The 40,568-nt window shown below is 61.0% G+C and carries 33 protein-coding genes; 8 read left to right on the top strand and 25 right to left on the bottom strand.

The features are described 5' to 3' along the window. Positions 1–319: 319 nt before the first annotated feature. Together rplU and rpmA are read left to right on the top strand one after the other, a co-directional pair. On the top strand, positions 320–643 hold the full coding sequence (rplU, locus tag DHV10_RS20610; RefSeq protein WP_109488260.1) for a 50S ribosomal protein L21: 324 nt from the start codon (positions 320–322) through the stop codon (positions 641–643). 111 nt (positions 644–754) lie between these two features. Next, positions 755–1,015, top strand: coding sequence for a 50S ribosomal protein L27 (gene rpmA, locus DHV10_RS20605; RefSeq protein ID WP_109488259.1), 261 nt, complete (start codon positions 755–757; stop codon positions 1,013–1,015). 85 nt (positions 1,016–1,100) lie between these two features. Here the strand turns inward: rpmA and DHV10_RS20600 are convergent, their stop codons facing one another. The 6 genes from DHV10_RS20600 to DHV10_RS27315 form a co-directional block, all read right to left on the bottom strand. Next, positions 1,101–1,517: a PA2779 family protein gene (locus DHV10_RS20600; protein ID WP_109488257.1), complete on the bottom strand. Its 417-nt coding sequence runs from the start codon at positions 1,515–1,517 to the stop codon at positions 1,101–1,103. A 157-nt stretch (positions 1,518–1,674) separates the two neighbouring features. Continuing rightward, on the bottom strand, positions 1,675–1,980 hold the full coding sequence (locus DHV10_RS20595) for a hypothetical protein (protein ID WP_109488255.1): 306 nt from the start codon (positions 1,978–1,980) through the stop codon (positions 1,675–1,677). Positions 1,981–2,158: 178 nt separating this feature from the next. After that, positions 2,159–3,295 (bottom strand): N-methyl-L-tryptophan oxidase, encoded by a 1,137-nt coding sequence (solA, locus tag DHV10_RS20590; protein ID WP_109488254.1) that lies wholly within the window; start codon positions 3,293–3,295, stop codon positions 2,159–2,161. 236 nt (positions 3,296–3,531) lie between these two features. Next, the gene (locus DHV10_RS20585; protein ID WP_109488253.1) at positions 3,532–4,170 is read right to left on the bottom strand and encodes an MEDS domain-containing protein; all 639 of its coding nucleotides are present in this window, start codon (positions 4,168–4,170) and stop codon (positions 3,532–3,534) included. A gap of 104 nt (positions 4,171–4,274) precedes the next feature. Further along, positions 4,275–5,144, bottom strand: coding sequence for a hypothetical protein (locus DHV10_RS20580; RefSeq protein WP_109488252.1), 870 nt, complete (start codon positions 5,142–5,144; stop codon positions 4,275–4,277). Between the two features lie 123 nt (positions 5,145–5,267). Further along, entirely contained in the window at positions 5,268–5,432 is a 165-nt protein-coding gene (locus DHV10_RS27315) for a hypothetical protein (RefSeq protein WP_162601717.1), read from the bottom strand. A 372-nt stretch (positions 5,433–5,804) separates the two neighbouring features. On the opposite strand from DHV10_RS27315, the gene gyrB reads away from it, so the two are divergent. After that, on the top strand, positions 5,805–8,378 hold the full coding sequence (gyrB, locus tag DHV10_RS20575; protein WP_109488251.1) for a DNA topoisomerase (ATP-hydrolyzing) subunit B: 2,574 nt from the start codon (positions 5,805–5,807) through the stop codon (positions 8,376–8,378). Between the two features lie 103 nt (positions 8,379–8,481). Here gyrB and DHV10_RS20570 read toward each other — a convergent pair whose 3' ends face one another. From DHV10_RS20570 to DHV10_RS20560, 3 genes are all read right to left on the bottom strand, one after another. Next, the gene (locus DHV10_RS20570; RefSeq protein ID WP_109488250.1) at positions 8,482–9,267 is read right to left on the bottom strand and encodes a DeoR/GlpR family DNA-binding transcription regulator; all 786 of its coding nucleotides are present in this window, start codon (positions 9,265–9,267) and stop codon (positions 8,482–8,484) included. 189 nt (positions 9,268–9,456) lie between these two features. Next, positions 9,457–11,499 (bottom strand): beta-N-acetylhexosaminidase, encoded by a 2,043-nt coding sequence (locus tag DHV10_RS20565; protein ID WP_109488249.1) that lies wholly within the window; start codon positions 11,497–11,499, stop codon positions 9,457–9,459. Positions 11,500–11,654: 155 nt separating this feature from the next. Continuing rightward, positions 11,655–12,788 carry a metal-dependent hydrolase gene (locus DHV10_RS20560; protein WP_109488248.1) on the bottom strand — a complete coding sequence of 378 codons (1,134 nt, stop codon included), beginning with the start codon at positions 12,786–12,788 and terminating at the stop codon, positions 11,655–11,657. A gap of 143 nt (positions 12,789–12,931) precedes the next feature. Here DHV10_RS20560 and ligA point away from each other — a divergent pair, with 143 nt between their 5' ends. Further along, on the top strand, positions 12,932–15,049 hold the full coding sequence (gene ligA, locus DHV10_RS20555; protein ID WP_338042632.1) for an NAD-dependent DNA ligase LigA: 2,118 nt from the start codon (positions 12,932–12,934) through the stop codon (positions 15,047–15,049). Positions 15,050–15,378: 329 nt separating this feature from the next. Here the strand turns inward: ligA and DHV10_RS20550 are convergent, their stop codons facing one another. The 4 genes from DHV10_RS20550 to DHV10_RS20535 all read right to left on the bottom strand — a co-directional run bounded on the left by DHV10_RS20550 (position 15,379) and on the right by DHV10_RS20535 (position 19,090). Further along, the gene (locus tag DHV10_RS20550; RefSeq protein WP_109488247.1) at positions 15,379–16,461 is read right to left on the bottom strand and encodes a VWA domain-containing protein; all 1,083 of its coding nucleotides are present in this window, start codon (positions 16,459–16,461) and stop codon (positions 15,379–15,381) included. Between the two features lie 68 nt (positions 16,462–16,529). Beyond that, positions 16,530–17,540: an RluA family pseudouridine synthase gene (locus tag DHV10_RS20545; protein ID WP_109488246.1), complete on the bottom strand. Its 1,011-nt coding sequence runs from the start codon at positions 17,538–17,540 to the stop codon at positions 16,530–16,532. Then, positions 17,533–18,381, bottom strand: a complete 849-nt coding sequence (locus DHV10_RS20540) for a prolipoprotein diacylglyceryl transferase family protein (RefSeq protein WP_109488245.1) — start codon at positions 18,379–18,381, stop codon at positions 17,533–17,535. Before DHV10_RS20540 ends, DHV10_RS20545 begins: the two co-directional genes overlap by 8 nt. Before the next feature lie 394 nt (positions 18,382–18,775). Further along, positions 18,776–19,090 carry a cell division protein ZapA gene (locus DHV10_RS20535; protein ID WP_109488244.1) on the bottom strand — a complete coding sequence of 105 codons (315 nt, stop codon included), beginning with the start codon at positions 19,088–19,090 and terminating at the stop codon, positions 18,776–18,778. Positions 19,091–19,119: 29 nt separating this feature from the next. On the opposite strand from DHV10_RS20535, the gene DHV10_RS20530 reads away from it, so the two are divergent. Next, complete coding sequence (locus DHV10_RS20530; protein ID WP_109488243.1) at positions 19,120–19,416, top strand: hypothetical protein; 297 nt, start codon at positions 19,120–19,122, stop codon at positions 19,414–19,416. 212 nt (positions 19,417–19,628) lie between these two features. Here the strand turns inward: DHV10_RS20530 and pheT are convergent, their stop codons facing one another. From pheT to DHV10_RS20480, 10 genes are all read right to left on the bottom strand, one after another. Beyond that, a complete protein-coding gene (gene pheT / locus DHV10_RS20525) occupies positions 19,629–21,740 on the bottom strand; it encodes a phenylalanine--tRNA ligase subunit beta (protein WP_109488242.1) in 2,112 nt (703 codons plus the stop codon). Between the two features lie 59 nt (positions 21,741–21,799). Beyond that, complete coding sequence (locus DHV10_RS20520; protein WP_109488241.1) at positions 21,800–22,171, bottom strand: four helix bundle protein; 372 nt, start codon at positions 22,169–22,171, stop codon at positions 21,800–21,802. Beyond that, positions 22,168–23,274, bottom strand: a complete 1,107-nt coding sequence (gene pheS / locus DHV10_RS20515; RefSeq protein ID WP_109488312.1) for a phenylalanine--tRNA ligase subunit alpha — start codon at positions 23,272–23,274, stop codon at positions 22,168–22,170. Before pheS ends, DHV10_RS20520 begins: the two co-directional genes overlap by 4 nt. Before the next feature lie 109 nt (positions 23,275–23,383). Beyond that, a complete protein-coding gene (gene rplT / locus DHV10_RS20510; protein ID WP_109488240.1) occupies positions 23,384–23,752 on the bottom strand; it encodes a 50S ribosomal protein L20 in 369 nt (122 codons plus the stop codon). A gap of 173 nt (positions 23,753–23,925) precedes the next feature. Continuing rightward, positions 23,926–24,123 (bottom strand): 50S ribosomal protein L35, encoded by a 198-nt coding sequence (gene rpmI, locus DHV10_RS20505; RefSeq protein ID WP_109488239.1) that lies wholly within the window; start codon positions 24,121–24,123, stop codon positions 23,926–23,928. Positions 24,124–24,300: 177 nt separating this feature from the next. Next, a complete protein-coding gene (locus tag DHV10_RS20500; protein ID WP_109488238.1) occupies positions 24,301–25,905 on the bottom strand; it encodes a GH35 family beta-galactosidase in 1,605 nt (534 codons plus the stop codon). Between the two features lie 122 nt (positions 25,906–26,027). After that, complete coding sequence (locus tag DHV10_RS20495) at positions 26,028–28,193, bottom strand: S9 family peptidase (RefSeq protein WP_109488237.1); 2,166 nt, start codon at positions 28,191–28,193, stop codon at positions 26,028–26,030. A gap of 143 nt (positions 28,194–28,336) precedes the next feature. After that, on the bottom strand, positions 28,337–28,870 hold the full coding sequence (infC, locus tag DHV10_RS20490; RefSeq protein ID WP_239461961.1) for a translation initiation factor IF-3: 534 nt from the start codon (positions 28,868–28,870) through the stop codon (positions 28,337–28,339). A gap of 198 nt (positions 28,871–29,068) precedes the next feature. Then, positions 29,069–30,547: a MiaB/RimO family radical SAM methylthiotransferase gene (locus DHV10_RS20485; RefSeq protein ID WP_109488235.1), complete on the bottom strand. Its 1,479-nt coding sequence runs from the start codon at positions 30,545–30,547 to the stop codon at positions 29,069–29,071. Positions 30,548–30,737: 190 nt separating this feature from the next. Then, positions 30,738–32,000, bottom strand: coding sequence for an MFS transporter (locus DHV10_RS20480; protein WP_204101486.1), 1,263 nt, complete (start codon positions 31,998–32,000; stop codon positions 30,738–30,740). A 297-nt stretch (positions 32,001–32,297) separates the two neighbouring features. Between DHV10_RS20480 and DHV10_RS27310 the strand changes: the two genes are divergently transcribed. Then, the gene (locus DHV10_RS27310) at positions 32,298–32,627 is read left to right on the top strand and encodes a hypothetical protein (RefSeq protein WP_162601716.1); all 330 of its coding nucleotides are present in this window, start codon (positions 32,298–32,300) and stop codon (positions 32,625–32,627) included. 132 nt (positions 32,628–32,759) lie between these two features. Continuing rightward, positions 32,760–34,409, top strand: coding sequence for an arabinosylfuranosidase ArfA (gene arfA / locus DHV10_RS20470; protein WP_109488233.1), 1,650 nt, complete (start codon positions 32,760–32,762; stop codon positions 34,407–34,409). A gap of 142 nt (positions 34,410–34,551) precedes the next feature. Here the strand turns inward: arfA and DHV10_RS20465 are convergent, their stop codons facing one another. Continuing rightward, complete coding sequence (locus DHV10_RS20465; RefSeq protein ID WP_109488232.1) at positions 34,552–35,406, bottom strand: hypothetical protein; 855 nt, start codon at positions 35,404–35,406, stop codon at positions 34,552–34,554. A 251-nt stretch (positions 35,407–35,657) separates the two neighbouring features. Between DHV10_RS20465 and DHV10_RS20460 the strand changes: the two genes are divergently transcribed. Further along, positions 35,658–37,931 carry a Tex family protein gene (locus tag DHV10_RS20460; protein WP_109488231.1) on the top strand — a complete coding sequence of 758 codons (2,274 nt, stop codon included), beginning with the start codon at positions 35,658–35,660 and terminating at the stop codon, positions 37,929–37,931. Between the two features lie 127 nt (positions 37,932–38,058). On the opposite strand, the gene DHV10_RS20455 is transcribed toward DHV10_RS20460, so the two are convergent. Beyond that, the gene (locus DHV10_RS20455) at positions 38,059–40,455 is read right to left on the bottom strand and encodes a glycoside hydrolase family 31 protein (RefSeq protein ID WP_109488230.1); all 2,397 of its coding nucleotides are present in this window, start codon (positions 40,453–40,455) and stop codon (positions 38,059–38,061) included. Between the last annotated feature and the right edge of the window lie 113 nt (positions 40,456–40,568).

Raw genomic sequence — 40,568 nt, 5'->3', positions numbered from 1 at the left:
GAAATGACACCCTTCTTGGTAGGTGGAGGGCGTAGAGGGACTTTCCGGATATGGTTGGGGTGCGAGAGCCAAGGGCGACCTCAGATCGAAATGACACCGATGTTGATCGATGGAAAGGTGGGGTGGTGCGTTGACCCGGTGCTGCAAACCCTGTAAACTACCTTAGTTTGGCGATTCCTGCCTGTCACTGCGGAGCCAACCGCTCGCCCAAGGGATACCGGCGCTCGAGCGTACCGCGGGACGGAGTTTCCGCCCGAGCAATTCAAGGTTGGGAGCATGCACTTGCCGATGGCGCGTGCGTCTGCTCCGGAGGATTTTTATGTACGCGGTCATTCGTACCGGTGGCAAACAGTATCGGGTCGCACCAGGCGACGTGCTCAAGATCGAGTCGGTGAGCGCCGACCAGCAGACGGTGGAGTTTGCAGACGTTCTTGCCTTCAGCGGCGATAACGGGATTGCAAAGCCGTCGAGCGCCAAGGTTACGGCCGAGATTGTGGGCCATGGCCGCGGGGAGAAGGTGCTCGTGTTCCACCTGAAGCGGAAGAAGCAGTACAAGAAGCTGCAGGGGCATCGGCAGAATTTCACCGAGGTTCGCATCAAGTCGATCGAGGCTGATGGCGTGACCTACGACGCGAAGAAGTAGCTTTCAGCCCTCAGCTCTCAGCTTTCAGCTGCAGTCGCGAGGGAGGACGAAGACAGAAATTGAAAGCTGACGGCGGATAGCTGACGGCTGCAACGACGAGGGGATTGAGCAATGGCACATAAAAAAGGTGGAGGCAGCTCCACAAACGGACGGGATTCAAATGCACAGCGGCTGGGCGTAAAGGCCTTTGCCGGACAGATTGTGACGGGCGGGTCGATCATCATGCGCCAGCGCGGAACGAAGATCAAGCCGGGCGTCAATGTGGGGATCGGGTCGGACGATACGCTGTTCGCCAAGGTTTCAGGACGGGTGAAGTTTACCGATCACGGCAATCGCGGGCGCTTCGCGTCGGTGGAGCCGATCGCAGAGTAAGCAGCTCAGGTTTTAGCGAGAAAGGCCACGGTTCGCCGTGGCCTTTCTCTTTTTTGCGGATGGATCGGCTGGTTGGGGCCGAGACTCAGTGGACGAGGATTACAACGATGAGCACTACCAGGGCGATCACGATCAGGGCGAGTTCAGGCCTGGTGAGAGCACCGGCTGCGAACTTCTGCTGCGCGTCGGTGGATCGGGCGGCGAGGCTGGCGAGTTCCTGGTCGGAGAGCGAAGGAATGGCGCTCTTCACCTGCTCGGGGTTGTAATGCGCGTCGCGCATGGCGCGGTCGGCGACCGGGCTGCTGAGGAAGTCGGCTACCGCTTCGATGTTTTTCTGGCGGGCTGATGCGGAGTCGGCCATCTGCTTCTGCATGGCCTGCGGGGAGACGAGATGGTCCTGAGCCGGCGCGGCGGCAAATGCGTCGGCGGGCACGGACATCAGCAGCATAAGAGCGGAGGGAACGATGGCGCGAAGAGCGAGAGATTGAAGGGTTTGTTTCACATGGACTCCTGAGACCCTGCGTGGGGGAGGTAACGTTCAGGTCATTTCAGATGCCATGGGAAGGGGCGGAGTTTTCCCTTGCGCGCCTCTCCGGCAGCGGGAGGTATTCGCTGCGGCACAGGATAATGTGGGGAGAGGCGCGGTGGAGTTCTGGAGATCAGGCGGAGCGGCGGGAGGGCGCTGCGCGATGCGGCCAGGTGTTGCGAACTGGAATGCTGGAGCGGTCGGCGGGGATGTCGAATGCGGGAACGCGCTCAGGCGCGACAGGCATGCGGCGGTGATGATCGTTGAAGGCGGCCAGGCGCGCCGGCAGGCAGCTATGAGCTGCTTCAAGGCGCTCCAGCTCTGCTTCCCAAGTGGAGCAGCCGACGGTAGCGAAGCAACGCGGGCAGACGGAGTCGATGGTGCCGTCTTTGTTCATGCGATGGGGGAACTCGAAGTGGACGAAGTGACTGGAAACCATGGTTTGGGGACCTCGAAAAAAGCTCGACGTGAGGAACTACAGAGTAACGCCGTTCCTATCCAGAAGTAACTGGGAAATACCCCGGAAACAATGGCGCAAAGAGTGTAGAGGCTGTGAATTTTCCATAAAGGAACAGCGCACACGATTGCGCCCGGAATGGGATTCGCGGCGAAGTGCGTCAGTGGGCGAAACGTTCTGGCGAAAACAGGGCGATGGGGTGGGTGGATGAACTGCGCGTTGCGAGGCCGGCGAGGATTTCGCCTATGACGGGGGCGAACTTGAACCCGTGTCCCGAGAAGCCGCAGGCTATGGTGCAGGATGGCAGCCGGGGGTGAGGGCCGATGATGAAGTGCTCGTCGGGCGTCATGGTGTAGAGGCAGGTTTTGGCACGGAGGAGATCGCCGGCGATGGCGGGAATGCGGCCCTGCAAAGACACGATGATCTGCTGCACGTCGGCATCGTGGATCTGGCGATCGACGGTGTCGGGTGTGCAGGACAGGTCGCTGCCGTGGATGGCGACCTTGATGCCGCCGTTGGGGCCGTCGATTGCGGGGAAGCCATAGGAGGCGTACTTCCCTGCTGCTCCTTCGGCGATGAAGACGGGAAAGCGGTCGGGCAGAAATCCTTCGACGCCGCCTTTGGGCTGGATCCAGGCGGTAACCTGGCGGGTGACGCTGAGCGGGAGATTGGATTGGAGGGCTTCGGCGGCCCAGGGGCCTGCGGTGATGATGAGGTGCCGTGCGGAATACGAGCCGCGGGTTGTTGCGACTTCGACGTGATCGGGGGCTGCGGTCCAGGAGAGGACTTTCTCGTCGAAGTGCAGCTGGGCGCCGGAATGGATGGCGGATTGGAGTTGGGCGCGAATGCAGTCTTCCGGAACGAGGTAGCCGGCGAGGTGCTCGAAGACGCCAAGATCGCCGGGGTGCGGGCTGAATGCGGGAAATCGAGCGGCGAGTTCAGCTGGGGCGAGAACGTCTATGGGAATGTGGTGTTCTTTGGCGGAGGCGATGGTGCGGCGGACGAGATCGCCATCTTCGTTGCCGATGACGAGACCACCGGTGGTGTGGATCAGGCGGATGCCAGTGTCGCGTTCAATCTCGCGCCAGAGCTCGTAGGCGCGCAGGACGAGGGGGATGTAGTCAGGGCTTTCGAAGTAGGCCTGACGGATGATGCGGGAGCCGCCGTGGGAGGAGCCGCGGTCGTGCGGCGGCGTGAACTGGTCCAGGCCGAGTACGTGCTGACCTCGCGCTGCGAGATGGTGGGCGGCGGCGCTGCCCATCGCTCCGAGGCCGAGGATGATTACGTCGAAGGACATGGGGTGGGTGAGGTCGGTTGAGGTGAGTATAGATCCGCCTTCGCCAAGGCTTTGGCGCGCTTCGCGTGGGCACCCGGATCCTTCCCTTCCTACCCGTCCTGTTTTGGGGTCGATACCCCGGTCTCCAAGTGCGAGGGACCGGGGCACCCGATTTTTCTTTTGACTCTGGCCAGCTTGCTTGCTCCCCATGTCTCCAAAACGGGAGACATGGGGCACCCGACATCCGGAGGTTGGGATTAGTTCAGGGACTCGGGGTTGAGGACGCTGGTGAGGAAGCCGTCGAGTTCGTGAGCGGCGCCGTGCGCGGGGGAGCTTCGCTCTGAGTAGTGAGGATTGAGGATGGTGAGGGTCTCGCTGATGAACAGATGACGATGCGAGCGAAGGCCCTTGTGCAGGATGTCGCGGGGCAGGGTGTCGGCGTGGTACTGGCAGATGCCGGACATCTCCGGATGCCTGCGCATGAAGTCTTCAAGACGCCATTCGTACTCGAGGAGCTTGGTGAGGTCCTTGGCGGGCCCGAACTCCCAGGTCATGTCACCGGTAGCCCAGAGGCCCTGATAGCCGTCGCTGAGTGCCTGCTGGAGAGAACGCTCGAGGGTCGCCATCATGCTTGGAACGTCGAATTCCCATTCGCCGAGAAGATGATTCTGTTCTGCAGAGAGCACGAGGTTGCCGCTGCTAATGGCGTGCTCGACATCAATGCCGTAGGCGGCGAGCTGCGACTTAAGGCCGGCGATCATTGGGCGGCTGTTGAGGTAGAGGCAGCGATGATTGGAACGGAGCTTCTCGCCAAGGGCCGAGGCGACCGCCGGGATGTGGCGCGACGGCGCTCCCTCGTAGATTAGACATTGATGGCGGGAATCGTGGGGGCCCATGGAGGAGTCCAGTATAGCCGGGATTCGGGTTGGCCCGGAATGGTTGAAACGGAGAAAAGACCGAACCCAACAATGGGCTCGGCCTTTTCAGTATTCAGACCAGCTTACGATTTCGATTCGCCCTGCAGATTGCGGGTGAGGACTTTTTCGACGACGCGCTCGACATCGGTGAGGAAGAAGCCGTTGGCGGGCTGGCGAACGGCGACCTTGGTGCCGTGGCCCAGGGCGGAGGCGATTTCGTTCCAGCGATAGATGGTGGAGCTGGCGGGCATGATGACCGGCTTGCGGGTGTGCTCCGGCACCAGACAGTAGCCGACCAACATGATGATGGTGAGGAGAATGACGCCCTCATAAACGAACTGAAGAGGCGCGTTGAGGGACGGATGCCCACTGATAAACATGGTGAGGATGAAGTCGTTGGACGACATGAGACCAAAGCCAAGCCCGAAGCCCACTGCCATGTCCTTCGCGGAAAGCTGCAGAGCATTGATGCAGAGGAAGAGGAAGGCGAGGAGACAGAGCTCGAGGATGCTGACGGCGCGCATGAGCGCCAGGGCGAGCTGGGGAATGATGGAGACGGTGGGATGCGAGTAGGAAACCGAGCCGAGGCTTGCGACTGCGGAAACGAGGGCGACCCAGCGGAAGATCACGGTTCCGAGGCGCATGAGTCCGGAGAAGGAAGCGAGAACCGAGCGGAAGATTTCAAGCGTCACGAAGAAGAGGCTGATGGCGCTTGCGGCGTAGACGGTCCAGTAGGGGTAGAAGTAGAACGGGAAGTATTGATGCCCCCAGGGCTGCGCCTGAATGTAGAGCAGGCCGAGGAGGACGGGCATGGAGCCGACTCGCAATAACAGATAGGCGTTGAGTGCCGGGAAGCGCTTCTCGAGGCCCTTCTTCCAAAAGAGGAAGCCGAGGGTAGCCCAGAGCAGGAACTCCGCCACGCTCATCGCCGACATCCAGAAATTCAAAGGCATACTTGCCCCTTCTATCCTGAGGGTTCTCTCAGCATAGTCGGAGTGGCCTTTGACTTCAATTGGAAACAAAGCCAGTGCGTGTAGCACTTTGGTGCTACCGAGCAGCGAGCTTAAGAGCCGGATTTACTTGCCAGTGCAGGAGACGCCGGGGCCGCAGGTGGGAACCGGAAGTCCGGCGGTGGCAGCCTGGTGGCTCGGCATGGTGTTCTTGACCGAAGACGAGACGGAGGCGGCGGCTGCGCCGGCGACGACAACGGAGAGCACGAGAACGCGGAAAGCGAGTTTCATAATTGGTTACCCCTTGCGGAAATTCCCAGAAAAGATGTTGGGTTGATGACCTATTTATGGTAGTCGATTACCATAGTTAAGTCCAGCGTTTTCAGATACATCGAAAGTATCGCATTTCTGAGTGACAAAAGTAACATGCTTCATCGGTAATCTACCCGCTAGTACCCAATTTAGTTACCTGCTCGCGCGCTGGTAATGGGGAGTTTCGACCGGGATTTGCAGGGGTTCAACATGGTAAAATTGCCTATAGCAGAGCGCGTCCAAAGCCCTCGACTTTCAATCGGTTAATCCCCAAAGTGCGGCTTGAATCGGGGCGGCACTTTGCCCGTAGCACGACCGCCGACAGGCGAACATTCTGCGAAACGGATAATTATGGCGACGAACGGCAACGGTAACGGCGACTACACAGGCGACAATATCAAGATCCTGGAAGGCCTCGAGGCAGTCCGGCTGCGTCCTGCGATGTACATCGGCTCGACGGGTGAGATGGGACTGCACCACCTTGTTTACGAAGTAGTAGACAATTCGGTGGACGAAGCGCTGGCGGGGTTCGCCACGAAGATCGATGTGACGATTCACGTCGATAACTCCATCACCGTTGTGGATGATGGCCGCGGCATTCCTGTCGATATGAAGACTCTGCCGAACGGCGAGGTGATGCCGACGGTGCAGGTGGTGCTGACGAAACTGCACGCCGGCGGCAAGTTCGACTCGTCGACGTACAAGGTTTCCGGCGGTCTGCATGGCGTGGGTGTGAGCTGCGTGAATGCATTGTCGCAGGAGTTCAACGTCGAGATCTGGCGCGATGGGCACACGTGGGAGATGGACTTCAGCTGCGGCGATCCGACGAGCGATCTGCGCAAGACAGGCGTGAGCAAGAAGCGCGGGACGAAGATTCACTTCCTGCCGGACAAGACGATCTTCGCCACGACCGAATACAACTACGACACGCTGGCGCAGCGGCTGCGCGAACTCGCCTTCCTGAACAAGGGGCTGGAGATCACGCTGACGGACGAGCGGAACGTCGATGCGAAGACGGGCGACTCGAAGCATGCGGAGTTCCGCTACGCGGGCGGCATTGCAGAGTTTGTGAAGCACCTGAATCGCGGCAAGTCGGTGCTGCACGATAAGCCGATTTTGATGGAAGCGCAGCGCGACAAGGTGGAGCTGGAGATCGCGCTGCAGTACAACGACAGCTATTCCGAGACGGTGTTCAGCTTCGCGAACAACATCAACACGGTGGATGGCGGAACGCACCTTTCGGGATTTCGCACGGCGCTGACGCGGACGATCAACGCTGTGGGCCAGCAGCTTGGGCTGTTCAAAGACGTGAAGGAAAACCTGAGCGGCGACGATGTTCGCGAGGGGCTGGTGGCGGTGGTGAGTGTGAAGCTGCCGCAGCCGCAGTTTGAAGGCCAGACGAAGGGCAAGCTGAATTCGGATATCGCCGGGATTGTGCAGGCGTTCGTCAACGAGCGTCTGGGCGCATACCTGGAGCAGAACCCGCCGGTAGCGCGGAAGATTATCAACAAGGCCATTGAAGCGGCGCGCGCACGCGAGGCGGCACGCAAGGCTCGCGACCTGACTCGGCGCAAGGGCGCGCTGGATGGCGGCGGGCTGCCGGGCAAGCTGGCTGACTGCTCGGAGCGGAACCCCGATCGCTGTGAGTTGTATCTGGTCGAGGGTGAGAGCGCAGGCGGCACGGCGAAGCAGGGACGCGACCGGCGATTCCAGGCGATTCTTCCGCTGAAGGGCAAGATCCTGAATGTGGAGAAGGCGCGCTACGACAAGATGCTGGGGCACGAAGAAATTCGCGCGATGATCACGGCGCTGGGCACGGGCATCGGCAAGGAGGACTTCGATCCGGCAAAGCTGCGGTACAGCAAGATCATCCTGATGACGGACGCCGACGTGGACGGATCGCACATCCGCACGCTGCTGCTGACCTTCTTCTTCCGGCACATGACGGAGCTGATCAAGCGGGGCAACATCTACATCGCGCAGCCGCCGTTGTTCAAGATCAAGAAGGGGCGGTCAGAGCAGTACGTAAAAGACGAGCGCGAGCTGAACCGCGTGGCGATCAAGCGGGCATCAGAAGGCATGATTGTGCGCCACGGCGAGAACGCCAGCCATATCGACGGCAGCGAGCTGACGCGCTTCATGGGGTATCTAAACGAATATCTCGGGTTCGTGGAGAAGGTGGACAAGCGCATCCGCAACGAGCAGATCACGGAACTGATTGCGCGGGCGGAGCTGACGCATCGTGCGGATTTCACCTCGGCCGATGGAAAGGGTGTTCCGCCAAAGCTAAAGCAGCTGCACGATGAACTTGAGGAGCAGGCGGGCGAGTTCAACATCAAGGTGAGCAAGCCGAGCGAGGACGAGGAGCACCATACGTGGTCGATCTGCTACACGGATGCGCAGGGCGCATCGCGGTGCATCGACTGGACGATGGCTTCGAGCCCGGAGTTCAGGCAGATGATGTCGAAGTACTCGCAGATCAGCCAGTATCTCGAACCGCCGTTCCTGATCGAGTATGCGAACAAGGGCGCACAGGAGAGTGCCGCTGACGAGCCGGAGGGCACGGAGTTTGAAGAAGGACAGACTCCGCCCAAGGTGAAGGCTGAAGCCAAGGCGGCGCGGCGGACTTCGAAGATTCTGCAGGAGCCTGTGGAGAAGGAGACCGCGCGCGAATTGTTCTCGTACATCGTGGAGCAGGGCAAGAAGGACTACGATGTGCAGCGTTATAAGGGGCTCGGCGAGATGACGTCTCCGCAGCTCTGGGAGACGACAATGGATCCGGAGCGGCGCACACTGCTGCAGGTGAAACTCGAAGACATCGCGGAGACAGAGACGATCTTCACGACGCTGATGGGTGAAGACGTGGAGTCGCGGCGGAAGTTCATCGAAGATAATGCGCTGGACGTGAAGAATCTGGATATCTGACTTTCGGGAAAAGAAGGAAAACAGAAATCCCTCCGATGGCTGAAGTCGGAGGGATTTGTATTTGCGTCGAGTCTCGAGGAGCGGGCGGTTAGGAGGTCGTGCGCTAGACGCGGATTACGCGGATGCCCTGCCGTTCGAAAGGAGCAACGGCCTCTTGAGAAGCACCGGTGTCGGTGATGATGGTGTGGATTTCGCTCAGGGGGCAGATGAAGGCGGGACTGACGTTTCCGAATTTGCTGGAATCGGTGACAACGATGACCTGCTTGGAATGCTTGAGCATCTTGCGGTAGATGAGGGCTTCATCCTGCTCGAGGGTGGTAGCGCCGCGTTCGACTTCGAGGCCGGTCACGCTGAGGAAGACGCGATCCATGTATACATCGTCGAGGAATTCGAGAGCGGCGTTGCCGGTCAAGGAGAATGACCAGGCCCAGGGGATCACGCCGCCGGTGAGGTAGGTGCGCACTCCGGGCTGATTGCAGAGTTCCATGCCGATATTGACCGCGTTGGTGATGACCTGGATCTTTTCGCGGTGGCGGAGCGCGCGGCCGATGTGGGTGGTGGTGGTGCCGGCGGAGAGGCCGATGGTTTCGTTGGGCTGAACGAGTTCGGCGGCGGCGAGTCCGATGCGGCGCTTCTCAGTGGCGGAACGCTGTTCGCGAGCCAGGAACGAGCTGTCATACCGGAAGGGCTCGTAGAGCAGGGGCTCGACCAGGGTTGCGCCGCCGTGCGTTCTGCGGATCAGCCCTCGGTTCTCGAGGCGCGCGAGATCCCGACGGATGCTCGGAGCCGAGGAACCAGCCTCTTCGAGGATTTCGTCGATGGAGGCGGTGCCTACGCGCAGCAAGAGCTTGATGATCCGTTCACAACGTACGTTCAGGGTGTCTGGCATGACGCGACCGATTCTACACGGGTTTTGGAGCGATGATTAGAAACTTTTCACGAAAAGTGACTTTTTGCCGCAAAACAGTGCCTGAATTGGCATCATTTTGACGAGTTAGGGCCGTAATGATCAATCAAGAGACAAGGTCAGGGATTGCCCGATCAGGCTCATGTCTCAGGCTATGCCAAGTCGAGCGGTTCACTTCCCAGCAGACTGAACGAGCAATTCGATTGGGGCGACGATCATGTTCCTCAGGACGGCCTGTGGTTTCTCCGCTGCCTTGAGGGTCTGAAGGTCGGCTTGGGTTGCGGTTGCATCTGCGTGGCGGTGGTTCTGGAGGTCGTCGAGCGCACGGAGCCCGATGGCGGAGATCTTCGAGACAGTCTGCGACAGCGGGATCAGTTCCGCGGTGATGCCGGAATTGTTGAGTGTCGGCTCGAGTTTCGTATCGTTGTCTCGCCACTCGGTAAGCCACTGGCGTGCGGTCTGCCATTGTTCCTGAGAGGCGCTGCCGGAGGAGATCGCTTTGGCGAGCAGGCTGAACTCGCGGGCACGTTCGCTTTCAGGCGGAACGGAGTCGACGAGATGATTGAGCGGCGTGTGCCAGTCGTATTCTCTGAGGGACTCGCGCTCATAGCCCTCGGGGGGCTGCACGGCAGTTGCGAGAACGGCGAGATACTCCGGATCGTTGTTGCCGGTCATGCGCTGCAACATGCGCGGCGTGACGGACTGATGGGTCAGTCCGTAGGCCTGGAGTTTATCGGAGACGACGTACATGCGCGCATACATGGATTCAACGTCGCGCAGATCCTGCGGGGACCAGAGGCGCTCGGCGATGGCCGCGGTGCGGGGCCAGATGCGGCTGTCGATGATTTCCGACGTGGTGAACTCGCTCCACATTGCGGCTTCTCCGCCCATGACGAGTTTCTTCTGCTCGTTGGAGAGAGTAGCGGCGTCTCCGCCGAGAGGATCGGTGAGGTAGTGCTGCTCTGCAGGCTGGTTGAGGTCGATGTAGTAGCCGTTGGAGAGGATGGTGCGGTTTCCCTGCCGCGCTGAGGCGGCAAGGCCCTTGGGTCCGCGCCATGATTGGATCACTACGTCCTTAGGAGTGTTGGGCTGGAGCACTTCGTCCCAGCCAACCATGATGCGGTGGTGGGAGGCGACGATCTTTTGCACGCGGCCGCTGAAGTAGGACTGCAGCGCGGCGTTGTCTTTGAGCTGATGAGACTGCATGAAGGCTTTGATCTGCGGATTGCGATCCCACTCCTTGCCATTGCACTCGTCGCCGCCAACGTGGAAGTACTCGTCGGGGAAGATGGTCGTCATCTCGCCGATGAACTTATCGATGAAGGTGAAGGTGCTTTCGCGGCTCGGATCCATGGCGGGGTCGAAGATTCCCCAGCGTGTCTGAATCTGATAGGGGCCTTTGCCGCTGGCGAGGTCGGGGTAGCCCACGAACCAGGCGGTTGTGTGGCACGGCATGTCGAACTCAGGGACGACGCGGATGCCGCGTTCACGCGCGTAGTCGACGATCTCTTTCATCTGCTCCTGGGTGTAGTAGTCGCCGTTGGAGCCCTTGCCGGTGAGCATGGGGAAGACTTTGCTGTCGGCGCGGAAGCCCTGGTCCTCAGAGAGGTGCCAGTGAAAGACGTTCAACTTCACCGACTCCATGCCGTCGAGGTTGCGCTTGATGACGTCGAGTGGCTGGAAGTGGCGGCCGGCGTCGATCATGAGCCCTCGCCATGCGAAGCGCGGCGCATCGTCGATGGTGACTGCTGGAGCAGCGAAACCGTCGGAGGTGATGGCGACAAGTTGCAGAAACGTCTGGAGGCCATGCATGGCGCCGAGGGAGTTGGGAGCGGAGATAGTGGCGCTCGAGGGAGTGACTTCAAGGTGATACGACTCGTCCTCGCCGACGCGCTGGATATGCTCACTGTCGGCCGAAGCCTTGACGGTGAGGGTCGCGGTGCCGGTGGTTGGTTCCCCGTGATAGGGGATGCCGGTCTGTCGTGAAAGGGCCGTCAGGAAGCGCTTACGGGCGAGTTCGAGGCGGTCATCCTTGAAGCCGTCGAGTGCGACGGTGAAGTTGCTGTCGATTTTCAGGGCTCCCTGTGCTTGCGTGACGTGCGAGGGCATAGGCATCAACGAAAGAGAGTTGGGCTTCTGGGCCGGCGCGAGCGGAACGATCATGAAGGCAAGGATGCAGAGTAGAAATCGCGGGAAAAGATTGCGGTCGTTCAACGGATTGCTCCTTCGTGAAGGCGAGACCTTGAAATCAAGGCAATCGTACACTAACGCGGCGGCGATTTGATCGTTTGACCCGAAATCAATCAGAAGATTTAGCGCGCAGGTAGGAAAAGGCTAGATCGAGACAGAGACTGGCGCGACCTTTGCGGCTATTTCTGCTCGCGGCCGCCCATTTCCATTCCGGCCTCTTCCCTCCCATCGACGATGTAGACGGCTCCGGTGAGGCCGCTGGGTGGGCGGGTGTTACCGGTGCCGCGGAAATCGTATCCGAAACGGAGGTCAGTGAATTCGACGGTGGTCCAGGTGCGGCTGGGGGGAAGTTTGGGAGGGTCGATGCCGACGACCTGGGTCTGGCCTAGATCGGAGACGACGGCCCACGTGCCCCAGTCGAGGTAGACCTGGCCGAGGAGAGTCTGGTTGGCGGCCTGGACGGCGGGGGTGTACGGGGGCTTGAACATCTGGTCAGTTTGCGGATCGCTTTCGATGTCGCCTGTACGGGTGTTGACTTCGGCGAACTGGTAGTAGCCGGGCGTGTCGACGATGACGTGCCATCGGAACGGGTTCCAGGGATAGGGTTCGACACCGATGCGGTCGACGGGAGCGAGGCTGACGGGGTTGTTTCGGACGAGTGCTTCAGCCTGGGCGTGCTGGACGTAGCGAAAGCACCAGAGAAGGAAGATTCCGCTGAGCGCGAAGATCGCCATGCTGCGACCACGAAAGGGCCTGGAAGTGCGGCGGGAACTGATTTCGCGTTCGGCGAGACCGAGGATGGCGGGGATGATCAGAGCGGCGAAGAGCAGGATCCACATGGCGGGTTCGGCGATGAAGACAAAGCTGCCGGCGTACCACCGCGGGTTGAAGGGGTAGAAGGGGCGAACGCCGTAGTTGTTGGTCCAGTCGAGCGCGATGTGGCTGAGCGATGAGATGAGGGCGGAGAGGTAGACCCAAGACCATCGGATGGGTTGGGACTGGGCACGCTCGGGAGCGCCGGGCTCAGGCGGAGGGAGAGAGGCGAGGCGGCGGGCACGACGGCGCTGATGCCAGCGGGAGTAGAGCCATGTTGCTCCGACAGCCGCGGCGGCGACGAAGGGAGCGCCGAGAAAGGTGTGGGTAATGCCGCGATGATGTTTGAGGCTTTCAACAGGCCCAGCGAAGCTCCAGAAGACGTCGAGGTCGGCGGCTTCGGCGGCGAGGAGGGCGGCGAGGGTTGCGTAGGCAGTTTTTCGGTTGAGGCCGGCGCGTCCGATGCAGGCGCCGGTGAGGAAGTGGGTGATGGGCTCCATGTCGTTGGGATCATGGTAGCGGACTAAGCGACGCTGCGGACGTGAGCGGAGTGATGCGGGGTTCTTCGTTTCCCACCCTAAACGCAAAAGACGCGTTTAGGATGGGGCACCAGCAGAATCGTGGCGGGAACGGAGAGATCGGGGTGAAAACTATAATCCTGCCCATGAGTGATGCGGGAAAAAAGGGACAGGCGGAGAAGCGAATCGAGGAGCTGCGGGCGGAGCTTCGGAGGCACGAGCACCTGTATTACGTGATGGACGCGCCGGAGATCAGCGATGCGGAGTTCGACAAGCTGATGAAGGAGTTGAAAGGGCTGGAGGCGGAGCACCCGGAGCTGGTGACGCCGGATTCGCCCTCGCAGCGGGTGGGCGGCAAGCCGGCCGAGGGGTTCCAGAAGGTGCGTCACTCGCGGCCGATGCTGAGCCTAGACAATGCGTATTCCGAAGAGGAACTGCGCGACTGGGACCGGCGTGTGCATGAACTGGCGGGCAGTTTGCCGGTGGAGTACACGGCGGAACAGAAGATGGACGGGCTGAGCATTGCGCTGCATTACGAGGCGGGTCCGGATGGGAGCGCAAGGCTGGTGCGCGGATTGACGCGCGGTGATGGGCAGATCGGCGAGGAGGTCACGTCGAATGTGCGGACGATCAGGAGCGTGCCGCTGGTGATCTCTGCGGAGAAGCTGACGGGCGCGGGCGTGCCGGCAACCTTTGAAGTGCGCGGCGAGACGGTGATGCCGGAGAAGGCGTTCGAGCAGATGAATAAAGAGCGGGTTGCGGAGGGGCTGGAGCCGGCGGTCAATCCACGTAATGCGGCGGCGGGTACGTTGCGTACGAAGGACTCGAGCATTGTGGCGCAGCGGCGGCTGGATGTGTATGCGTATTTTCTGCTGGTAAATGGGGAGTATCTCGACCTGGGCCAGGATGCGACGCTCGATGCGCTGACGGCGCTGGGATTCAGGGTGAATCCGCATCGGGGAAAGATGCACAAGGTCGAGGAGATGATGAAGTTCATCGAGCAGACGGAGAAGCGGCGACCGACACTGGGGTACGACATCGATGGCGTGGTGTTCAAGGTAAATTCGCAGGCGACGCAGGCGCGGCTGGGATACACGGGGCGAGCGCCGCGATGGGCACTGGCGTACAAGTTTGCCGCGGAGCAGGCGATCACGCAGATGTACGACATCATGATCACGACGGGGCGCACGGGCAAGCTGACTCCGACGGCGATGCTGAAGCCGGTGTTTGTGGGGGGCGCGACGATAAGCCGGGCGACGCTGCACAACGCGGACTGGATTGAGCGGATGGGGTTGCGGATCGGCGACTGGGTGAAGATCGAGCGCGGCGGCGATGTGATTCCGAAGGTTGCCGCGATTGTGGAGGACGCGGATCATCCGCGGGGGAAAGAGAAGTATGTGTATCCGACGCATTGCCTGGTGTGCGGAGCGGAGGCGGTGCGCGAAGAAGGCGAAGCTGATTATCGATGCGTGAACATCGACTGCCCTGCCCTGCTGCACGGAGCGATCGAGCACTGGGCGAGCCGGGCGGTGATGAACATTGAGGGGCTGGGCGAGCAGTCAGTCTATGCGCTGATCGAGACGAATGCGGTGAAGAGCGTGGCGGATCTCTACTCGCTGACGGAGGAGAAGCTGGCCTCGCTGACGCAGGAGACAGAGCGCAACGGGGTGAAGAAGCAGCAGCGGGTGTTTGGGCCGGTGGAGATCAAGAAGCTGCTGAAGCAGATCGAGGGGTCGAAAGAAGCCGGGCTGGCGCGAGTGTTGATGGGATTGGGAATCAGGTTCGTGGGCGAGCGGACGGCGGATGCGATTGCGCAGGAGTTCGGGTCAATGGACGCCATCATGAACGCGAGCAAGGATGAGTTGGAGCGGGTGGAGGAAATTGGGGCGCGGATTTCGCATGCGATTACCGATTTCTTCGCGCGGCCCGCGAATCGCGAGTTGATCGAACACTTGAAGGCGGCCGGCGTGAAGATGACGGCGGAGAAGAAGCAGAAGACGACGCAGCTGGCGGGACTGACGCTGGTGCTGACGGGAACGCTGCCGAATCTGTCGCGCGAGGAGGCGAAGGCGAAGATCGAGGCGGCGGGCGGGAAGGTATCAGGGTCGGTGAGCAAGAAGACGAACTATGTGATTGCGGGGGAAGAGGCGGGTTCGAAGCTGGATAAGGCGCGGGAGCTGAATGTGCCGGTGCTGGATGAGGCGGGGCTGGTGGCGCTGCTGGAAGGCAGGAGTAGGGAGTAGGCTTCGCCGGATATCAGGTGGTGAGTCAGATTCTGTTTTTTATTCTTTTAGCGAGTCAGCGCGCTGCGCGCGTAGCGAGTTAGCAAGTTAGCGGGTGAGGAGCAGCTCTCAGGCTTCAGCTATGAGCTGTCAGTTATCAGCTATCAGCTATCAGCTATCAGCTATCAGCTAGATGATCGCTGATCTCTGTTGATAATGAACGGACAGTTACTGTTCTTTGGCGGGTTGGCGTGCTGCGCACGTGGCGAGTTGGCAGGTTAGCGTTGTGGGAAGGAAATGCCCCGGTTTCAAGATTGAGACCGGGGCACACGCGATCATGAAACCCGAAGTTATTCTTTGGGTGCGAAGTAGCCTTTTCTTGCACGGGCGACGTAACGGCGGTCGGTGCAATAGAGATAGATGGGACGGAACTGGCCGTTGGCTTTGAAGTCCGCAGGGATGTAGGTGAGCGCGTACTGGCTGCGCAGTTCTTCTTCGATGTTTTTGAAGCTGTTGGACATCTGTTCGACGGAGGGCGGGAAGAAGACCTGGCCGCCGGTATCTTGCGCGAGCTGCGTGAGGACCTGGTCGCCTTTGCCGCGGCTGGGGGTCCAGTTGGTGCTGATGGCGTAGACGATGGTCTCGGCGCGCTGGCACATCTTGATGGCTTCGTCGAGGTGAACGCGGCTCTGATTGTCGTCGCCGTCGGAGATGAGGATCATCGCCTTGCGAACGGGCTCCTGACCGCGTGAAGAGTCAAGCAGCTTGGTCTTGCAGCCGGTGAAGACGGCGTCGTACATGGCGGTGCCGCCGCCAGGGCGAAGGCGATTGATGCCTGTTTCAAGAGCATCGATGTTGTTGGTCCAGTCGGCCTTGATGTCGGGTGTGACGTCGAAGCCCATGACGAAGGCTCGATCGCTTTTTGCTTTGAGGATCTGCAGAAGGAATTCGACAGCGGCCTGCTGCTCGAACTGAAAGCGGGTGCGGATGGAGGTGCTGGCGTCGATGACGATGCCGACGCGGAGAGGGAGATTTACCTGCTGGCGAAAGGAGGTGACCTTTTCGGGAGCCTTCTGGTCGTCAAGGAGTGCGAAGTCGCTTTGCTTGAGGTTCGGGACGTAGTGGCCGTGCTTGTCGGTGACGGTGAAGATCAGGTTGACTTCGTTGACGCCGACGCGAAAGACCTGGCCGGTATCTTCGGCGCCCTGCTGGTCGGGGGGCTGCTGACCGGCCGCGGGCTGCTGGCCCGACGCGGGTTGGCCGGCCTGCGCGGGGGCTGACGCGGGCTCAGCCGGAGCGGGTTGCTGCGGGGCGGGGGTCTGCGCAGGTTGCGGAGCGGGCGGCTGTTGCTGCTGCCCATAGGCAGGCTGGCCGGAGGCAGAGAGGCACAGTGCCACTGCAAGCGCTGCCAGACAGGAGAATTTTGTGCTCATATCAGTGTTCATTCTAGCAATCGGCCGAGCGAGCCTGCGCCGTTCCATGGAGTATTGACTGTCTCTGTTCAGGATTCGTTAATACGGGCGAGGAAATCGGTCAGCTCCGAGGGCAATGGGGCCTCCAGTTCCAGAGGCTTGGAGGTAAACGGGTGTGTGAACTCGAGGCGCGCGGCGTGGAGGAAGTTACGGTCCAGTTTGAGCCGCTGGGGCTGGTTGTTGCGGCGGGCAGCTTTGGACGAGGTTTGGGAGGCCTGGTCTACGAGCTGACCGGAAGCGCCGTAGAGGGTGTCGCCAACGACGGGGTGCCCGAGCGAGGCCATGTGGACGCGAATCTGATGAGTGCGGCCGGTTTCGATGCGAACGCGGACGAGTGTGAATTTGCCGAAGCGCGTGTCGAGGCGCTGGACGACTTCGTAGTGGGAGATGGCGGTGCGGGAGTTCTCTGAGGGTTTGGTGGTCATGCGGGTGCGGCGAACGGGGTCGCGGCTGACTGCGGCGGTGATGCTTCCCTTCTCGCGCTCGACGCGACCGTGGACGAGAGCGATATAGGTTTTGCGGATCTGGCGCGAGGAGAAGAGCTCGGCGAGTTTGGTGTGTGCGGCGTCGCTTTTGGCGACGACGATGAGGCCGCTGGTGTCTTTGTCGAGACGATGGACGATGCCGGGGCGCAGTTCACCGCCGGTGGAAGAGAGCGCATTGAAGCGGAAGAGGAGCGCGTTGACGAGAGTGTTGCTGTTGCGTGCGTCTTCGGTTTCGCCGGCTCCGGCGTGGACCATCATGCCTGCCGGCTTGTTGATGACGGCGAGGTATTTGTCTTCGAAGACGACATCGAGCGGGATGTCCTGCGGCGCGGCCTTGAGCGGAGCGGGGTGGGGCTCGCCGGTGATGACGATCTGTTCGCCGCCACGAAGCTTGAGGGATGGCTTGGCCTGAGTGCCGTTGACGAGAACGTCGCCCTGATCGAGAAGGAGCTGGACACGGGAGCGGCTTACGCCTTCGAGTTGGGTGGCGACGAAGTGGTCGAGGCGCTGACCGGCAGCTTCGGGTGGAACTTCTATTTGTCGAGGCTCAGCCATGGGTGGGCTCGGAGGTTGCGTGTGGGGCAGGTTGGGTGGTCGGCGCGGATGGAGCGGGAAGGATGCGCTGGGATGGACGATCGAGAAGGAACGCTGCTCCGAGGAGGACGAGGAGGATGGCGGCGACCTGCGGGCCTTTGATGAATCCGTGGAAGAGTGCGCCGCGGCCGACGGGGTCGCGCCAGAACTCGGTGATGTACATGACGAATCCTGTGGAGATGAGAAAGTTTCCGGCAAGGTCGCCGTGTTGATGTCGGCGTGGCAGCTGGAGGATGAGAGTTGCTGCGATGAGAGAAAGGCAGATCGCGGCGTAGGCCTGAACGGGATGAACTGGGATGCCGAGCGGAGCGTCGCTCCAGCGAGCGGCGAGCGGGTCGGTGTAGATAACGGCCCAGGGGAGATGGGTTCCTGTTCCGTAGCCGGAGCCGGCGAGGAGGGCGCCAATCTGTTCGAAGGAGAGGCCGAGAGCCAGGGGTGCGGCGAGGAGGTCGGCGGTTGCGCGGAGCGGCATGCGGTGCAGGCCGGCGTAGACGGCGGCGACTGCAAAGGCGATGAGCGCAGCGATTGCGGCGAGCAGCGGGTGGTGCACCGTCGCGATGCTGAGGACCCAGAGGGGATGGCTGCGCAGGATGTTCCAGTTGGCGGCGACAAGCAAGAGGCGCGAGCCAATGAGCGCGGTAAAGAGCATCAGGATGCAGAGGTTCCAGATGCGATTGGGATCAACGCCAGTCTTTTTTGCGATGCGCAGTGCAAGCATGAGCGCGAGCAGGAGGCCCAGAGCGGCGACTGCGCCGTAGGAAGGTATGACTAATGCGCCGAGGTGGAATAGGACTGGATGCACCTAGAGCAAGGATAGGGCATGCGAAGCGTGCAGAAGTGTGAGTTGCACGAGGAAAGAGTAGAAATCCGACCCACTGGGCCGTGAGTGATGTGCTGGTGAACCCGTCCTAAGACGGTGGAGACTCGCCGCGGTTCCTTAGGCATTCCGGACTGGCGGACACGGCACACAGAACCGTATGTACGAGTCGAGCCTCCTGTTCAATGAATGTTGGTTCATCCAGCATTGACCACTGCACCTGCTTTGCAGGCCGGTTTCTATTGCTGAATGTATGGATGTTGAAGGGGAATTGCAAGTCTTGCCGGTGCAGAGCGAGTTGTGCTAGAGACCGAAGGTCACTTGCAGATCGGGCAAGTCGGTGCAGCGTGGCGTGCCGAGAATGTGAGCACGAGCCGAGTCACGATGCGACTTGACGCTCGTCCTCGAGAACTTCGTCGAGCATTTCGGCGAGGTGCGCGGCGCGGGCGCGGCCCTCCTTTGCGTCCACGCCCGAAGTCTGTGAGAGTTCGTCGGCAAGGTTGAGCGCAGCGAGAACGGCGACGCGGAGCGAGTCGACGGTGCGGCCGGCAGAGGCCACCGCGCGCATCTTGCTGTCGACCAGATCTGCGAGGCGGCGAATGTGATCGGGATTCTGGCCGCGCAGGTGGTAAGCCTGATCGTAGATGTGAACGGTGACGTAGCCGGGAGCGCTGGGCGCGATTTCTTTTGCCATGCGGAACCTCAGAGTTCGAGAGAATCCAATTGACCGAGAAGCTTATCGACGCGCTGGCGGACCTGTTCGCGCTCAGCGTTGAGTGCACTGATTTCTTCCTGGAGGGTTTTCACCAGATCGCGCTGTTCGTGGAGCTGACCATCGAGCACATTGATCCGCTCTTCCGCAGCGGCGCGGGCCTGGCGCTCGCTCTTCACGAGACTGACTGCACGGGAGACGCGGTCTTCAAGAGCGGAAAAATCAGCGCTGCTGAGAGCGAGATTGCCTTGATGGTTGTGATCCATTTCAGAGTGCTCGTGTTCCGCGATCTGGGATTCCAGAGATGATGGCGACATGAATAATAACCTCCGCGCAAATGCGCTGTATTCGGGAAGTATAGCGCTGATGAAGCGCAGCGGAGGCTGAGGGAAACTGAGGTGGAAATAGTAAACCCCGGTCTCCGATGAGACTTTTGGATCAAGCTCGTTCTTATCCCAGGTCTCCAAGTGCGAGGGACCTGGGGCACCCACGTTCTTGTTATCGAAACGGCGGCGATGGCTTACGAGCGGAGTCTGGCGCCGGCTGCGCTGACGGCGTGGACTACGCGCGATTGGAAGGATTGTAGTTCTTCTTCGCGCAGGGTGCGGTCGGGAGCCTGGAAGGTGGTGCTGACGAGAAGAGCGTAGTCATTGGCTCCGAGTTTCGCATCGCGGAAGACTTCTGCTGCGCGCCAATCAACGAGCTCGGGGATTTGAAGCGACGCAAGAGATTTGTCGATGCGCTCCCAGGGAATGCTCTGATCGAGGATGAGCGAGAAATCGCGGCGCACGGGCTGAAAGCGCGAGATGTCGCGAGCGGCGGGCTTGCGCAGCGGCAGCTTGTAGAGGCGGTCGATGTAGATCTCGCCGATGATGATCGTATCTTTGATTTTGCGCGCGGCGGCCTCGGTGGGATGAAGCTGGCCGAACCAGCCCACGGTGAGACCGTCAGCTACCACGCGGGCTGAGCGATAGGGATGCAGCCATGCCGGGGTGAGGCCCGTGTCCGATGGGAAGCGGTCGAAGTAGATGTCGCGAATCTGGAAACGCGAGAGGAGTTGTTCGACGAGACCTTTGAGGTCGTGAAACTCGATGCGACGTGTCGGATGCAACGAGCTTTGGCTGGGGAGGTTGCCAGCAGCGGCGAAAGAGAGTGCCGGGCGTTCATCAACTTTTTCTGTCGTACCGCTGAAGACGGTGCCGAGTTCGAAGAGGCGAACGTCGGCGACATCTCGATTCAGGTTGCCGGAGGCGGCGTTGAGCAGGCCGGGAACGAGTGATGGGCGCATCACGCCAGCTTCTTCGCTGAGGGGATTGCCGAGCGGTACGATCTGGCCGGGGATGGGCGCGGTGAGTACGGCTTCAGCGGAAGAGCAGAAGGTGCTGGAGATGGTCTCGTGGAAGCCGGCGGCGAGAAGAGTGCGTCGAGCGACGAGTTCTGGTTCTGCCGATGAAAGCGATTTGACCCCGCCGGCGAACGCGGGAAGGGTGTTGGCGAAGCGGTTGTAGCCGTACACCCGTGCGACTTCTTCGATGAGGTCGATTTCGCGTTCGAGATCGAGGCGCCAGCTGGGGAGTTGGACTTGCCATGATGCTGATTGCGTGGCGGCGGAGCTGAGTGTGCAGCCCAGGCCGGTAAGAATCGATTCGACCGTGGACGAGGTGATGCCTTCTTTGTCGATGGTGCTGCCGAGAAGACGATGCACTTCGCTCAATGCGAGCGAGATCGCCGGGCGTTGTGCGGTACGGGCTTCCCATGAAGGAACGCGGACATCCACGAGATCGCCATCGATGTGGCCGCCGTTGGCGAGCAGGATGCGGCTCACGATAGCGGAGGCGACGGGAGCGGCGTTGAAGTCGGCGCCGCGCTCGAAGCGGTGGCTGGCGTCGGTGTGGAGGCCGTGACGGCGGGCGGTGCGGCGGACGGCCATCGGTTCGAACCATGCGGCTTCGATGAGGACGTTCTTCGTCTCTGCTGTGATCATGGTGTCCCAGCCGCCCATGACGCCGGCGAGGCCGAGAGCTTTCGTGTGGTCGGCTACGACGAGGTCGTCCGGGTCGAGGATGCGGTCCATGCCGTCGAGGGTCTTGAGCTTTTCGCCTTTGCGGGCTCGGCGGACGATGATGCCGCCCTCGATTTTGTCGAGGTCGAAGGCGTGAGTGGGCTGGCCCATGGCTAGCCACGCGAAGTTGGTGGCGTCGACGGCGTTGGAGATTTGCTTCTGCTCGAGGAGGCTGAAGTACGTTGAGACTTCAGCGCCGGGGAACCAGTCGCGGGAAGGGCCTATGGTGATACCGCGAAGAACGCGTGCGGTGAAGCGTCCGCAGACATCTTCGGCTTCGATCTTGACGGGGAGGTTCTGAGCGGACGGCTGGTGCTTTGGAAGTGTTGTATCGAGGTGACGGAGTTCTACGCCATAGATCGTCGCCGCTTCGCGTGCGATGCCGTAGTGGTTCATCGCGTCTACACGATTGGTGGTTATGTCCATCTCGTAGAGGGAGCCGTTGCCGGAGCCGAGATTGAAGATGCCTTCGACGGCGATGCCACGGAGGGTGAGATCTTCGGCGAGTTGAGTGTCAGAGACGGGTAGTTCGGGAAGGTAGGTCCGCAGCCATTTGGTGAGTATCTTCATTGCGGGTTGTTAATCTCCTAGCGAGTTAGCTGCGCTTCGCGCGATAGCGAGTTAGCAAGTCAGCGGGGTTCTTGATCGAGCACACTGATCAAGCCGTTGATGAGCTTTGCCACTTCAGTTGCGAGTTCGAGTACATGTTGCGCAGTTTCAGGTTTGAGAAACTTCAAGCTGACTGCGAGCTCAAGTTGCGTTTCCAATTCGTTCAGAGAACCCCTGGCAATACTCAGGGACTTACGGTTTTCGGCGTCGGTCAGACGCCCATGGCCTTCTGCGATGTGAGTTGCCACATTTACAGATGAACGCCGCAATTGCATTCGGAGCCCGAACGTTTCAGAATTTGGAAACTCCTCTGTTCCCTCGTAGATCTTGCGTGCGAGGTCCATGGCTTTCTGCCAGGCGATGAGGTCGCGGTAGTGTCGTGTCCTGCTCATGCGAATTGATTCAAGAAGCGCATGTCGCCGGCGTAGAGCTGGCCGATTTCGCTGATGCCGTACTTCATCATGGCGATGCGCTCAACGCCCATGCCGAAGGCGAAGCCGCTGATCTTCTTCGGATCGTAGGCGGGCTGCTTCTCCTGCGCGAAGGCGAAGACAGCGGGGTCGACCATGCCGCATCCGAGAAGCTCAATCCAGCCCGAGTGTTTGCATTTGCGGCAGCCCTTACCACCGCAAAAGATGCAGCTTATCTGGACATCGGCGGAGGGTTCGGTAAACGGAAAGAACGATGGGAAGAAGCGCGTCTTGACGGACGAGCCGAAGAGGGCCTTCATGGCGTGATCAAGCGTGCCCTTGAGATCGGAGAAGGTGATATTAGTGTCGACGCAGAGGCCCTCAACCTGATGGAAGATGGGTGAGTGCGTGGCATCCATGGCGTCGTTCCGGTGAACCTTGCCGGGGATGACGATACGGATGGGCGGTGGCTGCTGCTCCATGGTGCGCATCTGCACGGGCGAAGTATGTGTGCGCAAGAGGAGGCGGTCGCGGAGGGGGCGGCGCTCCTGGCTGGCGATGACGAGCGTGTCCTGCGTGTCGCGCGCGGGATGACCCGGCGGGAAATTCATGGACTCGAAGTTGTAGAAGTCGGTTTCGACTTCGGGGCCGATACCGACGGAGTAGCCGAGAGCCGCGAAGACGGAGACGATCTCGTTGAGCGTGCGGGTGATGGGATGCTCGGCCCCGGTGAGATGGCGTGTGCCGGGGAGCGTGATGTCGATGGCCTCGGCGGCGAGTGCTGCGTGGCTGGGGCCTGTGCCGGCGGCTTTATCGAGGAGGCCTTCAATGAGTTCCTTGAGGGACTTGAAGCGTTCGCCGACGGACTTTTTGGCTTCGGAAGGAGCGGCTTTGAGCCAGCGCGCGGAGACGTCGTTGAGGCGGCCCTGCTTGCGGCCTACCCAGCGTAGACGGAAGGCTTCAAGGTCGTCGGGGGAGCCGATGGCGGCGGCTTCATCTGTGGCCTGTTTTGCAAGGGCGGCAAAGGCCTGATCGAGCGCGGAGTCGTTGTAGTCCGGCAGAGCGGGAATTGCATCTTGAGTCATTGCGGTATCCAAAGGATAAATGACTGGTTGAGTGATGGTTTCAGCGCAAAAAGAAGAACGGCCCGAAGCGAAGCTCCGGGCCGTTGGTGCGGCTGAATGCGCCCGTCGCTTAAGCGGCTGAGCTGGCGAGAGCGGCCTTGGCCTGCTCCACCAGCTTGGTAAAGCCTGCGGCGTCGTGGATGGCGATGTCGGAGAGGATCTTGCGGTCAAGTTCGACGCCGGCCTTCTTGAGGCCGTTGATGAACTGCGAGTAGCTTGTGCCGTTGAGCTTGCAGGCGGCGGAGATGCGGACGATCCAGAGAGAGCGGAACTGCCGTTTCTTCTGGCGGCGGCCGGAGTAAGCGAACTTGAGTCCGCGCTCGACTGCTTCCTGGGCTGCCTGGTAGAGCTTTGATTTTGTGAGGAAGTAACCGCTTGCGCGTTTCAGGATCTTTTTGCGCCGGTCACTGCGCTTGGTACTCCGTTTCACACGGGGCATGGCGTTTCTCCTTTTGCGTTTCGTCTATCAGGCGGCTGGAGGCAGGAGGCGCTGTTGCGCTCGGAACCTCTTCACTCGCTCACTTGCCTTGATCTCTCACCCCAGAGGACGTAACTCGCAGAGTGGGGGCCTATCGGCCCGAATGCATCGCTCCACGAAGGAGCTTCGCACGATCAGGCGTAGGGAATCATGCGCGCTACCTTCGCGTAGTCGCCGTCGGAGACAAGCACGATCTTGCCGAGCTTGCGCTTCACCTTGGGGGACTTGGACGAAAGAATATGGCGCACCTTGGTCTGGCCCCGCTTGATTTTGCCGGTACCAGTCTTCTTGAAGCGCTTTTTCGCGCCCGTATGTGTTTTCAACTTGGGCATTGTTTTCTCGTAATTCGGACGGGGCTTAGTGGCCCGGTCGCAAGCCTCTGATGAACAGGGGCTTCCCTGCCCCTGCGAGGCTTCAGTCAGTATACAGGAAAAGCCAGTTTGACTCTAGTTACCGGCTTTCAGCTCTCAGCTATCAGCCAACAGCATTGCCGGGCAGATCGTTGCGACTCACTCGTAATGGTAAAGCTTGACTTTCTCTGTACTTACATTGCGGGGGTCGAAACGCCAGTAGGCCCCCTGGTCGTTTTCGTCGCCGTTTAAACGTCGGCCAGGGGTCCACTTGCCGTCTTCGAAGGCTCCTTCATCGATGGCGGCGATGCCGACCCTGGTCTTGCTCTGGGCGGGGGCGGTGAAGAGGACGCGAAAGCCTTTGCCTACTCCGAGGAACTCATCGGGGCCCGTGGCCATGACGAGGCCGTAGCCGGATTCGGAATGAGAGCCGAAGATGGAGTCGAGCGAGACATGCACGGAGTAGGCGCCGATGGTGAACGTCTGATCGGGATGCTGCTTGTCGAGGATGAAGCCGTGGACGTCTCCCGCCGCCTGGTGCTCGAGGAGTATGGGAGCGATGCCCTGAATGGCGCGGTAGCTCACGGCGAGATCCTGCTTCGGGTTCATGTCGTCCTCAATGGCGAAAGGCGAAAAGCCGAAGCCGGCCTCCTCGCCGACGGCGTGGAAGACGTTGGCTGCGCCGGGATTGCCGCCGCGCGTCTCAGGCATGAAGAGCGGGTTGCCGTCCCGGTGGTACCGCCGGCACCACTCGACGAAGTTGGAGGCGTAGAGGTCGGGGGCGTAGAGGTCGATGGCAGATCCGGCGGCGCGCCAGATGTCCACGACCCAGGGTTCCGGGCCGCCGCTGGGCCAATTGCCGGGCATGCCGCCCTCTTCGCCGAGCCAGGTGTTTACGTACATCGGGATGTCGTAGGCAGACTTGCCCGCGGCGGTGACGGCTTGAATGAATCGGGCGTAGTGCCAGGCCATGAAGGCTTCGTCGGCGTGGGGGTTGTCGCCGAAGACTTCCGGCCAGGTGCCGGAGGCTTTTGAGCCTGCCTCGTCCCAAAGCGCGCGCAGGCTCGGGTAGAGGGAGTCGTGATGGGACTTGAGGTAGCGGGTGAGTTCGGCCGGGACGGGCGAGTTGAATTCGCGATCGGCAGCGGCGGAGCGGTCGCGTGAGTCGCCGAGGACTCCTACTTCGTTTTCAACCTGCATCATGAGCACGGTGTGATCGGTGTCGGCCTGCTTGATGTGCTGCATGAGCGCGGTGAAGGCGCGGGCATCGGCTTTTTGAGTATCTGCCGAAGCGGGGCTGAGAACTTCGATTTCCCTGCCCTTCTGAACGACGCGCGGGAAGCGCTTCGTGTCCTGTTTGACCCAGGCGGGCGGGTAGCTGGACATGCCGTTCTTCCAGGAGGCGAGCCAGAGGAAAACGATCTTCTCGTGCGACTCGCGGGCTTGTGCAAGCAGGCCGTCGACGAGGGCGAAGTCGTAGTGACCTTCGGTGGGCTCCACGAGTTCCCAACTCAGGGGCGTGATGACGGTGTTGAGGCCCATGCCGGCGAGGCCGGACCAGAGGGGCTTCATGTATTCGAGGCTCGATGACGAAGAGTTGTGGAGTTCTCCGCCGAGGATGAGGAAGGGCTTGCCGTCGACGATGAGCTGGGTTGTAGAGCCGCGCTTTTCGAGATGAGGCGCGGTGTTCGATTGACCGAGGGTTGGGAGCTGAAGGCTGGAGCAGAAGGCGAAACAGAGTAGGACGCCGAGGGTCTTTCTCATGACGGACGAAGTCTAGCACGGCGCAGGAACGAACCCCGGGGCTTTCGCTTCCCATGTCTCCAAAGTCGGGAGACATGGGGCACCCGGTTCTGTTCGCTTGGCGCGGCTTATGCGAAGTCAGCCTAGTGGGCCGGTGAAAACGCGTCTTCGATGAACTTGATAATGTGCTGACGGGCGTCGAAGCCGTGCCATGGTTCCGGCGAGGGGCGGCCAAACATGCCGGTGGCAAGCGGGCCGTGGTTCTCGCGCGGATAGGTGACGAGTTCGACGGGGACCCCGGCCTGACGGAGCGCACGGTACATCTCCTGTGCCTGACCGACGGGATCGGTGGTGTCGGATTCGCCTTGCAGGAGGAGGAACGGCGTTTTGGCGTGGGCGGCGCCGGCGAGCGGACTCTGACGCCATGCATCGTTCATGTGCTCCCAGGGCTTGCCGAAGTACCAGCGGTCGTACCAGGACTCGTCCTCGGTGCCGTATTCGCTGAACTGATCGATGACGGGCGCGCCGCTGATGATGGCCTTGAAGCGATCGATTTTGCCTTCGACGAAGCCGGCCATTTCGCCGCCGTAGCTGTAGCCCATGAGAGCCATGCGCGCGGGGTCGATGGGATAGTGAGCGAGGACGTAGTCGACGCCAGCCATTACGTCCTGGTAGTCACCGCCGCCGAGATCGTTCTTGTTGGCTGCGGCGAATTTGACGCCGTAGTTGGATGAACCGCGCGGGTTGGGAAGCAGAACGGCCCAGCCGTGACCGATGAGGAAGTCGTGGAAGGGACTGTACTGGTTGAACCACGCGCCGAAAGGACCGCCGTGCACGTCGACAATGAGGGGCACCCTCGCGGAGCCGGCGTCAGGTGGAAGGAAAAGCAAGCCTTCGATGGTGAAGGCGCCGGATTTCCACTGAACGAGTTTGGGTTCGACGCTGCGGAGGCTCGCGGGGGCGAGGTCGGGCGTTTGGACAGCAGTGCAGCTGTCGCCGAGTTTCGCGGCGTAGCAAAGATGCGTTGACTTGCCGCCAGCGTCCGAGAGCCAGACCCAGCCGGTCTGCCGGGGATTGGTGTTGAGAGCCAGGACCATGGAGGTGCCGAGGTCGATGACCTGAGGTGATTCGCTGCCGTCGATCTTGATGCGAACGGCGGAGGCATGCGTCCCGATGCCTGCCTGTGCGATGAGCGATCCGTCGGGAGTGGAGATGAGAGGCGAGGGACCGAATTGTCCGTCGAAGCGGCTGGAGAGTGGAATTACTTTTTGGCTGGAACTCTCTTTCGGCAGCGCGAACAGCTCTTCGTATCCGGGAGGCGCGTCTTGCGTGGTTTGCGCGAGGAACACAATCGTGTTTGCGTCATGCGACCATTCGGCGCGGCTGACGGATGAGGGGATTGCGCTGAGTTTTTGCGGCTTGTCGGGAGTGGCGGCTTCGAGGACAAAGGCCTGAGCAGCGGGGCCGAGATCGGCCGCGCCGTTGGGTGCTTCACTGACGGCGAGAAGCCTGCTGTCTACAGGCGACCAGAGAACGCCGTGAATATCGGGCGGTACTGCGGCGGGTTTGAGGTCACCGTCGACGGAGCCGTCGGGTTTGAGAGCTGCGATGTAGAGACGCGTGAAGTGTCGTTCGTGGTTGACCCATGAAGCATCGATCTTTGCGTCTTTCTGTTTCTTTTCGCCGGGGGTTTCAGGGTCGTGTGCCCAGAGGGCGAGGTATTTGCCGTCTGAACTGATCGCGTAGCCTGCGACATCGATGGGGAGGGGCTCGACTTTAGTTTCTTCGGGCCTCTTTTCGTCCTTCTTGGTGTTCGAGGTGGGAGGAGGCGGAGGGTTGATCGCGTCCTTGTCTTTGGAAACGTCGACGGGCGGCATGATCTTCAAATCGTAGGGCGAGGCTTCGCCGCCGCGGAGGTCGAGGCGGAAAAGCTGGGTGTGGTCGCCGCGTTTGGCGAGGAAGAAGATGGCGGAGTTGTCAGGCGCCCACTGCGGATTGTGTTCCCCGCGCTTGTCGGAGGGAGGCGAGAAGGTGAGTTGGCGCGGCTTCTGATCGCCGTTGCTGGGAGCAGGGACGATCCAGAGATGGGTGGCCGCTTCGTCGGCCGTGGAGTTGGTGACGGCAAAGAGGATCTGTTTGCCGTCGGGCGAGAGCAGCGGAGTGGAGAGGGATCTCAGGTGGCGCAGGTCTTCGTTGGTGGGGAAATGAGGGGTACTGGTCGCGGAGCTGGATTGGGCTGCTGAGTAATGCGGCGCGGCGATCACAGCAAGACACGCGAGGGAAAGAACTGCGTTCCTGAGATGAAGCATGCGGTCAGAATAACAGCGGCTTTTAGTCTCTTAGCGAGTTAGCGTGCTTCGCACGTAGCGAGTCAGCAAGTTAGCAGGTGTGTCGCAAGGCTAGCTGCAAATGAGAAGGCCGCCTGCAAGAGGCGGCCTTAAGTTGCAATTAGCTATTGTGCTGCGGGAGCGGGTGGGCGCGGAGCCGGGGGCTGCGGAGCGGGAGGCTGGGGCTTCTTCTGCCCTTCAGCTTTTTTGCTGGGCGCGAGGATGGCGTGGAGAATGGTGCCTTCCATGCGCGGCATGAACTCGACTACCGCGATGTCGCCAATGTCCTGGATGAGGCGATTGATGATGTTGTAGCCCAGGTCGCGGTGGGCCATCTGGCGTCCGCGGAAGCGGAGGCTTGCCTTGACCTTGTCTCCGCCCTGCAGGAACTTGATCGCCTGATTTCTCTTGGTCTGGTAGTCGTGGTCGTCCACCGTGACGGAGAACTTTACTTCTTTGACGATGATGACCTTCTGCTTTTTGCGGGCGGCGCGTTCGGACTTTTCCTTCTCGTAGAGATAACGGCCGTAGTCCTGAATGCGGCAGACGGGAGGGACCGCGTTGGGGGAGACTTCGACCAGGTCGAGTCCGCGCTCGCGGGCGATCTTGAGCGCTTCAAAGGGCGGCAGGATGCCGAGCTGTTCGCCGTTTTCGTCGATTACGCGGATTTCGCGGGCGCGAATGCGATCGTTGATGCGGATAAAGGACTTGGCCGAACGTTTATCGAGTGCGATGGTACATCCTCCAGGTGGGCCGGGCGCCCGGATCCGGACGAGGTCCGGAGTTCTTACGAGGCGCGCGAACGCACCCTGAGTATAGCACTGGTTTGGTGCGGGTTGCCCTTGCAGAGGTGAGACTTAGCAGGCGCCGACCAGAACGGGGCGAGATGGTTCGAATTGGTCGATCTGAACCGGTGTCGCGAGCAGAGTGTGGTCTGGAGCGATGGCGGTGATGCGGATCTGAAGCAGCTGATTGGCCGGGAGGGAGCAGGCAAGCTCGACGGGGAGGAAGTTGTCCGTGAGGGCGGAGGTGCGGCCGGATGCGGCCAGGGCTGCAGGGGTGTGCAGGGTGATGGCGGGCAGTTCGGAGCCGATGAAGCGGGAGCGGTGGGCGTGAATTTTGTCTGAGCCGAGAGCGCGAAGAGCGGTGATGCGTTCATTGACGACGCTGGTTGGGACAGGGTTTTCCGCATGCAGGTGCCAGGCTCGCGTACCGGGGCGCGGCGAGAACGGAAAGAGGTGCAAGTAGCCGAACGGGAGAGACCGGATGAAGTCGTAGGATTCGTGGAACTCGCGGTCGGTTTCGCCGGGGAAGCCAACCATAACGTCGGCACCGAGAGTGAGGGCGGGACCTGCGGCGCGGAGGAGTTCGGCGACCTTCTCTGCGTAGTGCCAGGGCCGGTAGCGGCGGTGCATGCGGCGGAGGACGGAGTCGGAGCCTGACTGAAGGGGGAGATGTGCGTGGCGAGCGAGACGACCACCCCAGCGACGTGGACCTGTCGGTGGGAACCCCGGATGGTTTCCGGCGAAGTCGCGAACAAGGGCGATCAGATCAGAGTCCCAGTCCATGGGCTCGATGGAGCTGAGGCGAAGGCGGGGCAGTACGGTCTGGTCGAAGAGGACGCGGACAAGGGCAGCGAGAGACCGTGGTTCGGAGCCGGAGCGATCGAGGTCGCGGCCCCATCGGCCGAGGTTGATTCCGGAGAGGACGAGCTCGTTGCCGCCGGCGGCTACAAAGCTGCAGATGTGGGCGAGAATTGCGGATGACGAAAGGCTGCGCGAATGGCCGCGTGTCTGCGGAATGACACAGAAGGAGCAGCGGTTGGAGCAGCCTTCCTGGATTTTGAGATTGGGGCGGGTTTGCGCGCCGGGTGTGATGGGGGCTTCTTCGAGGAAGGAGTGCGCGAAGGTGTCGTCGGCAAGCACCTGCGGTGCGGCAGCCGCGGCTGACGCCGCCTGGATCTGGATCAGATTGTCCGCAACCGTGGAGCGAAACGGCATCAGTCCGATCGCAACTTTCGGTGCGAGGGCTTTGTGGCTATTGCCGATGACGGCGGAGACGCCGGGGAGTTCGGCGAGTTCGCCTGGTGCGCGCTGGGCGTAGCAGCCTGTGGCAATGATGCGTGCTGCGGGGTTGGTGCGGTGGGTACGACGAATGTAGGCGCGGGCTTCTCGATCGGCTTCGCCGGTGACGCTGCAGGTGTTGACGATGACGACGTCGGCTTCGGTGGGAGAGTGCTCGGTGGCGCCAGAGTTCCGGAGGATGGCGGCTATGGCTTCGCCGTCGGCACGGGCGGCGCGGCAGCCGAAGTTCTCGATGTGGAAGGTGGGGGCCACAGGTTCAGTTTAGCGGAGTCGGAGAGTGTCGATCCCGCCCAAGCAGAGCTTGGACGGGGCACCCGGCTACATCGTGAATTGAAGTTTTCTTGTTCCCGCCCAAGCAGAGCTTGGACGGGGCACCCGGTTCTTCGTTCCCACCCTAAACGCAGAAGACGCGTTTAGGATGGGGCACCCACGTTGTCTCACTTCAGGAGGGGCAGCTTTCAATTTCGCGAGGTTGCGATTGCTCGATCGGGGCGAAGGTGCGGGCTTTTCGTCCTGCGAGGACGTAGACGATGCCCATGGCGGCGATAACGCAGACGAGTGCGAAGAGGAAGACGCTGCGGTAGCCGAAGGCGCCGATGACGGCGCCCGCGACAGGGCCGACCATGAAGAAGGAGACGTCGGCGAAGACGGTATAGACGCTGAGAGCGGTGCCGCGATTTTCGACCGGCACGCGGGCGACGGCTTCAACGCCGAGCGCGGGGAAGACGAGCGAGTATCCGGCACCGGCGAGGGCGGCGCCGGCAAGGGCCATCCACGGAGAGCCAGAGAGCCAGAGGACGAGAATGCCGAGTGACTCCACGATGAGACAGATCTTAGTGACGGAGAATCCGCCGAAGGTTCCGATGGTGCGGATGAAGACGAGGCGGGTGGCGATAAAGGCGAACCCGAATGCGGTGAGGCAGAGGGCTGCGCCGTCCCAGCGGCGGCTGGCGTAGAAGAGCGTGACGAAGGTGGCGAGAGCGCTGTAGCCGACTCCGCCGAGGGCGAGTCCTGTGCCATGCGGCAGCACGCGGCCGAGAACGCTTCGGAACGGAAGATGTTCGCCGGGGGTGACGGGGACGGGAGGCTTGAGGGCTGCCCAGATGTATGAGGCGGCGCAGACGAGGATGGTGAGAAGGGCGACGGAGCCCAGGCCCCAGTGGCTTTCCATCACTACGCCGAGCGGCGCGCCGACGGCAAGTGCGCCGTAGGTGCTGACGCCGTTGTATGAGATTACTTTGGCTGTGTGCTCGGGGCCGGCACTGGAGATGCCCCACAAGGTCGCGCCTGTAGAACCGAGGCTTTCGCCGACGCCGAGGACGAGGCGGCTAAGGATGAGGATGGCGAGGCTGAGCCAGGCGGGGTTGCGATGGAGCGAGGCGGCGGCGAAGAGCAGGATTCCGCTGAGCGTGCAGGCGGCCATTCCCCAGAGGACGGAGATCTTTGCGCCTTTGTGGTCGGAGATGCGGCCCGCCCAGGGTCGGCTGAGGAACGTGGCGATGTACTGGATGCTGATGACGGCGCCGGCAAGGGACGCGTGATAGCCCATGCGGAGGTGAACGTACTCGGGCAGGATGGCGAGGGGAAGTCCGATGGCGAGGTAGACCACGAAGCTGAGAGCTGTGAAGCTGATGATGTGCCACGCGCTCGCACCGGAAGACACGGAGGGCGGGGCTGCTTCGCGGCTAATTACTGTGTTTGGCATGGTTTAGGGTCGTGCAGGAGCACTGATTGCTGTGTTCTCAGTATAGCGGAAAGGGGAATGTGATTCCCTGGGGCGCGGTCTCATATCCGGTACTTAAGAGATGCGTCAGCGGACCGTGACGATGCGAACCACAGAGAAGGCGAACGCAAATGCGAAGCCGTACGCAAAGCTTTCAATTCGAACTGGAAGGCGACCGCGGCGCTGTACTCCATCTCCGATCGCGGCCATGACCAAGCCGGTGATCAGCGGGCTAACAAGCAAGCTGATTCCGTGCAGTTTCGAAACAGGAACCAGCGGATGCGGGAAGACAACGGCAGTCAGAAGACCGAAAACCGCTCCGATGAGGATCAAAATAAGAGCGGCGATGCCAGCGTTTCCCCGGCGGGCGGTTATCCAGAAGCGACGGAGAAGGTGATGGAGGCCAGCGACGATCACACTGAACCCTATCTCCAATATCGCCTCGGCCAACAATTCGAGGATGAAGCCCAACAGATCTTCCATCGGTCGCGCGGCAATGTCCTGTCGAGAAATACGAAAGATGAATCGGGCCCGTTCCAGCCGTGGGAGGAATCTGCCACTGTGCGCAGGACCGCACCATCGCCGCTAGATTTCCGAATGCCCCTTTGACAAGGCGCGGTGCTGTTTTTATGCTTGGCGAGCAAACGTTTACCAGCAGTCGAATGCAGCGAAGTTTTCTCGCGACGTGGCGAGTGTTGATCGAAAGCGCCGACGTGCTGGTTAGTAAGGAAGGGGTCTCAGATGAAGAAGGTTTCTCGTAGGCAGTTTTTGCAGCAGGCGGGCCGGACGGGCCTGGCCGTTACGGCGGCTTCGGCGCTGGGCAGGTTCGGGATTGCGCAGACGCAGCGCGTGACTCGGGTGACGATCGATTCGAATCGGCAAATCTCGGAGATCAATCCGCATCTGTTCGGGTCCTTTCTGGAGCAGCTGGGGCGCGCGATCTACGAGGGGATCTACGATCCGAAGTCGAAGTTTGCGGATGCGGACGGGTTCCGGACGGACGTGATGAAGGAGATTCACGATCTGGGCGTGCCGATCATTCGATGGCCGGGCGGGAACTTTGTGTCGGGATATCACTGGCTGGATGGCGTGGGTCCGAAAAAGGATCGGCCAGCGGTGCTGGATCGGGCCTGGAACACGCTGGAGACGAATCAGTTTGGAACGAATGAGTTCATCACGTGGGCAAGGAAGGTGGGGACGGAGCCGCTGTTCGGGCTGAACTTCGGGACGGGGTCGGCAGAGGATGCGGCGGCTCTGGTTGAGTACTGCAACGTGGAGAAAGGCACGAAGTGGAGCGATCTGCGGCGGTCGCATGGTTACGAGAAGCCGCACAACGTGAAGTACTGGTGCGTGGGGAACGAGATGGACGGGCCCTGGCAGATCGGGCACATGGAAGCGCGGGAGTACGGTATCAAGGCGGCAGATGCAGCGCGACAGATGCGCGCGGTAGATGAGACGGTGAAGCTGGTTGCATGCGGGTCGAGCGGGCCGTTCATGCCGACGTACATTACGTGGGACCGCACGGTGCTGGAGCAGTGCTATGAGTACGTGGATGGCATTTCGCTTCATCGCTACTGGGGGAATACGGACGAGACGGGGCACGACAGCCAGAAGTACATGGCGATGAACCTGGCGATGGACCGGCAGATCGAGGAGATCATCTCGGTTTGCGATGCGGTGCGGGCACAGAAGCGGTCGGGCAAGCAGCTGTTCCTGTCGTTTGATGAATGGAACGTGTGGTATCGCGCGCGAAGCGGGGATGCAGTGAACGGGCGCAGGACGGAGGCTCCGCATCTGCTCGAAGAGCCCTACAACCTGGAAGACGCGCTGCTGGTGGGCGGGCTGGTGAATTCGCTGATGCGACACTCGGATCGCGTGAAGGTAGCCTGCCTGGCGCAACTGGTGAATGTGATTGCGCCGATTATGACGAACAAGGATGGAGTCCTGCGCAACACGATCTTCTATCCGTACTCGTGGGGTTTGAAGTATGGGCGCGGGCGTGCGTTGAGCATTGAGCCTGAGGGACCAAGCTACGAAGTGGCTTCGCTCGGCAAGCCGATTGAGGACATCGGGCTGGCGGTTCCAGGATTCGGCAAGGTGCAGTATCTCGATGTGATGGCGACGTACCAGCCGGAGCAGAAGACTGCGACGATCTTTGCGTTGAATCGGGATCTTGAGAACGAGCAGGAGCTCGAGTTGAACTGGCACGATCTGACGCCGTCGCGCGTGATTGCATTTGAGACGATGACGGGCAGCGATCTGAAGGCGCTGAATACATTTGCTGACCCGAAGAAGGTGGTGCCGCAGACGGCGCCGAGTCCGTCAGTGGGATTGAAGATGAGCGTGAAGCTTCCGGCGCGGTCGTATTCTGTGCTCACACTGGCGCTGTGAGGAGCGAGGGAGTAGGGGCTAAGGGACTGGGGACTTAGGGACTAGGGACTAGGGGCTAGGGACTAATGGACAGTTGACAGTAAGTAGTGGGTAGTGAGGAACCGGCTCGCTTGGCTAGCTGTCTAGAAAATTCTTTTGCTGATCACTTCATTTCGAAGTTGGCGGGGTCGAGAGCGACGTCGTGAACGATCTGGCTGGCGACGAGGTCCCAGGAGAAGAGGCGCGTGCTGCCGTTTTGCGTTTCCTGCGACCACTGCAGGTTGTAGTGCGTGGGAAGGGTGATTCCGTGTTCGGTGCGGAACTCACTGAATTGCTCTTCCATGCGGTACTTGATCTCGCGCTGATATGGCGTGCTGCGGATGTCGCCCGTGGGGCCTTCCTGCTGGCTCATGGTGTAGGTGGTGTGAAGATGGCGGCCCGTTTCGGGATCGAAGTAGAGGAAGACCTGCATATCGCTGCTGTGCTTTGAGCTGTATTGAAACGCGAGGGCCTGCTGACCATCGATCTTTCTGGTGCCGAGGCTCTGCAAGCGTGCGCCGTTGGCTGCGAGATTTTCGAGCGCCCATCCGGTGCCGAGTTCTCCTCCGAGGAGGCCTTCTTTGATGACAAAGGTCTGGCTTGCGATGAACTCGCCGAATACGGATCGGTGATGCGATGAGGTTGGCAGAGCGATGCCGACCTTCGAACCGTTGAAGGTGAATTGCTCGCCGCGCCAGTCGCCGATGCCGAATTGCATGACGAGGTCGAGTTCGCGTCCTGACGAGACGAGGTCCCATGATCCGGCTGCGCCTCCGCTGCCGCCGACAAGGATGTGGAATTGCAGATCGCCGCGGACGACTCTGGATTTCTCGGCTGTGCGCACGTTCGCCGGAGCGATCGAGTCGAGGTTGCGAGCGACGATGTCGTCTGAGCCCGGATTGCTGCTGCCGTTCACGGTTCCGGTAAGTGCGGCAGCGAGGATCAGCAGCTTTGTACTTAACGTCAGGATCTTGCTCATGGTCAGCCTCGGCGTTGCTCTCGGAGCATTCGAAGTCTAGCACTACGCACGGGGAATCAGCGTGATACCCGGCGCACACAGTGCGGTTTGCTGGTCGTAATCTTTCAGGGTTGACAGTTGGGCAAGGACGCAGGATGGAGTATCCGATTCCACACCCCTCTGAGACGGCCCAATCTAAAGGACGAAGCTCGTTTTACACAATCCCGTGCTCCCGGCCCGGTCTCACTCGCGTTTAGGATGGGACTGAACCCATGGCTGACAATCGCATTCTCTCCCCTGCCCTTCTTCTTCATATTTCCAATCTTCTGAATATTCCACTCCGCGGAATCACGGCGGTGATTGAGCTGCTGGATGACGGCGGTACGGTTCCGTTTATTGCGCGTTATCGCAAAGAGGCGACGGGCAATCTCGACGAGGTGCAGATCGGCGCGATTGAGGAGAAGCTTGCGTACTTTCGCGAGCTTGAGGATCGTCGCGAGAGCATTCTGGCTTCGATTGCGGAACAAGGCAAGCTGACGGATGAGCTGAAAAAGCGGATCGAAGCGACGCTCGATAAGAACGAGCTCGAAGATCTATATCTGCCGTACAAGCCGAAGCGGCGGACCAAGGCGACGATTGCGCGCGAGAAGGGATTGGAGCCATTAGCGGCGTATCTCTGGGCGCAGCAGGCGAGTGAAGAATCACTCGCGGTGATGGCGCCGAAGTTTGTGAATGCGGAGCTGGGTGTGGCGAGTGTGGACGAGGCGCTGGAGGGCGCGCGGCACATCGTGGCGGAGTGGATCAGCGAGAATGCGGATCTGCGGAAGGCGCTGCGGAACCTCGTGTTCGATGAAGGCGTGGTGATCAGCCGCAAGGCGATGGACGCGGTGGATGAGCGCGAGAAGTTCAAGATGTACTACGAGTACAAGGAGCCGGTGAAGGCGATTCCCTCGCACCGGATGCTGGCGATCAGGCGCGGCGAGACGGAAAAGGTTCTTTACTTCCTGATCGAGATCGAGCAGGAGCGGGCACTGGCGCTGATGCGCAGACATGTGTTGCGCGCGCAGGGAGACTGGACGGCGCAGCTGGAGCTGGCGATTGATGATGCGTGGAAGCGGCTGCTGAACTCGTCGATCCAGACGGAGATCAGGTTGGAGTTGAAGCGGAGGTCGGATACGGAGGCGATTCAGGTATTTCGCGACAACCTGCATAACCTGCTGCTGGCCGCGCCAGCGGGGTCCATCTCTGTTCTTGGGATCGATCCTGGATTGCGGACCGGGTGCAAGCTGGCGGTGGTGGACCAGACGGGCAAGCTGCTGGCTCACGATGTGATCTATCTGCACACATCGAAGCACGGCAATGCGGAGGCGATGCCTAAGCTCGAAGCACTGCTGCGGAAGTACAACGTGCGGGCGATTGCGATTGGGAACGGGACGGCTTCGCGCGAGACAGATGCATTTGTGCGCGAGTTCCTGCGCGAGAAGGGTATCCAGGAGATTTTCTCGGTCACGGTGAGCGAGGCAGGGGCAAGCGTGTATTCAGCGTCGGAGATTGCGCGGCAGGAGTTTCCGGACCTGGACCTGACGGTGCGCGGTGCGATCTCGATTGCGCGGCGGCTGCAGGATCCTCTGTCGGAGCTGGTGAAGGTCGATCCGAAATCGATTGGCGTGGGGCAGTATCAACATGACGTGGATCAGCGGCAGCTGGCGGAGTCGCTCGAGAAGACAGTGGAGAGCTGCGTGAATCGCGTGGGCGTGGATCTGAATACTTCATCGTGGACGCTGCTGCGATATGTTGCGGGCATCAGCGAACGCACGGCGATGAACATCGTGAGCTATCGCAACGACAATGGGAGCTTCCGGTCGCGCACGCAGGTGCTGAAGGTGCCGGGCATTGGCGCGAAGACGTTTGAGCAGGCGGCGGGTTTCTTAAGGATTCGCGGCGGGGAGAATCCGCTGGATATGACGGCGGTGCATCCGGAGTCGTATCCGGTGGTTGAGCAGATCGCAGCAGCGGCGGGGGCGAGTGTCGCGGATCTGATCAAGAAGCCGGAGCTGGTGGAGAGGATAGATCGCAAGGGTCTGACTGCGGGGCAGTACACGCTGGAGGACATCCTGGCGGAGTTGAAAAGGCCGGGGCGCGATCCGCGCGAGACGTTTGTTGCGCCGCAGTTTCGCGAAGAGGTTCGCGAGATTGCGGATGTGCAGGTGGGAATGGTGCTCGAAGGTGTGGTCACGAACGTGACGAAGTTTGGAGCGTTTGTCGATATCGGCGTGCATCAGGACGGTCTGGTGCATATCAGCGAGCTCTCGAACAAGTTCATCAAGGATCCGGCGGAGGCCGTGAAGACGGGACAGATTGTGAAGGTGAAGGTTTTGACCGTGGATGCGAAGGCGATGCGGATCGGGCTGTCGATGAAGGCGTTGATGGGGCCGGGGCCGGGTTCAGGCCAGAGGCCGCAGCAGGGAAAGAAGGCGACTGCGCCGAGTCCGGTGAGTTTTCAGGAGAAGATGGCGGCGCTTTCGGCCAAGTGGGGTGGGAAATAGATGTAGTGAGATCCCCGGTCCCCAAGTGCGAGGGACCGGGGGCACCCGGCTCCCCTGCAATCCTTGCTTCCCATGTCTCCAAAAGAGGGAGACATGGGGCACCCACTGAGTTTTCGCCGCACCGTGATTAGGGGTGAATGATGTCGATGATTTTGGAATCGGGCTCCGTCCATGCGGCGGGGCCTTCGTGTTTGAGCTGGTGTGTTGTGTCGTCCCAGTGGAGATGGGTGATGGAGCCGGCGCCTTTTTCGTAGGCGTAGGTGGTGCCGTCGTCGGAGAAGAGGGTGAAGTCGGCGTTGGCTCCGGGGTAGATGCGCACGGAGGCGATGGACTGCGGCTGGTCGGCGCTGAGGCTCGGCGAGCCGAGCGGGATGATGGAGCCGGCGCGAACGAACAGCGGGAGCGTGTCGATGGGGGCTTGAGCAGTGATGGTCTGGCCGCCGCGCAGTCGCTCGTTGGTCCAGTAGTTGTACCAGTCGGAGCCGGCGGGAAGGTAGACCCTGCGTGTGGTAGCTCCCTGCTCGACGACAGGAGCGACGAGGAATGCGGGGCCGAACATATATTCGTCGGGGATGTCGGCGACGTTTGGGTCGCTGGGGAAATCCATGAAGAGGGCGCGCATGAAGGGCGCACCGGTTTTGTATGTGTTGTACGCCAGCGAATAGGTGTAGGGCATGAGCTGGTAGCGGAGGCGAAGGTACTTCTCGAGGATGGGCTCAGCCTGCTTACCGTAAGACCAGACTTCGTTGTGCATGCGTTCGCCGTGGGCGCGCATGACGGGTTGGAAGGTTCCCCACTGGAACCAGCGTACGAAGAGCTCGGGGTAATCTTCGTAGCCGTCGATGTTTTCGCGGGCGTCGGAGCCGTCAACGAGGGGTTTGTGTGCGGCGTGGTACGTGGGGTAGATGCTGGGCGCGAAGAATCCGGCGATGTCGGTGTCCCAATACGGCAGGCCGGTGGCGGTGAAGTTGAGTCCGGCGGGGATGGAGCGCTTGAGCATGTCCCATGTGGCGGTGATGTCGCTGGACCAGAAGACGGTGCCGTTGCGCTGGGCTCCGAGGTAGGCGGCGCGGGCGAGGATCATGACGCGGCGACTGTCGCCGAAGTCGCGCCGGAAGCCATCGTAAACCGATGCGGTGTGGAAGAGGGGGTAGACGTTGTAGTAGCGCGCGCCTGAACCGATGGAGAAGAAGTCGGCGGCTGGATCGATGTCGGGTTCTGTTTCGTCGAGCCAGAGGTAGTCGAAGCCGTAGGGCTTGATGTAGCGGTCGCGTATTTTTTCCCACCACCAGCGGGCAGCTTCAGGATTGGTGGTGTCGATGTTGGGGCCGATGACGGGAGCGTATCCGGAGCCGTCGGGCGTGCCGTCGGCTTTGTGAATGAGCCAGCCCTTCTCCTTGAGCATGGGGTAGAACTGCGTGTCGGCGGCGAAGTGCGGCCATACGCTGAGTAGGGTCTTGACGCCTTCGCTGTGGAGCTGGCGGTTCATGGCGGCGGGGTCGGGCCAGCGTTTCGGATCGAGGTCGAGCTCGCCTTGTTTGGTCATGTTGAGGAAGTCGACGACGAGGACGTCGAGAGGGAGATTGCGGTCGCGATAGCCCTTGGCGATGGCGATGGCCTGGTCCTGCGTGGGGTAGATTGCCTTGCTCTGGATGTAGCCGTAGGTGGCTTTGGGCAGGATGTGGGTGACGCCGGTGAGTTGACGGTAGCCGGAGTAGATTTCGTCGGTGGTGTCGCCGGCGATGACGAAGAAGGAGACGCGGTCGCCGATTCCGGAGGACCAGACGTTCTGCTGATTGAAGCCGAGGTCAATGGTGGTTTTGGAGGGGTTGTCCCAGATGAGCCCGTAGCCGCGGTTGGAGACCATGAAGGGGACGCAGACGTTCTCGCCGCCGATGTGGGAGTAGTCATGCCAGCAGTTGACGCGGTGGTCGCGGAGGTTGAGACTTCCCTGCTGCTGCTGGCCGAGGCCGTAGTAATTTTCGCCGGTGGGCGAGTCGAAGGTGGCGGAGATGCGCGAGCTGGGATCGGCTTTTTCGATGGTGGTGGCGGTGGATGCGTCCGGATGGTTGGGGAACATGGACCAGCGCCACATTGTCAGCAGCTGTTTGCCGGAGGCGGTGGTGACGGTAATGGTGTCGTCGAAGGGAGCGTGGCGGTGGTCGCCGGGCGGGAAGTAGATGTCGCGCAGCTGCTGGTTGACGGCGTCGAAGGGGAGATGCGGGATGGGGTGCTGGTCTGTGAGGGCTACGCGAACTTCGAGACGGCTGGAGCGGAGGATGTCGTTCTGAGTGTCCTGCGTGTGCTTCCAGCCGGAGTTGGAGGGGATGGCGACGAAGCCATAACCAGGATGGTCGAGCGCGGCTGACTGGCTTGTGCTCAGCGTGATGCGAACGATGTCAGGACCGTAGGGCTCGACGGAGATGGTGCGACCTTCGCGCTGGAGCGTGAAGGACTGGGTGCCTTGTGAAGACAATCCAGCTGCGGACACGGCGAGGACGACAGAGGTTGCGATTCGCATCATGTGGGAGCCTGGCGAGGGCGTGCAGGATTGAGATGAAAGCGGATATCGCATGTTTCTCCAGAGACTTCGCATTCGCATTGTTCTATTCGTGAAGAAGGATACGGCATTGGGTT

Source organism: Occallatibacter savannae, assembly GCF_003131205.1.
In the GTDB taxonomy this organism is placed as follows: Bacteria; Acidobacteriota; Terriglobia; order Terriglobales; family Acidobacteriaceae; genus Telmatobacter; species Telmatobacter savannae.
Note: the sequence above shows the minus strand (reverse complement) of the source record. Positions and strands in the feature narration are given on the sequence as shown.

Bases quoted from the DNA above. Each gene is read 5' to 3' on its own strand.
- rplU (WP_109488260.1), top strand. From the start codon at position 320: ATGTACGCGGTCATTCGTACCGGTGGCAAACAGTATCGGGTCGCACCA.
- rpmA (WP_109488259.1), top strand. From the start codon at position 755: ATGGCACATAAAAAAGGTGGAGGCAGCTCCACAAACGGACGGGATTCA.
- DHV10_RS20595 (WP_109488255.1), bottom strand. From the start codon at position 1,980: ATGGTTTCCAGTCACTTCGTCCACTTCGAGTTCCCCCATCGCATGAAC.
- solA (WP_109488254.1), bottom strand. From the start codon at position 3,295: ATGTCCTTCGACGTAATCATCCTCGGCCTCGGAGCGATGGGCAGCGCC.
- DHV10_RS20585 (WP_109488253.1), bottom strand. From the start codon at position 4,170: ATGGGCCCCCACGATTCCCGCCATCAATGTCTAATCTACGAGGGAGCG.
- DHV10_RS20580 (WP_109488252.1), bottom strand. From the start codon at position 5,144: ATGCCTTTGAATTTCTGGATGTCGGCGATGAGCGTGGCGGAGTTCCTG.
- DHV10_RS27315 (WP_162601717.1), bottom strand. From the start codon at position 5,432: ATGAAACTCGCTTTCCGCGTTCTCGTGCTCTCCGTTGTCGTCGCCGGC.
- gyrB (WP_109488251.1), top strand. From the start codon at position 5,805: ATGGCGACGAACGGCAACGGTAACGGCGACTACACAGGCGACAATATC.
- DHV10_RS20570 (WP_109488250.1), bottom strand. From the start codon at position 9,267: ATGCCAGACACCCTGAACGTACGTTGTGAACGGATCATCAAGCTCTTG.
- DHV10_RS20560 (WP_109488248.1), bottom strand. From the start codon at position 12,788: ATGGAGCCCATCACCCACTTCCTCACCGGCGCCTGCATCGGACGCGCC.
- DHV10_RS20550 (WP_109488247.1), bottom strand. From the start codon at position 16,461: ATGAGCACAAAATTCTCCTGTCTGGCAGCGCTTGCAGTGGCACTGTGC.
- DHV10_RS20545 (WP_109488246.1), bottom strand. From the start codon at position 17,540: ATGGCTGAGCCTCGACAAATAGAAGTTCCACCCGAAGCTGCCGGTCAG.
- DHV10_RS20535 (WP_109488244.1), bottom strand. From the start codon at position 19,090: ATGGCAAAAGAAATCGCGCCCAGCGCTCCCGGCTACGTCACCGTTCAC.
- pheT (WP_109488242.1), bottom strand. From the start codon at position 21,740: ATGAAGATACTCACCAAATGGCTGCGGACCTACCTTCCCGAACTACCC.
- DHV10_RS20520 (WP_109488241.1), bottom strand. From the start codon at position 22,171: ATGAGCAGGACACGACACTACCGCGACCTCATCGCCTGGCAGAAAGCC.
- pheS (WP_109488312.1), bottom strand. From the start codon at position 23,274: ATGACTCAAGATGCAATTCCCGCTCTGCCGGACTACAACGACTCCGCG.
- rplT (WP_109488240.1), bottom strand. From the start codon at position 23,752: ATGCCCCGTGTGAAACGGAGTACCAAGCGCAGTGACCGGCGCAAAAAG.
- rpmI (WP_109488239.1), bottom strand. From the start codon at position 24,123: ATGCCCAAGTTGAAAACACATACGGGCGCGAAAAAGCGCTTCAAGAAG.
- DHV10_RS20500 (WP_109488238.1), bottom strand. From the start codon at position 25,905: ATGAGAAAGACCCTCGGCGTCCTACTCTGTTTCGCCTTCTGCTCCAGC.
- DHV10_RS20495 (WP_109488237.1), bottom strand. From the start codon at position 28,193: ATGCTTCATCTCAGGAACGCAGTTCTTTCCCTCGCGTGTCTTGCTGTG.
- DHV10_RS20480 (WP_204101486.1), bottom strand. From the start codon at position 32,000: ATGCCAAACACAGTAATTAGCCGCGAAGCAGCCCCGCCCTCCGTGTCT.
- DHV10_RS27310 (WP_162601716.1), top strand. From the start codon at position 32,298: ATGCGGGAAGACAACGGCAGTCAGAAGACCGAAAACCGCTCCGATGAG.
- arfA (WP_109488233.1), top strand. From the start codon at position 32,760: ATGAAGAAGGTTTCTCGTAGGCAGTTTTTGCAGCAGGCGGGCCGGACG.
- DHV10_RS20465 (WP_109488232.1), bottom strand. From the start codon at position 35,406: ATGAGCAAGATCCTGACGTTAAGTACAAAGCTGCTGATCCTCGCTGCC.
- DHV10_RS20460 (WP_109488231.1), top strand. From the start codon at position 35,658: ATGGCTGACAATCGCATTCTCTCCCCTGCCCTTCTTCTTCATATTTCC.
- DHV10_RS20455 (WP_109488230.1), bottom strand. From the start codon at position 40,455: ATGATGCGAATCGCAACCTCTGTCGTCCTCGCCGTGTCCGCAGCTGGA.